Genomic DNA, 46,630 nt, shown 5'->3' on the forward strand with positions numbered 1-46,630 from the left:
GCCGCGCATGCCCAGGAACCCCTGGGACTCGATGTACATGTCGAAGTAGAACATCGCCACGTCGAAGACGAAGAAGAGCACCCACACCAGCCCCGCGTGGAGGCGCGGCCGGGGCAGCGCGTGCCCGAGCGAGAACACCGCCGTGACGACGATCACGGGCAGGTAATAGGAGGGCGCCATCCAGCGCAGTTCGTTCCACGGCATCAGCAGGCCCACGGCCCAGAGGGCCACCATGCTGCCGAGGAAGCGCACCAGCCGCGCCACCGCCGGGTTGCCCCGCCGGGCGGCGACCGCCCCGTCCGCGGTCGGCGCCACGCTCGGCGGGTACGGCGGCGCGGGCTGCTGGTGGGGCACGAAACCGCCGCCGGGCGTCGGCTCCCGGTGCGGCATCGTACCGAGCACCGACCGCAGGTGCGCCGTGTTCGGCTCGGGCGCCGGGTAGCCCAGGGGCGGCCCGAACCCGGGCTGCAGGGGCGGCGCGTCGACCCGCGTCGGCGGCGGGACGACCGGGGCCGCCTCGCCCCGGACCACCGACTCCAGTGCCGCGAGGGCCTGTTCGGCCGTCAGCCGCTGCGCCGGGTCCTTGGTGAGCAGCCCGGTGAGCACCGGCCCGAGCGCACCGGCCCGCTGGGTCGGGCGCGGCGGCTGGGTGACGACGGCGATGCACAGCGCGCTGAACGTGTCGGCGTGGAACGGGGCTTGGCCCTCCACCGCCGCGTACAGCGTCGCGCCGAGCGACCACAGGTCGTTGGCGGCCGTCGGCGGCTTGCCCTCCAGCTGCTCGGGGGCCATGTAGGCGGGGGTGCCGATGACGGCGCCGGTGCGGGTGAGCGCGGTGGTCGCGTCGGCCATGTGCGCGATGCCGAAGTCGGTGAGGATGACGCGCTCGTCCATCAACAGGACGTTGTCGGGCTTGAGGTCGCGGTGGACGATCCCCGCCGCGTGCGCCTGCTGGAGCGCCTTGAGCATCGCGGCGCCGATCTCGGCCACCCGCCGGACCGGCAACGCGCCGTCCCGGCCGAGCAGCGCGGCGAGCGAGGAGCCGGTCACGTACTCCATGACGATCACGGGCGCACCCTCGTGCTCGACGACGTCGTGCACGGTGATGATGCCCGGGTGGTTGAGCCGCGCGGCGGCGAGCGCCTCGCGCAGCGTGCGCTGCAGGAGCTGCTCGCGGTGCTCGTCGTCGACGCCGTCCGGCAGGAGCACCTCCTTCACGGCGACGTCCCGCCCGAGGGTCTCGTCCCGCCCCCTCCACACGCGGCCCATGCCGCCCTGTCCGATGAGGTCGTGGAGACGGTACCGGCCCCCGACCACTGCCCCGTTCGATGCTGTCACGGGCCCATACCTTAGTGCCGCGCCCCTGTCCGTGGACACGCCGCGGCAAGGACCGGCACGCGTGGTCCCCGCGACGCCACTTGGTCAGGAATTGGGTATCGCGCGTCAGTTCGGGACTGCTAGCGTCCTCGGCGTGGCAAAGCTGAACCAGATCATCGCCGTCGAAAAAGGCGTCAAGTCCAAGTCCTTCCAGGAGCTGACCCAGGCCCACCAGGACCTGCAGAAGCCCGCGCTGCTGGCCGGGATCTCCCGCACCTACCAGCCCAAGGACGAGGAGGGCGAGCAGCTCCCGCCGGAGTCGACCCGGGTGCAGCTCAAGGCCGAGGACGTCCTGCGGTCCACCGCGACGACGCTCACCCGGCTGTTCGACGTGACGGCCACCAAGGACTGGGCCAACCTCGGCGCCCGCGCCGACGTGGTGGTCGACGGCCGTGTGCTGCTCGCCGAGGTGCCCGTCCCGTACCTGCTCTTCCTGGAGAAGCAGCTCACCGACCTGTTCACCTTCGTGCGGAAGCTCCCGGTGCTGGACGCCTCCGAGTCGTGGAACCTCGACCCGTCCACCGACTCCTGGAAGACCGAGCCGGTGCGCACCATCCGCACCAGGAAGGTGCCGCGCAACCACGTCAAGGCCGAGGCCACCGAGAAGCACCCGGCCCAGGTCGAGGTCTACTACGAGGACGTCCCGGTCGGGTACTGGACGACCGTGAAGTTCTCCGGCGCCCTGCCGGCCCGGCGCGTGAACGAGCTCGCCGAGCGGGTGGAGAAGCTCCAGCAGGCGGTCAAGTTCGCCCGTGAGGAGGCCAACGCCGTGGACGTCACCGACCAGCGCGTCGGCGACGCCGTCTTCGGCTACCTGTTCGGGTAGCCCCCAGATCGCCCGCCCGGGGAGCCGGGCGGGTGCACCGGGCGTGCGCCTCACGCGTCGCCCGGCGCGAAAAGGCTGACACTGACGTTGAAGCTGACCAGGGGTCACAGTGGAGGTTCGAATCCTCCCCCCGGCACCACGGGCCGGGGTAGCCCAAGCGGCAGAGGCAAGCCCCGTCAAACTCAGACTCCCGCTCCAGTCTCAGCATTCGCCGCCGAACACCGGATCGACCGGGTGCGGACGACCATCGACGAATGCAGGTTCAAGTCCTGCCTGTGCCGCTCCGTGGCACGGTAGTTCAACGGCAGAACGCGTCGGTTTCAAAGTGATCCGCGGCCCTTAAACGTGCCGGTGTGAGCAATTGGGCGGCACAAAGGGGCCCGGGAGCAGGCTACGCTCCCGGGTCCTCTCGCCTCCCCGGCACCCGCGCGCGCCTGCGCGGGACGCGCCCTGGTGCGCGCCCGCCGGCTCCCCCGCTGGTCGGAGCGAGGTCAAGCTCAGGTCAAGGGTTGTGCCCGGAGGAGGACGAGGCCCTATCCTGTCAAGCATTCGATAGGACACCTCGTTCGGTGAGGCGTCTTCACGGACACAGGCCACTGATCCCACCCGTCGAGAGACGCTCCGGATCAGGACAGGTCTCCCCGGCCCAAGGGGTGACCCCAAGTGGCTTCCCCGCCGGGACCGGCCGGGGACACGCCGTGGAGTGCCAAAGCTCTGACGAGTTGGGGTGCACCGGACGGCGACGTCCGCCTACCCCTGCCTTGCCGCCGCGCGACGGATCGCGGCCGAGATCGGGAGGGGGCGTGATGGACGGAAGTCCTGGCCATAGTCGGCCCTCCACCGTTTCGTTCCCGCTGTCCTTCTTCCGCTGCTCCAGGCGGCTCCTCCTTCCCTGACCCCGCCGGGTCCGCTCCGCCCGCCCCCTCGCGTCCGTGTGACGCCGGAGGCCCCTGCGCGCGCCCGGTGACGCCTGCGGTCAGGGTTGGCAGTGGCATGCCACCGGGCGGCCCGATGCCCCGTCCTGCCGGGGCGAGGGGGGTTTTCTCCATGGCCACCACCACGCTGTTCTCTTCCGCCACGGCGCGCCTTCGCGACCGCACCGTCGAGGCCGAGCGCCGCACCACCGTCACCAAGGCCGTCCGTTCGTCGCTCGTCTCGCTCGCCGGGCTGGTCGGCGGACCGGTCACCAACCAGGCCGGCGAGGAGGTGGGCCGCGTCGTCGACGTCGTCGCCCGCCTCTACGGACCGGAGCCCTACCCGCCCGTCACCGGTCTGATCATCCGCATAGGACGCCGCCGCGCCTTCATCGCGGCCACCGCCGTCGAGCGGATCCACACCTGCGGGGTCCGGCTGCGCACCTCCCGCGTCGACCTGCGCGAGTTCAACCGCAGGCCCGGCGAGGTACTGCTGGCCCGCGACGTGATGGACCACCAGCTCGTCGACGTCGACGGCGTCCAGGTCACCCGCGCCGCCGACCTCTACCTCGCCCCGCTGGCCGCCCGCACCGTCCTGGTCGGCGTCGACGTCTCGCTGCCCACCCTCCTGCGCCGCCTCGGCCCCCGCCGGTGGCAGATCCGCCCCACCCCCGACGGCGTCCTGGACTGGCAGTCCGTCGCCCCCTTCGGCGAGCAGGCCACCCACGGCCCCGCCGAGGTGCGCCTGCGCGCCTCCCGCTCGGCGCTGCACCGGCTGCGCCCGGCCGACCTCGCCGACATCCTGGAGGACCTCGGCCGCCACGAGCGCCAGCAGCTGCTCGGCTGGCTGGAGCCGGAGCACGCGGCCGACGCGCTGGAGGAGATGGAGCCCGCCGAGCTGGAGAACCTCCTGCGCGAGGCGCCGCCCGAGCACGCCGCCCGGCTCGTCGACGAGATGGAGCCCGACGAGGCCGCCGACGCCCTGCGCGACCTGAACCCGGGCGAGCGCGAGAACCTCCTGGCCCGGATGCCCGAGCCCGAGGCCGCCGAACTCCGCTCGCTGCTCACCCACCGCGAGGGCACCGCCGGCGGCGCGATGACCACCCTGCTGGTCACCACCCGCCCCGCCCGGACCGTCGGCGAGGTGCGCGCCGAACTCGCCGCGCAGGCCGAACACCGCACCGACATCGACGCGGTGACCGTCCTCGACGACGACGGCGTGCTCATCGGCGACATCCCGCTGTTCGACCTCACCGTCGCCGAGGACACCACCGTCGTCGCCGACCTGGTCGCCTGGCGCGCCCAGTTCGGCCCCCCGGTGACCGTCAGCCCCGACACCCGCCTCGCCGAGGCCGCCCACCACCTGGTCGCCGCCCGCGCCACCTCCCTGCTCGTGGTCGACGACACCGACCGCCCCCTCGGCCGGGTCCTGGCCGACGACATCCTCGACTCGCTGCTCCCCGAGCGCGGGCGCCTGCACTTCCGGAGGCTCCTCAAGTGACCCGCGACCTCGACACCCGCCCCGACGCCGACGCGTCCGCTCCCGAGGAGGCGCGGTCGTCCGCCGCCGCGCCCGGACGCCGACGGGGGTTGCGGCGCATCGCCGCCGTCGCGATGGTGGCCGGCCCCGGGCTGGTCGCGGCGAACGCCGGCAACGACGCGGCCGGGATCGCCACCTACGCCAGTGCCGGCTCGCAGTTCACGTACGGAACGCTGTTCTTCATGGTGCTCGTCACCCTCGCCCTGGTGATGGTGCAGGAGATGGCCGTCCGGCTCGGCGCGCACACCGGCAAGGGCCTCGGCGCGCTCATCCGCGAGCAGTTCAGCCTCCGGCTCACGGCGCTCGCGGTGTTCTGCCTGCTGCTGGCCAACACCGGGCTGGTCGTCAGCGAGTTCGCCGGGATCGGCGCCGCCTTCGAGCTGCTCGGGGTGCCGAAGTGGGCGGTCATCCCGCCGGCCGCCGTCCTGCTGTGGTCGCTGGTGCTCTTCGGCTCGTACAAGTGGGCCGAGCGCATCTTCCTGGTGATGTCGCTGGCGTTCTTCGCCTACCCCGTCGCCATGGTCATGGGCCACCCGGACTGGGGGCAGGTCGGCGAGCACCTGGTGATCCCGCACCTGGAGCCCAGCAAGGACTTCATCCTGCTGGCCGTCGCGCTGATCGGCACGACCGTCAGCCCGTACATGCAGTTCTACGCGGCGGCCGGCGTCGTCGACCGCGGCGCCAAGCCGGCCGACTACAAGCTGATCCGGGCGGACGCCGTGCTCGGCGCGGTGTTCGCGTGCGTGATCAGCCTGACGATCATCATCGCCACCGCCTCCGCGATCGGCGGCACCGGGCCCCTGGAGTCGGCGGCGGAGGCCGCCGAGGCGCTCAAGCCGGTCGCCGGGCACGGCGCCGAGCTGCTGTTCGCGTTCGGGCTGATGGGCGCCTCCGCGCTGGCCGGCGCCGTGGTGCCGCTCTCCGCCAGCTACGCGATCGGCGAGGCCGCCGGCGTCGAGCGCTCGGTGTCACGCAGCTTCCGCGACGCTCCGCTGTTCCTCGGGGTGTTCACCGCGCAGATCGCGCTCGGCGCCGTCGTGGCGCTCACCCCGGTGGACCTCATCCAGCTGCTGATCGGCACCCAGGTGCTCCAGGGCCTGATCAGCCCGATCGTGCTGGTCTACCTCCTGGCGCTCACCAACCGCCGCTCCGTCCTCGGCGAGGCGGCCAACAGCCCCCGCTACCGAGTCGTGGCCACCATCGTGGTCGTCGGCGTCGCCCTGATGTCGACGATCCTGCTCGGCCAGACCGTGCTGGGCTGGGTCGGCATCGGCTGAGCCCGACCGGAGTCCGCGACCGGGCCCGCCGTCCGCGGACGGCGGGCCCGGTCGCGTTCGCGGACCTCCGGGCGCCGGGAACTACTTCTGTTTGATCGCCGAGACGTCGAACTGCAGGACGACCTTGTCCCCCACCAGGACCCCGCCGCCCTCCAGCGCCGCGTTCCAGGTGACGCCGAACTCCTTGCGGCTGATCGTCACCTCGCCCTCCAGGCCCACCCGCAGATTGCCGTACGGGTCGACGGCATTGCCGGTGTACTCGACGTCGATCGCGACCGGGCGGGTGGTGTCCTTGATCGTGAGGTCCCCGGTGACCCGGTACACCGTGTCGGAGCGGGCCTCGATCCGAGTGCTGCGGAACGTGATCTCGGGGAAGTTCGGGGCGTCCAGGAAGTCGTTGGTGCGCAGGTGCTGGTCGCGCTGTTCGACGCCGGTGTCGATGCTCCCGGCCTTGATCACCACCTCGGCGCTCGACCGGGACGGGTCCGCGCCGTCCAGGTGGGCGGTGCCCTCGAACGTGTGGAACGCGCCGTGGACCTTGGTCACCATGGCGTGGCGCGCCACGAAGCCGATCCGGGTGTGGGCGGTGTCGAAGACGTAGTCCCCGGTGAGTTCGGCGAGTTCGGCAGTCATGGCGGGTGTTCCTCCCGTTGGTCCCGGGCCCGGGACGCCGTCCGCCCCGGGTCGTTCCGGCTCACGCTAAGGCCTCTTCGGCCCGCCTTCCGGACGGACGCGCGGAGGAGCGGGCGGGGCTGCGCCGTCCGCCCGGCCGCGCGCCGCACGACCAGCCGAACGAGTGAATCCGGCGACCGGTCCGCGGCGGCCTCCGGCCTTCCCCTTCGATGCCTCCGCGCCTTGCGCGCCCGGCCCGCCGCGGCTCCGGCTGCTCCCGCCAGGTGCTCGAAAACACCCCGTTCGACCCGGGCTCGCCCGGGAACGAATCGCTTGAACGGCAGGCTCGAACAGCACCATCATCGAACCTCCGCCGCCCGCTGTGCAGCCTCAACTCCGTTGTCATCCGGCCTATTTGGGCCTACCTCGGGCTGCCCGGCGACGGCTCCGCACGTCCGTTCACGCGCCTGGAGGAGCTGTGGTGAATCCCCCCACCCCGGTGATCGGCGACCCCCGCGAGGAGGCCGACGCATGAGTGCCCAGACCCAGCAGTCCACCGACGGCGTCAACGCCCCCGGCGACGCCGACGAAGAGCTCACGTGGCTGGCCGACCGCCGCCGCATCGAGACGATCGAGGCGATCAGCGTCGGCGCGATGGCCCGCCGCCTGCCCACACTCGTCGTCCGCGCCTTCCGCCTCGGCTGGCGCATCGACCGGTTCTCCGTCGCCCTGCTCCTCGCCTGCCAGGTCCTGTCCGCCGTGCTCGGCGCGACCGGCCTGCTCGCCACGACCGGCACCATCGCCGCCCTGTTCGGCCCCGGCCGGGTCGGCGAGAAGCTCGCGCACGCCGCGCCGTCGATCCTGGTGATCGCCGCGGCGGCCGGTGTCCGCTCACTGCTCGGCATCACGATCCGCACCATCACCATCCACCTCTCCCCCCGCATCTCCCGCGAGGCGGAGGCCGCCGTCCTGCGCGCCACCGTCGCCGCCGAGCTCACCGCCTACGACACCGCCGGCTACAACGACGAGCTGGACGCCGCCGACCGCGGCGCCGACGTGTGCGTCGACATCGTCGGCGAGGCGCAGAACCTGATCGCCTCCCTCGCCTCGCTCATCGGCGCCGCCGGCGTCCTGACCGTCCTCCACCCCCTCCTGCTCCCGCTGCTGGTGCTCGCCGCGCTGCCGCAGGGCTTCGCGTCGGTGCGCGCCGCGCGGGTCCAGTTCCTCGCGAACCGGGCCACCATCGGCGACCGCCGGATCATGGCCAACCTGCGCTGGTACATCCACGTCAAGCGCAACGCCGACCAGATCCGCTCCGACACCATGGGCGACTTCCTGCTCGAGAAGTACGAACACGTCGGCCGCCGCCTCGACGCCACCTCCCGCCGCGCCGCGCTGACCACCGCCCGCGTCTCGGTGCTCGGCGCCGCCGCCACGGGGCTCGGCACCGCCCTCGTGTGGGCGGCGATGCTGTGGCTCGTCAGCACCGGCCGCATGGGCCTCCCCCAGGGCGGCGCGGCGGTGTTCGCGCTCGGCGCGGTCAGCACCAGCCTGCACGGCATCGTCGGCTACGGCGCCGACCTGTTCCGCACCGGCATGTACCTCGACGACTGGTCCACCTTCCTCGACACCGCCGGCGGCCACCGCCTCCAGCGCGGCGACCGGGTGCCCGAACCGCCGCGCCGCATCGCCGTCGAGGACCTCCACTACGCCTACCCGGCCTCCGAACGCACCGCGCTCGACGGCGTGAACCTGCACGTCGAACGCGGCGAGATCCTGGCCCTCGTCGGCGAGAACGGCTCCGGCAAGACCACCCTCGCCAAGCTGCTCTCCGGCCTCTACCTGCCCACCGCCGGGGCCGTTCGGTGGGACGGCCACGACACCCGCGACCTCGACCCGCACGCCCTGTGGCGCCAGGTCGCCGTCGTCCCCCAGGACTACGCCCGCTGGCCGCTCACCTGCCGCGACAACATCACCCTCGGCCAGCCCGCCCCCGACGGCGACGCCGCCGTGCTGCGCGCCGCCGAGGCCTCCGGCGCGGCCGAGGTCGTCGCCAAGCTCCGCCGGGGCCTGTCCACACTCCTGGCCGTCGAATGGATGGGCGGCGAGGAACTCTCCGGCGGTCAGTGGCAGCGCCTGGCCATCGCCCGCGCCTTCCACCGGGAGGCCGGCCTCCTCGTCCTCGACGAACCCACTGCCGCCCTCGACCCCCGCGCCGAGCACCGCATCTTCCGCAACCTGCGCGCCGTCGCGCAGGAGCGGGCGGTCGTCCTGGTCACGCACCGGCTCACGAACGTGGCCGTGGCCGACCGCATCGTCGTCCTGGAGGACGGCAAGGTCCTCCAGGAGGGCACGTTCACCGAGCTGGTGGCCGAGAAGGGCGGCCGCTTCAGGGAGTTGTGGGACCTCCAGAACGAGCGCAGCGGCCTGCCCGCCCAGCGCGTCAGCCCGTCCTGCGAGAGTGAGGGGCCGGGCTGGTGAGCGCCGTCCGGGGGTCAGCCCGCCGGTGGCGGCGGGCGAGGCCGCGGGTGCGGGTGCGACCCACATGCGCTTGACCCCGGCGGGGGCACCGGCCGGCGGGCTTCAGGCCGGTGCAGCCGAAGGGTTCGCCGTCCGTGGTCCGGGGCACGGTGTCCAGGGTGACGGTGGCGGCGGTCAGCAGGCGATCGACCGCGGCTGCGAGCGGACCGAATCGATGGGCCGGCGTCGCCCGGCAGGCTAGGGTGGGCGGCGATGACTACCGGAACGGCCCCGCGCCACAAGCGGATTGTCGCCCCGGCGCTCCGCTGAGCGCCGGACGGGCCGGTACGGGCCCGCAGGTGGATCGCAGGCCCGGCGCTCGCGTCCGGGCTCCGCCTCCATCGTGTTCGACCTCCGATTCGAAACGCCCACCACGGCAGGAGACTTCATGCCCACCCGTACCGCGACGCTGCTCATACCCACCCCCGACGGCCGGGCCGACGCCTTCGCCGCCTTCCCCGACCACGGCGGGCCGCACCCCGGGGTGCTCATGTACCCGGACGCCTTCGGCATCCGCCCGGTGATCGAGGAGATGGCCCGCGAGCTGGCCGGGCACGGCTACTACGTGCTCGTGCCCAACTTCTTCTACCGGCAGGGCCCGTCACCCGTCGTCGAGCTCCCCGAGTTCATCGGCGACGACGTCCGGGACGGGATCATCGGGCAGGTGATGCCCCTCATCCGGGCGCACACCACCGAGGTGTCGCTCCGCGACGCCGACGCCTTCGTCCGGTTCCTGACCACCCGGCCCGAGGTCGCCGCCGGCCCGATCGCCGTGACCGGCTACTGTTTCGGCGGCCTCCTCGCGATGCGCACCGCCTCGGCCCACCCCGGGCAGGTCGCCGCCGTCGCCGGGTTCCACGGCCCCGTGGTCGGCGACGGGCCCGACGGCCTGCACCGCCTCCTCTCGGCCGTCACCGCCGAGGTCCACCTGGGCCACGCCGCGAGCGACCAGACGCCCGAGACGCTCGCCGAGCTCAACCGGGCCCTGGACGCGGCCGGCCTCAGGTACACGTCCGAGATCCACCCCGGCACCGTCCACGGCTTCACGATGGCCGACACCTCGGCCTTCGACGCGGACGGCCTGAAGCGCCACTGGGAGCAGCTGCTCCTCCTCCTCGACCGCGCGCTGGGGTAGGTCACCCCTCCCGGCGCAGGTGGGCATCGATCAGGGCGAAGGTCGCTTCCGGCTGTTCGATCTGCGGGAGGTGGCCCGCCCCGGGGATGAGCTCGAACCGCCCGTCGCCGAAGGCGTCCGCGTACGCCGCGCCGTAGGCCGGGGTGACGATGCGGTCGCTCTCGCCCCACAGCACGAGGGCGGGCACCTCGACGCGCGGGAGGCGGTGGAGCAGCTTGGGGTCGTGCATGTAGGGGTCGGCGGCCAGGACGCGCATGGTGGCCATGTTGGCCTGGTGGGCGGCGGCCTGGTCGGCGGAGAGGCCTGCCGGGTCGACGTAGAAGCGGTCGGGGTCGTGCCAGGAGTGCTCGGCGGCGGCGCGGGCGTCGAGGGCGAAGAAGTCGGTGATCGGCTCGCCCTCGATCCGCACGCCGACGGCGTTGATCAGGACGACGCCGGTGACGATGCCGGTGGTGTCGAGCGCGGCCATCTCGGCCGCCGTCCAGCCGCCCATCGAGGAGCCGACGACCAGGACGTCCTCCAGACCCCGCTCGTGCAGCATGCGGAGGTAGAGGAGGGCGAGGTCGTCGACGCCGGCCAGCCAGTGGGGGCGGGGCGTGCCGTTCCAGCCGGGGTGCGTCGGTGCGATGGTGTGTGCGCCGCGGGAGAGGTGCTCGGCGAGGCGCGCGACGGTGTGCGGGCCTCCGCCGCCGTGCAGCAGCAGGACCGGCCTGCCGTTGCCGGCCTCGGAGAGGGTGAGGGGCAGGTCGCCGTACATGACGGTGGTGTGGTGGAGGGTCATGACCCCAGGGTAACTAAATATCTTTAATTAAGCTAGCTTGGTTATCGGGCGACCCCGGCCCTAGACTCGCCTCATGCATGGTGAGCTGCAGGTTCTCGGACGAGCGGTCAAGCAGGCGCAGTACCGGCAGCACCGGGCGCTGGACACCGCTCTCGCCGCCGTCGGCACGACGCTCGCCCAGTGGGACGCCCTGCGGGCGATCGGCCGCTCGCCCGGGGCGTCCGCCCGCGCGCTCGCCGCGGCGACCTTCCAGAGCGAGCAGGCCTTCGGCACGCTCGCAGGCCGCCTGACGGCCCAGGGCCTGGTGGAGCGCACGCCGGGGCACGGGCGCCGCATCGAGCACCACCTCACCCCGGCCGGCGAGCAGGTCCTCGCCGCCGGGCACCGGGTCGCGGACGAGGTGCTCGCGGAATGCTTCGCCCCCCTGGCGCCCGGGGACCGCGCGACGCTCCTCGACCTGCTCCGGCGCCTCGGGGAGGATCAGTTGCCGCGGTAGGGCGCCGCGGCGTCCCGGTAGCGCTGGTGCTCGGCGGCGTGGTCCGGGATGTGGGCGCCCGAGGAGAAGAACCACCGTGCGCACCGGCTCGGCCGCCTCGAGCGATGCCGGTCCGCACCGACAGTCGGTCACCTGCGGGGGACCACGACCTACCGTTCCGAGCTCCGGCGTCCGCGCCTCGCCCGTACCGGGCAATTTCCGCCGTGTCCGGGGAGCGGTCACGGGCGGGCGGAGCGGGATGTGGCAGGTAGGAGGGCGACGGGTGGCGTGTGCCGCTCCCTCGCATTCCCTTCCACCGAACGGAGCCCCCATGCGCAGACGTCGCGGTGTCCTGATCGCCGCCGCCCTCCTCGCCCAGCTCGCCGCCGGGCCGTCCCAGGCCGTCGCGGCGGGGTGGGAGCCCGCCGAGCAGTGCGGGGTGGTGCGCGGCGGGGACGGGCCGCTGGGCGGGGCGGAGGTGACGCTGTACCAGGCCGGGGACGGCGGGGGCGGCCGCCCGCGGGTCCTGGGCAGGGCACGGAGCAGGGAGGACGGGCGGTTCACGCTCGACTACCGCCGCCCCGAGGACCTGCGCGCCGTGCTGTACGTGCTGGCCGACTTCGGGCGGGAGCGGCGCGGCGCCGCACGCTCCCCGGTCACGCTCGCCGCGGTCCTCAGCGGAGCCGCCGCGCCGTCCGAGCTCGTCGTCAACGAGCGGACCACCGTCGCCGCGGCCTACGCCCTCGCGCGCTTCACCGGCCCGGGCGGCGTCACCGGCACCTACCCCGGGCTGCAGAACGCCGCCGCCATCGCGCACAACCTGGCCGACACCGGCACCGGCGAGATCGCCGCGCCGCTCGCCGCGCCGCCGAACGGGGACCAGACCTCGACGATGGCGGAGGTCAACACCCTCGCCAACCTGCTCGCCTCATGCGTCACCGCGGGTCCCGGCAGCGCCTGCGACCAGTTGCTCGACCTGGCCCACCGCCCCGGCCGCGAGCGGCCGCGCGACACCCTCCAGGCCGCCGTCGACATCGCCCACGACCCCGGCAACAACGCCGCCGCCCTGTTCGACCTCGCCGCGACCACCCCGCGCTACGGGCCCGCGCTCCCCGCCGCCCCCGACGCCTGGACGGTGGCCCTGCGCTACGACGGCAACGGCCACGAGGTCGACGGCCCCGGCAACCTCGCCTTCGACGCCGACGGCAACGCCTGGATCAGCAACAACTACGGCTTCGATGCCGACCCGCTCGTCCCGGCCTGCGGAGGCCGGACCGTCCTCAAGTTCACCCCCACCGGCCAGGACGCCCCCGGCGCCCCCTATCGGGGCGGCGGTCTGTACGGCGCGGGATTCGGCATCACCGTGGACGCCAAGGGCAGCGCCTGGGTCGGCAGCTTCGGCTTCCAGGGCCGCGATTGCCCGGTCGACCCGACCGGGCTCGAACGCAGCGTCTCCCAGTTCGCCCCCGACGGCACCCCGCTCTCCCCGCCGCAGGGCTGGCGCGGCGCCGGGATCGTCCAGCCCCAGGGCATGTCCGCCGACCGCGCCGGCACGGTCTGGGTCGCCAACTGCGGCAGCGACAGCGTGGCCCGGATCCCGGACGGCGACGCCGCCCGCGCCCGGGAGGTCGCCACGCCCGGCGTCCACAAGCCCTTCGGCACCTCCGTGGACCCGGCCGGGCGGCTCTGGGTCAGCGGGAACGGCAGCGACACCGTCCAGGTCGTCGGCCCCGACGGCACCCCCGGGCCGACGGTGTCCGGCGGCGGCCTGAACAAACCGCTGGGCGTCGCCACGGACAGCCGGGGCAACGCGTGGGTGAGCAACAGCGGCATCCTGCCCGTGCCCTGCGGGAACAGCTCCGTGGACGACCTCGCGAACGCGGTGGCGGCCGAGGCGGGCCCGCGCCCGGGCACCTCGGTGACGCTCATCGGGTCCGACGGCACCCCGGCACCCGAACCGTTCACCAACGGAGGCCTGTTCCTGCCCTGGGGCGTCGCCGTCGACGGCGACGACACCGTGTGGGTCGCCAACTTCGGCGGCCACCGGGTCGCCCGGCTGTGCGGCGTCAACCTCGCCGCCTGCCCGCCCGGGTACCGCACCGGCCAGCCCATCTCCCCGGCCGGCACCGGCTACACGAGCGACGGGCTGGAGCGCAACACGGGCGTCCAGATCGACCCCTCCGGCAACGTCTGGCTGGCCAACAACTGGCGGACCGTCCCGATCCAGACCAACCCCGGCGGCCACGAGGTGGTCGTCCTGATCGGCGCCGCGGCGCCCGTCCCGGCCCCGCAGCTCGGCGGACCCGCGCAGCCCTGACCCGGGGCGGGCGAGCGGAACCCGCGCGGCGCGGGTTCGCCACCCGGGTGGGCCGGGTGCCGGAGCCGCCGGTGCCGTCGGGGCGACTACCCGCCGGTACCGGTGCGCGGCCCGGCCCGCCCGGGAACACTGCGCCGGTTCGGCCGCGCCGCGGCGCAGAAGACCCGGGAGCCGCCCATGTCGTCCTCCGCACGCCGCGCCCCGTCGACCACCGCCGCGCCACCGGCCAAGCGCGCGGCGCTGCGCCGCCTCGGCGAGTGGTGCGCGCGCCACTCGGTGATCGTCATCGTGCTGTGGATCGTCGCCCTGGCCGGCGTCCAGGCGGCCAACAAGACCGTCGGCGGCACCTACTCGGACGACTTCTCGCTCCCCGGTACGCAGGCACAGCAGGGCCGGGACCTCCTCGCCGCCCACGAGCCGGCCGCCGCCGGCACCGCCTCCCAGGTGGTGCTGCACGACCCGGCCCAGCTGTCCGGCTTCCAGCCTCAGGTCGCCCAGGCCGTCGGCTCGCTCCAGCAACTGCCGCACGTGCTCTCGGTGCAGAGCCCGCTGCCGCCGCCCGGGCAGCCCGCCCCGCCCGGGGGGCCGCTGTCCGCCGACGGGCTGACGGGGTACATCACCGTCCGCTTCGACACCACCCCCGCCCTGCTCGGCACCGACTACCTGTCCGGCGTGGACGCGGCCGTCCAGCCGCTGCGGCAGGCCGGCGTCCAGGTGGAGTACGGCGGTCCCCTGGGCGAGCTGGCGCGGCCGGCGCCGGACGACCGCGCGAGCGAGGTGATCGGCTTCGCGGTCGCGATCGTCGTGCTGCTGGTGGGGTTCGGCAGCGCCGTCGCGGCCGGGCTGCCGCTGCTGACGGCCCTGTTCGCGGCGGTGGTCGGCCTCGGGGTGCTGGGGCTGATCGCGGCGCTGTCCACGTTCGCGACCGTCGCGCCGACTCTGGCCACGATGATCGGGATCGGCGTCGGCATCGACTACGCGCTGTTCCTGCTCACCCGCCACCGGCAGAACCTGATGGACGGGGTGGACCCGGTCGCCTCCGCCGGGCAGGCGGTGGCGACCAGCGGCCGGGCGGTGCTGGTCTCCGGCTGCACCGTGATCATCGCGCTGTCCGGGCTGTCGGTGTCGGGCATCTCGTTCATCGCCAAGCTCGGGGCCGCCGCGGCCGTCACCGTCGTGTCGGCGGTGCTCGGCGCGCTCACCCTGCTGCCCGCCCTGATGGGGGTGATCGGCCGGCGGATGGACCGCTTCACCGTCCGCCGCCCGGTCGCCGAGGCGGGCGGCGACGACGCGGACGGAGCCTGGCACCGCTACGCGCGGCGGGTCGAGGCGCGCCCCTGGCGATACCTGATCGCGGGGGTGGTCACGCTCGCGGTGCTGTCGATCCCGCTGTTCTCCATCCAGCTCGGGCACATCGACGACGGCGCCGACTCCACCGACTTCACCGACCGGCGCGCCTACGACCTCATGTCCCAGGCCTTCGGCCCGGGCTCGAACGGCCCGCTCACGGCCGTCGTCGACCAGAGCGCCGTGCCCGCCGGCAACCGGTCGACCGTCCAGAGCGCCGTGCAGCAGGCCCTCACCAACCTGCCCGGCGCCGCCAGCACCACGCCGCTGCAGACCAGCCCGGACGGCGCCGTGCTGTTCGCCACCGTCATCCCGGCGACCGCTCCCCAGGACCGGGCCACCACCGACCTGGTCAACCACCTCTCCGACACCGCCCTGCCGGACGCGGTGGCCGGCACCGGCGCGAAGACCTACGTCACCGGCAACACCGCGGCCCAGGTCGACTTCCTGGACATCGTGTCGAGCCGGCTGTTCCTGATCATCGCCGTGGTCGTCGGCCTCGCGTTCCTGATCATCCTCGCCGTCTTCCGCGGCCCGCTGGTCGCCGTCAAGGCCGCCGTGCTCAACCTGCTCTCGATCGCGGCCTCCTACGGCGTCGTGGTCGCCGTCTTCCAATGGGGCTGGGGCGGCCCCGCGCTCGGCGTGTCCGGCAAGGTCCCGATCGAGAGCTACGTGCCGATGATGATGTTCGCGATCGTCTTCGGGCTCAGCATGGACTACGAGATCTTCCTGCTCTCGCGCGTCCACGAGGCCTGGCTGCGCACCGGCCGCAGCCAGGACGCCGTCGCCCACGCGCTGGAGATCACCGGCCGGGTGATCACCTGCGCCGCGCTGATCATGGTGAGCGTGTTCGCGGCGTTCATCGTCAGCGACAACATCGTGATCAAGATGATGGGCCTCGGACTGGCCGTCAGCGTCCTCGTGGACGCCACGATCGTCCGGTTGCTGCTCGTCCCGGCCGTCATGACGCTGCTCGGCCCGGCGGCCTGGTGGACCCCGCGCTCCCTGGACCGGATCCTGCCGCACATCGACGCCGAGGGCGAAGGCGAGAAGCCCTAGACCGCACGGGACTTCACCCCGCCGGCGCCCGCTTCAGCGACGCCAGGCCGTGCAGGACCCGGCCCTCGGTGCGAGCCTCTTCCAGGCGCTGGGTGAACACGTCCACCCGGTCCTCGGGATCCAGGTCCATCAGCCCCGGCGGCCACGTGCCGGGCGGCACCAGGACCACGACGGCCGCACCCCGGCCCGCGGCCACCGCCAGCCACGTGGGCGAGGCCGCGACCACCTCGTCCGGCTCCCACACCTCGCGCCCGCCCACCAGCACCAGCCGCTCCAGCCGCCCGCCGCCGACCTCGACGACCCCGCTCGTGGCCGGCGGCTCACCCGCGGCCAGCACGAACCCGCTCTCGACGGCGTTGGCCAGCAGGTCCGCGTGGAGCCCGGCTCCGACCTCCACCACGACCTCCGCGAGCGGCGGACCGTCCGCCGCCTCCCGCACCGCCAGCGCCCACACCACCGGCGTCCGCCCCCACCCGTACCCCGTCTCGTCAGCCACACCCCACCAACGAGCCACCGCCCCGCACGGCACGAGATCGGACGCGGTCGGGCGGCCCGGGCGCGCTCCACCGCATGAGGGCTGCCTGGTCCGGGATTTGACCAGTCCGATAGATTCACCCGATCGGGTGAGGTACGGCTTCCGTGGGGCGGGGACGGTGCGTAGTGTCGACGACCCGGCCCGTGATCAACTGTCGGGACCGAGTGGTATTGCGAGCCCTGGGGAGGGGATCGGCGTGGAGGACACGGACTGGGCCAAGCGCGGAATCTGCCGGACGGCGGATCCCGACGAGCTGTTCGTCGACGGCGCGGCGCAGAACCGGGCGAAGGCGGTGTGCTCCGGGTGCCCGGTGCGCACCGAGTGCCTGGCGTACGCACTGGACGAACGGATCGAGCACGGCGTCTGGGGCGGCATGACGGACCGTGAGCGGCGGGCCCTGCTGCGTCGGCGGCCGACGGTGGTCTCGTGGGCCCGGCTGCTGGAGCAGGCGCGGACCGAGTACGAGCAGCAGAGCGGGCGGCTGCGGGCCGAACTGGCCCGCGCGAGCTGACCGTACCGCGCGCGGCCCGGCCCGGTCGGGTTCGTCGGCCGGCCGTCGTGCGGCTCAGCGGGCGACCGGTGCGACGGCGATCGGCGGGATCGCGGCGAGGCGGGCCGTGCCCTGATCGTTGCACGTGACGGCGAGGAACGACGCCTGGTCCGCCGTCAGGGGTCAACGGGGTCGCGGGCTCAGGGAGTCAGCACGATCTTGCCGGTGACGGTGCCGGACTCCGCGAGCCGCAGTGCCTCCGCGGCCCGGGTGAGCGGGAGGCGGGCGGCGATCGGGGCGGAGACCTCGCCGTCGCGCAGGGCGGTGAGCACCTGGGTGAGGTCGGTGCGCAGGCGGTCCCGGAAGCGGCCCTTGGCCAGGGCACGGCCGGCCCAGATGTTGTAGAAGTGGGCGCGGCGTCCGTTGGGCAATGCGTTCCAGAGCCAGGTGCGGGCGAGGATCTTCAGGACGGGCCACTGCTTGGAGCCGGTGTCGTCGCGGGTGGAGGCGCTGCCGTAGGCGACGAGGGTGCCGCCGGCGGCCAGGAGGTGCCAGGAGTCGATCACGCTGCGGCCGCCGACGTGGTCGAAGACGGCGTCGACGCCGCCGGGCGCGAGCTCCCGGACGCGGGCCGGGACGTCGCCGCAGCGGTAGTCGACCGGGATGACGCCGCGGTCCCGCAGGGCGTCGTGGTGCCGGGCGGAGGCCGTGCCGATCACCGTGACGCCGGCGGCCAGGGCGAGTTGGACGAGGACGGAACCGACGCCGCCGCTCGCGCCGTGGACGAGGATCGTCTGCCCGGTCCGCACCCGCGCCTGCCGGTGGAGCATCTGCCAGGCGGTGATGCCGTTGACGACGACGGTCTCCGCCTCGTCGGCGGCGAGTCCCTCGGGGACCTCGACGGCGTCGGTCGCGTCGAGCACGACGTGGCTGGACCAGCCGCCGGTCTTCACCAGCGCGGCCACCCGTCGGCCGGCCAGCCCCGGGTCGACGTCCTCGCCGGTGGTGAGCACGCGGCCGACGAGGTCGTAGCCGGGGACGAACGGGAAGGGCGGCTGGTCGTAGTACCGGCCCCGGCGCATCTGCTGCTCGGCGAACGAGACGCCGCTCGCCTCCACCGCCACCACGACCTGGCCGCGACCGGCCTGGGGTACCCGGCCCTCCCGGATCTCCAGTCCCTCCGGCGCCACGATGCCCGGCAGAACGACCTGGACCATGCGGTCGGTCTCCATGGTGACCGCCCCCTTTCCTAGAGCTTGTTTCCTTCGTTAGAAGTTATAACTCCCCACGCGAGTGAGAGTCAAGAAGAACGGTGACACCCTCTAACTCGCCGGCCCACGAGGGAAGTTGCAGAGGATTCTCTGCAGATTGACCTATGCAGAGAGTTCTCTGCACCCTAGAGTGATCCCCATGACCGACCAGCCCCGCCGCCGGATCGACGCCACGAGCCTGCGCGGCCTCGCCCACCCCCTGCGGATGCGCCTCCTCGACGAGCTGCGCAGCAACGGGCCCGCCACCTCCGCCCGCCTCGCCGAGCGGCTCGGCGAGAACACCGGCACCGTCAGCTGGCACCTGCGCCACCTCGCCGAACACGGCTTCATCGAGGAGGAGGCGGACCGCGGCACCCGGCGCGAGCGCTGGTGGCGGGCGGTGCGCAGCTGCAACGTCCTCAACACCGCCGACTTCGAGCGCGATCCCGCCACCAAGGGCGCCCTCGACGTCTACGTCGGCGAGTTGCTCCGCGAGCAGTTCCGGCGCGTCGCCGACGCCATGGCCGCCGAGCTGCCGGAGGAGTGGCGCGGCGTCGGCACCGTCTCCGGCTGGTCGAACCTGCGCCTCACGCCCGGCCAGCTGCGCGCCCTCAACGACGAGCTGATGGCCGTGATCGACCGTCACACCCCCGACCCGGACGCCGAGCCCGACCCCACCGCCCGTCCGGTGATCGTCCAGATCCAGTCCCTGCCCCGCAAGGAGTCCGACCCCACATGAGCGACGCCCTCACGACCGAGCCCCCCACCATCGGCCTGCTGCGCCGCCACAGCGACTTCCGCCTGTTATGGACCGGCGAGACCGCCAACAAGTTCGGCTCCGCCGTCACCGGCCTGGCCATGCCGCTCATCGCGGTCACCACCCTGCACGCCTCCACCCTCGAGGTCGGCGTCCTGAGCGCGGCCGGCTGGCTGCCCTGGCTGCTGATCGGCCTGCCCGTCGGGGCGTGGGTCGACCGGATGCGCAGCCGCCCGATCATGCTGGCCGCCTCCGCGGTCTCACTGGTCCTCTTCGCGACCGTCCCGCTGGCCGCCCGTGCCGGGATCCTGACGATGGCCCAGCTCATCGCCGTGGCCCTCGCCACCGGCGTCGCCACGGTGTTCTTCCAGACCGCGTACACCGCCTACCTGCCCAAGCTCCTCGCCCCCGCCGACCAGGCCGAGGGCAACGCCAAGCTCCACGGCAGCGCCTTCGCCGCGAGCATCACGGGCCTCGGCGCGGGCGGACTGATCGCCCAGTTCACCGGCCCCGTCAACGGCGTGCTCGCCAACAGCGTCACCTTCCTGCTCTCGCTGGTGTGCACCGGCCGGATCCGGCACCGCGAACCCGCCAAGGAGGCGCGGGAGAGGCGCGCACTGCGCCAGGAGATCGGCGAGGGCCTGCGCCTGGTGTCGGGGGACGTCTGGTTCCGCACGTTCACGCTGTTCGGCGCCGCCGCGAACCTGACACTGACGGGCTACCAGTCGATCCAGGTCGTCTTCCTGGTCCGGGACGTGGGGCTGCCGGAGGGCGCGGTCGGCGCGCTGGTCGCGGCCGCGTCGACCGGCGGCATCCTGGGCGCCGCGGTGGCCCGCAGGGCCGCCGCCCGGATGGGGACCGCGCGGGCGATGCTCTTCTTCGAGCTCGTGCTGCCCGCCCTCACCCTCCTCGTGCCGCTCACCACGCCCGGCGCCGGCCTGGCACTGTTCGTCCTCGGCGGGTTCGGCGCCTCGGCCGGCGTCGTCGCAGGGAACATCATCAAGTCGACCTTCCAACAGCGGTACTGCCCCCCGGAGCTCCTCGGCCGGCTCTCCGCGAGCGCCGCGATGCTCAACTACGGCACGATCCCGGTGGGCGCGCTGCTCGGCGGCCTGCTCGGCACCTGGCTCGGCGTGCGGCCCACCATGTGGCTGCTGACCGCGGGCGTGCCGCTCTCGGCGCTGATCCTCTGGTTCTCCCCGGTGCGGAGACTGCGCGACCTGCCGACCGAGCGGCCGGCCCGGCCGGCCGGACCCTCCGTCGCCACCGTCCCGGCCTGAAAGGACGTGCGGCATGACCGATGAATCCTTCGCCCATCCCCGACTGGCCGCGATCTACGACCCGCTCGACCCCGACCGCACCGATCTCGACGCCTACGTCCGGATCGCGGAGGAGTTCCGGGCCCGCAGCGTCCTGGACATCGGCTGCGGGACCGGGGTGTTCCCCCTGCTGCTCGCCGACCGCGGGATCGAGGTCGTCGGCGTCGAGCCCGCCGGGGCGTCCCTGGACGTGGCCCGCGCCAAGCCGGGCGCCGAGCGGGTCCGCTGGATCCACGGCGACGCGACGGCCCTGCCGCCGCTGTCCGTCGACCTCGTGACGATGACGGCGAACGTCGCCCAGGCCATCGTCGACCCGGAGGCGTGGCGGCAGACCCTGCGCGCGGCGTACGAGGCGCTGCGGCCCGGCGGGCACCTGGTCTTCGAGACCCGCGACCCGGCCCGGCGCGCCTGGGAGGAGTGGAACCGCGAGTCCTCCCACCGGACGACGGAGGTCCCGGGCGTCGGCGCCGTCGAGACGTGGGTGGAACTGCTCGGCGTGGAGGAGCCGTTGGTGACGTTCCGGTGGACGTACGCGTTCGCCTCGGACGGGCAGGTGCTGACCTCGGACTCCACGTTGCGCTTCCACGAGCGGCACGAGGTCGAACGGGACCTGGCCGGGCTCGGCTACGAGCTGCGGGAGATCCGCGACGCCCCCGACCGGCCGGGCCGGGAGCTCGTCTTCGTCGCGCGGCGCCCGTGATCGCGGGGCGGACCACAGGCTGAGACGGGGGTCACACCGGGCCGTGTCACAACGCGGCGGGCTGTCCCGTCTCAGGGTGTAACCACTCACGACCACCGGGGAGCACACCATGGACGCCCGACTCGACTACTTCGCCAACGCGACCATCGGCAAGAGCTTCAAGCACATCATGGCGGCGGGCAGGAGCATCCAGGAGTCGCCCCTGCCGCGCGCCACGCAGGAGCTCGTCGCCCTGCGGATCAGCCAGATCAACGGCTGCGCGGTCTGCGTCGACATGCACACCAAGGAGGCTGCCGCGGCCGGCGAGAGCGCGGTGCGGCTCAACCTGGTCGCGGTGTGGCGCGAGGCCACCGTCTACACGGAGGCCGAGCGCGCCGCCCTGGCCCTCGCCGAGGCGGGCACCCGGGTCGCGGACGCGGCCGGCGGCGTCGGCGACGACGTGTGGGCCCGGGCCGCGGAGCACTACGACGAGGACCAGATCGCCGCTCTGGTGCTCCTCGTCTCGTTCATGAACCTGGTCAACCGGCTCAACGTCATCACGCGGCAGCCGGCCGGGAACTACGAGCCGGGGCAGTTCCACTGACGGGACGGAGCAGGTGACGGACGAGAGGAGAGAGGCATGACCAGGGTCGAGGACTTCGAGGAGCTGCGTCCGCTGCTCTTCTCGATCGCCTACCGGATCCTCGGCAGCGTGAGCGAGGCCGAGGACGCCGTGCAGGAGACGTGGCTGCGCTTCGACGCCGCCGAGGCGCAGCCCGTCTCCGCCAAGGCCTACCTGTCGGCCGCCGTCACCCGCATCTCCATCGACGTCCTGCGGTCCGCGCGGGTGCGGCGCGAGGCGTACGTCGGGCCGTGGTTCCCCGAACCGCTGCTCAGCGATCCGTACCAGGACCCGGCACGGGCGGCCGAGTTGGCCGACTCCGTGTCGATGGCCGCATTGCTGCTCCTGGAGCGGCTCAGTCCGCTGGAGCGGGCGGTGTTCGTGCTGCGGGAGGTGTTCGCCTTCGGGTTCGACGACGTCGCGGCCGCGGTGGGGCGCTCGGAGGCGGCCTGTCGGCAGCTGGTGGTGCGGGCGCGGCGGCACATGGCCGACGGGCGCCCGCGGTTCGCGGCGGACCGCCGGGAGCGGCAGGAACTCGCGACGCGGTTCTTCGACGCGCTGACGGACGGCGACGTGGACGCGCTGTGCAGCCTCCTGTCGGCCGACGTCCAGTTGGTCGGGGACGGCGGCGGAAAGGCGCCGCAGCTGGCCAACGTCGTCGCCGGGGCGGACAACGTGGCCCGGGTGCTGGCCGCGTTCTTCCCGCTGCTGCGACGGATCGACGCGACGTGCGCGCCGCAGGAGTTCAACGGGCAGCCCGGCGCCGTCGTCCGCGACCGGGACGGCCGGGTGCTCCACGCCATGACGCTGGACGTGCTCGACGGACGGGTCCAGGCCGTCCGCGTGGTGATCAACCCCGACAAGCTCGGCCACCTCGGGCCGGTGGCCGACGCCTGGGCCGTCACGCGGGAGCTGAAGGCCCTCCGGCGGCAGCGGGCCTGACACTCAGGCGCGGCGCCGCGGCCGGTCGGGGGGGGCGGGCCGTCCCGCTCGCGTTGGGCAACGGTCCGGCCTCCTTCCCGCGTCCCGCGGGCAAGCACCTCCGCCGGTACCCTCACCGGGTCCGCCCGGGCAGCCGCAGCTCGCACCAGACCGCCTTGCCCGGGCCCAACGGGTACCAGCCCCAGCGGACCGCGAGCCGGGCCAGCAGGTACAGGCCCAAGCCACCCGTCTCGTCGCGCTCCTGCGGCGGGCGGGGCCTCGGCGGGCGCGGGCTGGAGTCGGTGATCTCCATCCGCAGCAGGCCGTCGGCGCGCGCCAACAGGAGGTCCCCGGGGCTGCCGGCGTGACGCAGGGCGTTGCCGACCAGCTCGGAGACCAGGAGGACGGCGTCGGCGACCACCATGGGGTCGGGCACGTCGGCCAGGAAGTCGGCGGTGAGGGTGCGGGCCTCGGCGATCGCGCCGGGCCGGTCGGCCAGCGGCAGCAACCGCACCCTCGACCGGGCCTGGGTCGTTCGCACGGGGTGGCTTCGGGCCACGGCCATGTGTTCGCGCCTCCTTCTCCCGTTTCTCCCGTTCCGGGTCAGTCCCGCGTCCCGGGGCCGTCCGGACTCCCGGGGCCGTCCGGGTTCCCGGCGTCGCGGGCCCGGTCGGGCGGCCCGCGCCGCTCGCGCCTCGCCCGCCGGAGGAGCACCACCAGGGCCAGGACCAGGCCGAGGAGCAGCACGAGCGCCACGCCCGCCAGGACCAGCCCCAAGGTGCCGAGCGCCGTCGGGCCGCCGCTCTGGGCCGCGGCTGCGGCCGGGCCCGCCCACGGCGGGAGTCCCGGCAGCACCATGGGACTTCCTTTCCGTCCCGCTTTCCGCCTACCCCGGCAGACGGGTTCCACGCGGGCTACCCGGTCTGGACGGCGATCAGGCAGGTGTCGTCGTCGGTGTCGGCCGGGCCGGCCACGTCGCCGACGGCGAGCACCCAGCAGGACGCCGGGCCGCCGCCCTGCTCCCACTGTGCCAACCGGCCGGGGGCACGCGCAGCGCCACAGGGGCCGACCGGCGCTCGGGCCCGCGCTCAGCCGGGCACGGTGTCCCGGATGCGGAAGGCGTCGGTGACGCCGGTGAGCTCCAGCATCCGCAGGACCAGCGGCCGCGGGCGGGCCAGCTCGATCCGGCCACCGGCCGCCGTGGCCCGGGCCTGGGCGCGCAGGAGCGCGTTCAGACCGGTGGAGTCGCAGAAATCCAGCCCGGCACAGTCGATCACGACGATCGCGCCGGGGAGGTCGAGCACCGGTTCGAGGGCCGCGTGCAGAGCGGCGACGGAGTCGAGGTCGAGCTCGCCGTAGAGCGCGAGGACGGTGCCCTCGGCCCACGGCGCCACGTCCGTGGTGAACAGGGCCCGGCCGCCCGACATCGCAGGATCGTCCGCCATCGCCCCGACTCCTTCCGCCGTACCGGCCGCACGTCCCCGCCCCGCACTGCGGATATCCGATTCGGCCGCCCGGAAACCCACCCGGACGCCCGACCGGCCCGGACGCCCGACCGGCCCGGACGCCGAAGATCATCCGCCGCGGAGGGGAGACCAGGTCCGAACCCACCGGCCCCGCCCTGCCGGGCCGGGTTCGGGCCTCGGCGTGATGCCGCGCGATCAGGAACCGGCCCCGAGGTGACAGTTCCAGCCGGTGTCGGAGCCGGAGCCCGAGCCGTCGTGGGCCGAGGTCGTCCGGCCGCGGTCACCGGGCCGGGCCGTCGTGGCGGTGTGCGGCGGGTACGTCGTCGTGGTCATCTCTCGTCCTTTCTCGAATGAGGCGCGGTCGGCCCACGCAAGCACCCGTCGGGCGGAGACGGGAAAATCGATCGGGCGTCATTGTCCGACCGTCGCTCCCGCCGTGACTTTCCGGCCGAAGGGAATCGAGCCTCCCCCGTGAGACCGGATCCGGCTCCTCGCCTCACCCGGCCTCGGCAAGGAATCTACGGCCGCCGGCAAGGGGGCAATAGTGCCTTTCTGCACAGTTGAAGGCTTCGTCCGGTGCCGAAGTGCACAGTGTTCCCGCCGCCATCCGAATTACCACCGCGTGTATTGTGCGAACCGACGTACCGAACGTTCCGGGGGGAATGGCATGAAGGTCGACAACACTCGGGTTTCAGCCGGGGCTCGACAGGCCGAACGGGCGGACGACATCCTCGCGATGCACCGCGCCGCCCGCAAGGGCGGGACGGCGCAGGTGCTCCGCCGGCTGGCCCACCGCACCGGGACGGTCGCCTTCCTGCTGAACCGCTCCGGCACCCCGGCCAGTGCCCCCGCGCCGCCGCCCGGGAGCGCGGCGCACGGCCTCTGCCTGCGCGGGGCGCGCGAGATCGCCGGAAGGAGCCTGCGGTCCGTCGCCGTCGACGAGGGCGGCCTCACCGGCCTCGTGCTGACCCTCGACGACACCGGGCAGACGCCCCTCCTCGCGGTGGTCGCGCCGCGCCCGGCCCCGCCCGGGCTGCCGGCCCTCGTCGCGGACGCCGCGTCCGTGCTCGGGCTGGCGTGGCAGGCCGAGGACGTCCGCCGCCGGCAACGCCGCCTGCGCGCAGCGGACGACCGGGTCCGGGAGGCGGTCCTCCAGCTGTTGATGAACGGTCAGACCGCCACCGCCCGGCAGATCTCCGGCGCGCTTCGGCCCGCGCTGTCCGAAGTGGTGCAGGTGTACGTCGTCGAAGGTCCGCGCGGGGCGCGCGACGAGGTGGCGCACCGGATCGCCGGGTCGAGCGAGGGCGCGTGGGCCGTGCCGTGCCCCGTCTACAGCGACCACATGATCGTCATCGCGCCCGCGACGGGCTCCGTACCCGCCTGGGCCTCGGAATCGCACGGTTACCGGATCGGGGTCAGCAACGCCGTGCCGCTGCGGGAGACCGTCACCGGCTACGCCCAGGCGTTCCACGCGCTGGCCGCGGCACGCCACCGCCCCGACCGGCTCGCGACGTTCGCTTCCGACCAGGACCTCCCGCTCACCATCGGGACGGCCGCGGTGGCGTGGGCCGAATCCTTCCTCGCGCCCCTCCGGCTCCACCGCCCGAGGCGGCTCCAGGACCCGGACGGCGCCGAACTGCTGGCCACGGCCGCCTCCTGGCTGCGGTTCTCCTCCGGCGCCGCGGCCCACCTGAGGATCCACCGCAACACCCTGGCCGCGCGGCTGGCGTCCGTCCAGGAGCTGCTCCAGCTGGACCTCGCCCGGCTCGCCGACCGTTCCGCCCTGGCGCTCGCCCTGGAGGCGGCCCCGGCCACTGCCCACCGCCCGGACCACGCGCCGGGAGACGACCGGCCGGCCCCCGCCCTCGACGACCTCCTCGCCCTGCCCCGCGTCGAGGCCTGGGCCGAGCGGCAACTCCGGCCGCTCCACGGCCCCGACGCGCCGACGGCCGTGGCCCAGACGCTCGCCACCTGGCTGCACATGGACGCCCGCCTCGTGCCGACGGCCGAGGCGCTGTCCGTCTCGCCCTCGGCCGTCCGCAAACGCCTGGCCCGGGCCGAGGAGTTGCTGCAGCGCTCGCTGGTCCGCTCCCCCACGTCCGTCCACGACCTGTGGCTCGCCGGGCGGGCCCTCGAACTGGCCGAGCACTGAGCCGGGTTCACCCCCGGGCGGCCGCCTCGCGGTTCGCGTCCTCCGCGGCCTCCGTGTCCTCGGACGCCTCCGTGTTCTCCGCGGCCTCCGGCGCGGACCGGCGCAGCCCGAGGCCCACGCCCCAGGCCGCGGCCGCCACACCCAGCAGCGCGATCGGGCGCGACCACTCCCCCGCCCCGGTCGGCGCGAACGCCACCGGCAGCACGAGCAGGGACGCGGCGACGGCGGCGCAGGCCGCGGCCGGGCGGACGGTCCGGCGCCGCGGGCCGAACGCGTCGAGGAGCAGCACGTAGGCCGTGAGGAGGACGGTCACCGCGATCGCCTGCCACACCTGTGGCTCGCACAGTGCGGCGAGCACCACCGAACCGGAGGCGAGGAGGGTCGTGCGGGACGCGGTGAGGCGCGCGGGCCGGCTCGCCGTCCGGCTCGGCGGGTCGTCCGCCGGCGGTGCGGCCCAGAGCGCGAGGCCGGTGGCCACCACCGCGGCCGCGGGCCCGAACCGGTCGGTCGCGCCACCGCCGCCGGGGAGGCCGACGGCGGCGAGGGCCAGGGCGGCGCCGGTGCCCCGCAGGACGGCCCGTTCGAGCCGCGGGTCCCTCCGGACGGCGCCGGGCGGTGCTGCCGGTTCCGTCGTGCCCACGGGCGTCGTCGGGGTCATCGGGCCGCTCCCGAGATCGTGCGTCGCAGCAGCGGCGCGAGTGCCAGGTCGAGGGTCTCGCCCGGCGTGTGGCGGGCCACCGGGATGCCGCGCCCGCGCAGGGTCGAGCGCATCGCCTCGCGTTCGGCGTGCCACAGGCGCAGCGCGAGGGCGTCGGTCTCGTCGTCCGGGCGCGCGGCCGGTTCGCCGGCCGGGACCTCGACCACGACGAGCGGATTGCCCCGTTCGCGCACCTGGCCGAGCAGGTCGAGGATCCGCTGGTCGGCGAGCGGCGTGAACGCGTACACGAGGGCGTGTCCGGGCAGCGCCGGCAGGGGGATGCGGGGGACGGCGGCGCCGCGCTGCGGGCGGTCCTGACGGACCTCGAGCACGCTCTCCACCATGCGGTAGAACTGCCGGTCCCCGCTGCCCGCCGTGAGCCAGCGCAGTGTTCCGCCGACCGCGACGAGGCCGATCCGGTCGTGCCGGCGCAGGTAGGAGCGGGTCAGCCCGGTGGCGGCGCGCAGCGTCTCGTCGAGGCTGCGCAGGCCGGTGGTGGCGTCGCGGAAGTCGGCCAGGGTGTCCAGGAGGACGACCGCGTCGGCGGCGCGCTCGGCGGTGAACTGGTTGATCTGGACGGCGTCGCGGCGGGTCGTCGACGGCCAGTGGATGCGCCGTTGCCGCTCGCCCGGCACGTGCGGGCGCACGCCGATCACCTCGGTGCCGGTGCCCTCGTGCGCGGTGGTGTGCTCGCCGATCCGCTCCGGCAGCCGGACCGGGATCGGGGTGAGGTGAGCGGCGCTGGGCACCGGGAAGACGTCCACCGTGCCGAGGTCGGCGCGCACGGTGCGCCGGGTCAGGCCGCCCGCGTCGTGGACGTCGACGTCGATGACGCCGAGCTGCCAGCGGCCCCAGCTGTCGGCGTGGACGACCAGGTCCACGCCGGTGGCGGTGACGCTGAGGGCGTCCAGGACGACGCCGGGGCCGAGCGCCAGGGTGGGGTCGAGCCGGCCGGTCCGGCCGTCGTGCCGGACGGTGACGTGCACGGTGACGGGTTCGCCCTCGAAGCAGCGGCGCGGTTCGGCGGTGCTTTCCGCCGACAGTTCGATCGGCCGGGTGCGGCCGGGGGCGGCGAGGGCGAGCAGGACGGCGGGCCCGGCCGCCAGGGCGAGGAGCCACGCGTGGCCGGTGAGCAGCGCGGCGACGGCCGCGGCGGTGGCCACGGTGAGCAGGCGCAGCGTCTGTTCGGCGGCGCGCCAGTGCGGCGGGGGCGGGCTGCTCGGCAGGCCGACGACGAGCCGGGCGCCGACGACGTGCCGGGGGCCGGCCCCCGACCCCGCGCCGACGACGTGCCGGGGGCCGTCCGGATGCGGCGCGCGGCTCACGGAGTGGCCGCGCGGGGCAGGGTCTGCGGCGCCGGGACTGCGTCGACCAGGCGCGTGACGACGTCGTCGGCCTCGATCTGGCGCACCCACAACTCCGGTGCGAGGGTGATGCGGTGGGCCAGCGCGGGGACGGCGAGCGCCTTGACGTCCTCCGGGGTCAGGTAGTCGCGGCCCTCCAGCATCGCCCGCGCCCGGGCCAGCTGGATCAGCGCGAGGCCGCCGCGGGGCGAGGCGCCGACCTGGATCTGCTGGTCGTTGCGGGTCGCGTCGACCAGCGCGATGGCGTAGTCGACCAGGTCGTCGTCCACCTCGACCCGCTCCACCGCCGCGCGCATGGCCAGCAGTTGCGACGGGCTGCTCACGGCGTCCAGCACCGCCTCCGGCGCCGCGCGGTCGAGCCGGGCGCGCAGCATCGCCGCCTCCGTGGCGGTGGGGAGGTAGCCCATCCGCACGCGGAGCAGGAAGCGGTCGAGCTGCGCCTCCGGGAGCGCGTACGTGCCCTCGTACTCGATCGGGTTGGCGGTGGCGATCACCAGGAAGGGGTGCGGCAGGCGGCGGGTCTCGCCGTCGACGGACACCTGGCCCTCGGCCATCGCCTCCAGGAGCGCGGCCTGCGTCTTCGGCGGGGTGCGGTTGATCTCGTCGGCGAGCAGGAGCTGGGTGAACAGCGGGCCGGGGCGGAACACCATCTCGCCGGTGTTCCGGTCGTAGAAGGGGGCGCCGGTGACGTCCGAGGGCAGCAGGTCGGGGGTGAACTGGATCCGGCGGAAGTCCAGGCCGAGGGTGGTCGCGAACGAGCGCGCCAGCAGGGTCTTGCCGAGCCCGGGCAGGTCCTCGATCAGGACGTGGCCGCCGGCCAGGGCTGCGAGCATCACCAGGCGCAGCGCCTCCGGCTTGCCGACGACGGCCCGTTCGATCTCCGCGAGCACCGCGAGGGCCCGCTCGCCGGCCTCCTTGGGGGTCAGCTCCGGTATCGCGGTGTGCTCGCCGTCGAGTGCTGCGGGGGCCTGGGTTGGGACGGACATGATTCTCCTGCGGGACTGTTCGTGGATGGTGGGGATGCGGAGGACCGCGCGGCGTGCGCCGCCTCCCGTGGGCCTCAGGAGGACGGCCGGGCCGTCACAGGGACTCCAGCCGGTCGACGAGGGCGCGCAGGACTACGGCCGGGACGGTCGTGGCCGGGGCCGTCGCCTCGGGGTCGACCCAGGGCCAGAGCCGGGGGCCGACCAGTTCGGCGGCCCGGTCGCGGTCGGCCGGCAGGCGCAGGCCGTGGACCTCCGACAGCCGTACCGCGTACAGGCGCTGGAGGCGGGTGCGCAGCGGCCTGCAGTCGCCCTCGGGATCGGTGGCCTGGCCGACGGTCCAGCGCCAGTCGCCGAGCCCGGGTTCGTGCGCCTCCATCAGCCGGGGCCGGCGGCGCAGGACCGTCTCCAGGGCGCCCGCGCCGGCCACGTACCGGGCGGTGACGAGGGCGGCGGCGGTCAGCAGGACCGCACCGGCCCCGGCCCCGGTCAGGCCGCCGACCAGGGCGAGCAGCGGTTCGGCGAGGACGGCGGTCACGGTCAGCTCGATCAGGCTGTGCCGGACGGAACCGGGCGCGGCGAGGCCGTCGGCCGGGTCGGCGGGCGTCCGCGTCTTCGGGATCCTCATCGGCGGAGTCCTGTCGGTCCTGCCGGGCCTGTCGCGCCTGCGGGCGTCGGCGCGGGTGTGCCCTCGGGGTGTGCGGCGGCGAGCACCGCGGCGATGGCGTCCAGGGCCGCTCGGGCCCGGCGCACGTGGCCCTCGTCCATCGGGTGCGTCGAGTACCTGGCCTCCCGGTACAGCGCGGTGAGCGCGTGTGCCCGGCCGGGGTCGATGCTCCGGTGGGACAACGCGCGTTCCACCAGTTCCGTCGGGCTGTCCGAGTCGCGCCGGGTGACGCCGGCGGCGGCCAGCGAGCCTTCCATGGCGACGAAGCAGGCGATCACGGCCGCCCGCGCATCGTCTCCGGTCAGCGCGGTGCGGGCGGACACGACGGCCTCGGCGAGGACGTCCTCCGGGGACGGCGGCGGCGCTGCGGGCAGCAGTACCGGGGCCTCCCGACGGCGCAGGCGCAGGCGTTGACGCAGCAGCAGGACGATCACCGCGACGAGCGCGACGGCCACCGCGAACCCCAGCACCGCGAACAGGGCCGCGGGCAGGAGCATCAGCGCCCCGTCGTCCACGTGCTTCGCCGGCGGCCGCGTCGGTGTCGCGGCGGGGGTCGGCCACGGCAGCGGCCCTGGGGCCTCGAAGCCCTGGCGGCCGCCCGTACGGCTGTTGAGCACCAGCATCAGCGCCGGCACCCCGAGGGCGGCCAACGGCAGCAGCAGCATCGCCGCCTCCCGCAGCCGCTCGGCCCGTGGCGTCGGCCCGATGAGGCTCCGGACCTCCTCCCGGAACCGCACCGCGAACCGGCCGATGAGCACCGCCCAGCCGATCCCGAGCAGGACCACGAAGCCGACGACGCTCACCGGTCCGGCCGTGGCCGTGCCGAGCAGCCCGCCGTCGGGCCGCAGCGCCGCCGCGGCCGTCAGCAGGCCGACGGCGACCAGCAGCACGCCCGTCAGCCTGGTGTCCCCCCGGACCCGGCGGCTCCGCCGACGTCCGGTCAGCGGCGTTCCCCCGTCCATGCGCCCCCCGATTCCCCCGCAGCGAGCCCCGCGCCGCACATCGTACGAGGCCGCTCACCCGGCGCCCGCGCTCGGACGCCGTCAAGATCGTGTCAAGGGCGCGATCGCCGCGCACTGCCAGAACCCGGCAGTCTTCGGGCCCCTCCCGTATCCGGGATCGGGCACCCGCCGGGCCGCCGCACCGCCGTCACCCGGGTGCCGGGCCGTACTGGCGGCGGCGTCCGGCAGCACGCACCGTGGTGGGTGGGGCGACGACGAGCGGGACAACGACCGACAGGACGGTACTGATGAACGCGAACGACTCCGTTCCCCGCGTCGTGGTCGGCGTCGACGGCTCGCAGCCGTCGCGCGCCGCGCTGCGCTGGGCGGTCCGGCACGCCGAGCTGATCGGCGGGGTCGTCGACGCGGTGGGCGCGTGGGAACCGCCGAGCCACTTCGGCTGGTCCGCGCCCGTGGTCGACACCTCCTTCGACCGGGACCTCGCCGAGCGGCGGTTCCACGACGAACTGGACGAGGTGCTCGGCGTGGACGTGCCGGTGCAGATCCGGCGGACGATGGTGCTGGGCGATCCGGCCGACGTGCTCCTGGACGCGTCGCGCGGCGCCGAGGTGCTGGTCGTCGGCAGTCACGGCCACAGCGGGTTCACCAGGGCCCTGCTCGGCTCGGTGAGCACGCGCTGCGCGCAGCACGCCGGCTGTCCGGTGGTCATCGTCCGGCCGCAGTAGACCCGGCGTCGGCGTGGCCGTCGACGCGGGCGCCCGGGGTGACGGGCAGCGCTTCGATCCCCTCGTCCGCGAGGATCAGCGCGGCCGCCTCCGCCGAGCACCCGACGTACGTGGACACCGGGTCGTAGTCGCTGGTGACCACCCGGCTCCGGTCCTCCGGCCACCAGCACTCGGGCCCGGTGACCCCCTCGAGCCCCGCGTCGGGCCCGACCGCGGCCGCCACGCACGGCTGCGGGGAGTCCAGCGCGTCCGACGACGCACGCCGGACCAGCGGCGCCGGCTCGCCCCGGAGCAGGGCCGCCCGGCCGTGGGCGGGGAGGGCCGGTTGGTCCGTCCTGTCCTTCCCCCCGGCCCGGAGGCACGGCGCCCCCACCTGCACCCGTCTGCGTTGCAGGGCCCGGCGGCCAGGGCGACGCTGGACGTGGCGGACAGCCACCCGCCCCGCGGCCGAGACGAGGAGCCCCCAGATGAGCTTCATCCAGATCATCGAGTACAAGACGACCCGCATCGACGAGTTCAACGCCCTGCTCGACAGCTGGGTCGAGAAGAACGCGGGCAACCGCATCGCGTCCCGGGCCCTGCAGACGCGGGACCGCGACCAGGAGAACGTCTACCTGAACATCGTCGAATTCCCCTCCTACGAGAAGGCGATGGAGAACTCCGACCGCCCGGAGACGGCGGAGTTCGCCGCCCAGGCCGCGGCGCTGTGCGACGGACCGCCGGTGTTCCGCAACCTCGACCTGCTGAACGAACGGACCTTCCAGGACTGAGACCTCGCGGCGGGGGTACCCGCGAAGACCGGACGGAGCCCGGCCGACGTCAGGGAGGCGGTCCGTGGGAGTGAACGGTGGCGGACCGGCCCGGCGTCCCGAGCCGCTCGGCAGTCGTCGGCCCAAGGTGGCGCCGCCCCGGCGCCGGCCGTCTGCTTCCGGGGACGGGGTCCCCGCCGGGCTGCGGACCGCCGCGGGGTACGCGTGGCGGCTGGTCCTGCTGGGTTTGGCGGCCTACCTCGTCGTGATCGTCCTCGCCCAGCTCCAGGTGCCGATGGTCGCCGTGTTCGTGGCGCTCGTCATCACGTCCGTCCTGCGGCCGCTCGTCGACGTGATCGCGCGGGTGCTGCCGCGTTCCCTGGCGGTGCTGCTCGCCTTCGTGTGCGCCGTCGTGGTCATCGGCGGGGTCCTCGCGCTCGTCGGCACGACCGTCGCCGACGAGTGGGGCCGGCTGGGCACCGAACTTCGCGGCGGCCTCGGCCGGATCGACCACTGGCTGACCGGGGCGCCCTTCCACCTCAAGCCCGGCACCGTCACCGACCTCCGCGCGAAGATCGGCGAGTGGATCACCGCCCACCGCTCGGCCCTCGTCAACACCGCGCTCAGCGGCGCGAGCCGGGCCGTCGAGTTCCTCACCGGGTTCGTGCTGGCGGTGTTCTGCTCGGTGTTCTTCCTGCACTCCGGCGACCGGATGTGGTCCTGGGCGCAGCACCAACTCCCCGCCCGTGCCCGCCCGGTGTGGGAGCGGGCGGGGCGCGCGGCCTGGCACACCTTCGCCGGCTACACCCGCGGCGTGCTGATCGTCGCGGCGACCAACGCCGTCCTGGTGGGCATCGCGCTCGCCGTGCTGCGGGTGCCGCTGGTGCTGCCGCTGATGGTCCTGGAGTTCGTCGCGGCGCTCGTGCCGCTGATCGGCTCGCCTATCGCGCTGGCCATCGCCGCGCTGGTGGCCCTGGCGGCGCGCGGTCCGGTGGTCGCGCTGCTCGTGCTCGCGCTGATCGTCGTCATCGGGCAGATCGAGGGCCACCTGCTGCACCCGCTCGTGCTGAGCTGGTCGGTGCGGATCCACCCGGTGGTGGTGGCCCTGTCGGTGATCGGCGGCGCCGTCCTGGCGGGCGTGCTGGGCGCGGTGGTCGCGGTGCCGGTGGTGTCGGTCGCGTGGGCCGTGGTGAACGAACTGCGCCACCGGTCAGCGGCCGGACCGTCGCGGCCGGACGCCCCGCCGCCACGCGACCAGGCGCGCCACCGACAGGACGAACGTCGGCACCCACACCACGGAGAAGGCGGCCAGGACGTCGGGTGAGTTCGCGTCCGCGCTCACCAGGGCCAGGCCCGCCGACAGCGACAGCAGAACCGCCAGGACGGCGGCGGGCACGCGGACGAGCAGCCGGCCCGGCCCGCGCCGCGTCGTGCGCAGGGCGCGGTCGAGGCGGCCGTCCGCCCGAAGCTCGTCCTCCATCTCCGCCAGGATCCGCAGCTCCCGGTGGGAGAGCCCCTGCCCGTCCATCGCCGCCACCTCCGAGCACGTGCCGCCCCACCACACGGTTGCCCGTTCGCGGGGTCCCTGACACCGACCGGCTGGGACGGCACGTGCCAGGTCGGGGCGCACGCCGGGGACGCCCGAGCGCGGCAGCACCGGACGCCGACGCGCGCAAGCCGTCGAGCCGCTCAGCTCTGCCCGGGCCGGGTCGGGGCCCTCGGCGCGCCCCTGAACGCAATGGTGGTGCGCCCCCTGGGTGTGCCCGGCCACGGCCGCCCCATCGGGCGCACGGCGCATCCGAAGCCGGCGCGACCGCACCGGTGCGATCACGATCGGCCCGGCCACATCCGGGCGTCCGCCCGGTGTGCGTCCACGGCGCTCGGCACGACCGTCGGGACGGCCGGAGCCCCGCCCCGCACACGCTCAGGTGTGGGCGTCGATGAAGCCGGTCAGGTTGCGCACGTACTCCGCGGGATGGGTGACGTGCGGGATGTGTCCGGCCCCGACCAGCGTCCTCACCTCCGCCTGGGGCAGCACCCCGGCGAGCCGGGCGATGATCACCGGGAACCACGGCGGGCTCACCGTTCCCATGGTCAGCAGGGCCGGACCGCGGTAGCCGGACAGCCGGTCGAGGGCGAGCGACGACCAGCCGGGATCGTCCTGCTCGTCGAGGAACGTCGGGGCGTTCGTCAGGAAGGTCGCCCGGACCTCCTCCGGGAACCGCTCCCACGTCCCCGGGCCGAGGGCGACCTCCTCCACGAACTGGTACGCGCCTTCGAAGGTCTCGCCGGCGCGGAGATGCGCGAGGACCGAGTCGATCTTCTCCTGGGCGTCGCGCATCACCTGCTCGAGATCGCCCGCCGCGTCCGGCGCGACGACCCCCATCAGCGGCGGCTCGTGGGCGATCACGCTCCGGAACAGCTCGGGGCGCCGCGCGGCCAGGCCGAGCACCGTCGACGCCCCGAAGAAGTTCCCCGCGACGTGGGCGGGCGCGAGGCCGAGCCCCTCGACCAGGGCCGCGAGGTCGTCCTCGTCCTCCGTCCGGGAACCCTGCCCCGGCGGCCGTTCGCTGCGGCTGTGCCCGCGCCGGTCGTAGACCAGCACCCGGTACCGCTCCGCGAGGGCCGGCAGGACGGGGACCCAGTTGAAGTGGTCGCCCCAGGAGCCGTGGACCAGGACGAGCGGGTCGCCGTCCCCCGTCAGCTCGTAGGAGAGGTCGACGCCGTTGACCCTGGCCCTTGGCATGCGACGGCTCCTCACCCGCTCTGCTACGGAACGACGGTTTCCCGTCCATTCAGGCACCCCGGCACGCGGGCGGCAATACGGAGGCCATCGGAGCCCCGCGCCGAGGAACCGCGGCCACGCCCTCAGAGCCGGTGCCGCAGCCAGGAGTCCAGGGCCGCGAAGTCCACGCCGGTCAGCCCGCGGCGCGGGTCTTCCCGTGCAGGCCGTTTCTCCTGGTCTTCGAGGTCGTCCTGGTCGTCGAGGCCGGACCGCTCCGGCTCGACTCTCCGGCGCCCTCGCCTCCGGTGATCGTTCCCCGGGAGCCTTCATACCGCCGCAACACCTCGGCAACGATCATGGCGGATATTGATCAGGTCGATCGTTCGACCGACGCGGTGACACCCACACCCGGCCTGACCAGGGCGGGTCTGCCGTCCCGGCACCGCTCACCGCCGTCCGTCGTCCCCTTCACCGTCACCGCCTTTCTGGAGCCACCATGCGCCCGCGCCGGGTCCTCGTCGCCGCCCTCGCCGCCCTCGTCTCCCTCGTGCCCCTCACCGCGTGCGGCAGCAGCGCGTCATCCGGCGCCACGTCCGCCGACAACCCGTACCAGCTCGCCGAGCCGGGCACGCTCCACGTCGGCACGCTCTCGGACGCGCCGCCGAACGTCTACCTCAAGGACGGCACGTTCACCGGTTTCGACAACGACCTCTTCGCCGCCGTCGCCGCCAAGGCCGGCCTGAAGGCGCAGTTCGCATCGACCGACTTCTCGGCCCTGCTGTCGCAGGTCGCCAACCACAAGTTCGACGTGGGCAGTTCGTCCATCACCGTCACCGAAGCGCGCAAGAAGACGGTCGCGTTCACGAACGGCTACGACTTCGGCTACTTCGGGCTCGACGTGCCCGCGGGGTCGCCCCTCACGGGCTTCGACCAGCTGACGGGCAAGCGGGTCGTCGTCGTCCAGGGCACCGTCCAGGACGACTACGCCACCAAGCGCAATCTCAACCCGGTGCGTGTCCCGGACTACAACAGCGCACTCAACCAGCTGAAGACGGGCACCGCCGAGGCCTGGATCTCGCCCGCCGAGATCGGCGAGAAGAGCGCCGGCGACAGCGGCGGCAAGGTGGTGCTGGTCCAGAAGCAGCTCAGCCCCTCGCCGACCGCGTTCGCCGTCGCGCCGGACCGGCCGCAGTTGCTCGCCGCGCTGAACAAGGGCCTCGACGAGGTGATCGCGGACGGGACCTGGAAGCGCCTCCAGGACCAGTACTACCCGGGCCGTCCCGTGCCGGACGGCTTCCGGCCCGGCAGCGGTGGGGCCGGCCAGTCGACGGCGAGCGCGACCACCACGCCCTGACCTGCCGCCGTACCGAAACCCCCGACCCGACAGGAGACCGACGTGGACCAGCTGGGCACGCTGGCGCAGACGTTCTTCAACTGGGGATCGATGCGCGAGGCGATCTCCGACCTGCTCACCACCGGCATCCCCAACACGCTGATCCTCGCCGCCACTTCGGCCGCCGTCGGCACCGTTCTCGGCCTCCTGCTGGCCGTGGCCGGGATCTCCCGGACCCGCTGGCTGCGGTGGCCGGCCCGCGCCTACACCGACGTGTTCCGCGGCCTGCCCGCCGCGGTCAGCATCCTGCTGATCGGCGTGGGGCTGGCCCCGCAGGGACTTCAGATCTGGGGCCCCGACCCGTACCCGCTGGGGATCCTCGCGCTCTCGCTGATCGCCGCCGCCTACTTCGGCGAGATCTTCCGCTCGGGCATCCAGAGCGTGGAGGCGGGCCAGCTGGAGGCCGCCCGCGCGCTCGGCTTCGGGTACGCGGCCGCGATGCGGCTGATCATCGTCCCGCTCGGGATCAGGCGTGTCCTGCCCGCGTGGGTGAACCAGCTCATCGCGCTCATCAAGGACTCCAGCCTGATCTACTTCCTCGGGCTCACGACCGGTCAGCGGGACCTCTTCCGCATCGGCCAGGACGCCGCCGCGACCACGGGCAACGAGTCCGCGCTCGTCCTCGCCGGGCTGTTCTACCTGCTGCTCACCGTGCCGCTCACGCACGTGGTCAACGTGATCGACCGCCGTCTGCGCGACGGGCGCCGGGTCGTCGAGCCGACGGCCGAGGCACCCACGCCGGAACCACTGCCGAAGCGCACGCCCGAGGGAGCGACCCGTGCCTGACGAGCGACCCACCCCCACCTACTCGCCCGTCAGCCTGGCGACCCGCGACCTCCACCTGTCCCTCGGCGGCAACCCCGTCCTGCGCGGCGTCGACCTGGACGTCCCCCGGGGCCACACCCTCTGCGTGATCGGACCGTCCGGCTCCGGCAAGTCGACGCTCCTGCGCGCCGTCAACCGCCTGGTGGAACCCCACCGCGGCGACATCCTGCTCGACGGCGAGAGCGTACTGCACCGCGACGCCGACCAGCTGCGCCGCCAAGTCGGCATGGTGTTCCAGCAGTTCAACCTCTTCCCGCACCTGAGCGTCCTGCGCAACCTCACGCTCCCCCTGCGCAGGCTCAAGGGCCTCTCCCGCGAGGACGCGACCGAGGCCGCCCTCCGCCGGCTGGACCTGGTCGGGCTGCGCCACAAGGCCGACGTCCGTCCGGGCCGGCTCTCGGGCGGGCAGCAGCAGCGAGTCGCGATCGCCCGGGCCCTGGCGATGGATCCTCAGGTCATGCTCTTCGACGAGGCGACCTCCGCGCTGGACCCGGAACTCGTCAAGGGCGTCCTCGCGTTGATGGCCGACCTGGGCCGCGCCGGCATGACGATGGTCGTCGTCACGCACGAGATGGGGTTCGCCCGCGAGGTCGCCGACGGCGTCGTGTTCATGGACGGCGGCGTGGTGGTCGAGTCCGGCTCGCCCGAGGCCGTGTTCGGCGCTCCGAAGAGCCCGCGACTGAGGACGTTCCTCTCGGACGTACTGTGACGTGACATCGGCATCCCGCAATGGAGTCGAGTAGGCCTGACGACGTACCCCGGAGGACGCGCCATGCGCCGCCCCGCTGCCACCGCATCGACCGTCCTCCGCGCGGCACCCGGGGTCGTGGCCGGATGGGCGCGCGACCTCACGGCAGCCAGTGCACCAGGGAGACCTCGCGGATGGGGACGAGGACGTCGAAGGCCTCGGCCAGGGAGGCGACGGCCAGGTGCTCGGCGGCGTCGCGCTCCGGGGTGTAGACACCGCTGACGACGCGGGCCGCCGGCCAGCGCGGACGCGGCCGAGCCCTCGCCGCCGTTGACGTAGGCGTCGAGGGCCGTGGCGGCGCCCGCGTCGGCCTGGACGGCCAGCGCGCGGAAGCCGTGGTCCCGGACGAGCCGGCGGAACAGCCGGTCCCGCACCTCGAAGGTCTCGCGTGAGAAGCGCGTGGACTCCCCGATCCCGACCACGGTCGCACCGGCGGCGCCGCCGGCCAGGCGGTCTGCTGGGGGGTCGGTCGGGTCGTCGGTGACCGCGGTGTTCTCCGGCATGTCGTGCAGTCCGATACGTGGAGTTGGCTTGACGTCAAGCGCCCCGATCAGCGGGACCCGACCCAGCGGGGCGCCTGCCTCAGACGACCAGGACCCGGCGCCCGCGCGCGTGCCCCGCCCGGCTGTCCGCGTGCGCGGCGGCGGCCTCGGCGAGGGGGTACGCCTTGTCCACCGGGATGTGGAGCCGCCCCCGCGAGATGAGGTCGACGGCCGCGGCGAGCGCGTCCGGCACGCTCCCGGCCACGCCGGAGAACCGGACGCCGAACTCCGGCGCGGCGAGGTCGGCGATGGACACCACCTTCCGCGGATCCCCCGTCAGTTCGACGAGTTCGCGGATCACGCCGGAGCCGGCCAGGTCGAGCGCCGCGTCGACCGGGCCGAGCCGCCGCACCCGCTCGACCCAGCCCGGACCGTACGTCGTGGCGGCGGCGCCCAGGCCGCGCAGGTAGTCCTGGTTCGCGGCGCCGGCCGTGCCGACGACCGCGATGCCGCGCTCGCGGGCGATCTGCAGGACCGCCGATCCCACTCCCCCGGACGCGCCGCTGACCAGCAGGGTCTCCCCGGGTCGCACGCCGACCTCGCGGATGACGCGCAGCGCGGTCTCGACCACGGAGGGGTATCCGGCCGCCTCCTCGAACGTCAGCCCCTCGGGCATCCTGACCCAGGCCGACAGGACGGCGAACTCGGCGTAGGTGGCGGTCCCTTCGCCGAACACCCGGTCGCCGACCTCGACGTCTTCGACCCCCTCCCCGACCTCGTCCACCACACCGGCCGCGTCCAGCCCGACGCCGGACGGCAGCCGGGTCGGATGGGCTCCCAGCACCTGACCCTCGCGGATCCTCCAGTCGACGGGGTTCACACCGGCCGCCGTGAGCGCAAGAAGGCCGCGACCCGCCGGAAGATCGCCGACACCGCCCTGCGGCTCTTCCTCGAGCGCGGGTACGACGCCGTCGGCATCCGAGAGGTCGCCGCCGAGGCCGACGTCGCGGTCACCACGGTCTTCTCCCACTTCGCCTCGAAGGAGGCCCTGGTCTTCGAGCAGGACGAGGACTTCGAGCAGCGCCTCACGAAGGCGGTCACCGAGCGCTCGCCCGACGAGTCGCTCCTCCCGGCGCTGCGGCGCGAGATCCACGCCATGGTGCGGCACTGCACGGCGGACGGCGCAGCCCCGGTCTGGCGCATGATCGACGGGTCGCCCGCCCTGCGTGGGTACGAGGAGTCGATGAGGCTGCGTCATGCGGAGTCGCTGGCGACGGCCATCGCCGCCGCCTCGCAGCTCCGGCCCGGCCCGGCGCCGACCACGACGGCGTGCCGGGCGATCGCGAGGTTCGCGATCGACGCGTTCTCGCTGGCCCGCGAGGCGGCCGACCCGGAGGCCACGGTGGACGAGGTCTTCCGGATGATCGAGGCCGCCTGGGCCGCCCTCCCCACTGGCGCGGCCTGACCGCACGACCGCACGACCGCACAGGAAACCGTCAATCGGCCCGCCAGTGACGCCACTTCGGTCCAACCGGTTGACCAGAGGCCGCCCCGGGGCCGTCCTCCTCGGCACGACGGAAGCACTCATCAAGCGGGAGTCCGCTCCGGCACCGTCGGCGGATCGGACCGTCGACCACCTGGTCCAGGTCACGGCCGACCTGGCCGGCCCGGCCCAGTGGCCGGTTGTCCGCCGATAGCCGCAACGGGCTCAGACGGTTGCGCGGGGGCGGGTCCAGCGTTGGCAGCGGCGGCCTGCCGGGCGGGGTGGTTCGCCGATGGTGAGCAGGATCTCCAGCAGGTCGTCAGGGGCCTCGGACATGACGTCGTGCCCCGTCGGCAGCGTGTGGACGGTCCATCCGTCGTCTCGGCAGGGACCTCCGCGGAAGGGAGTGATCGGCGTCTCCGCGGATTCGGACAGGTGGATGTAGTCCCGCTGCCGCACCCGCTCCTGGGCTCCGGTGAGGCGGATCCGCTGGAGGTAGGCGGCCAGCGGGTGGGGCGCGATCCGGGGGTCGCCCAGGAGCACGGGCGGCGGGGTCAGCGTGGCGCCGTCCGTTCCGACGCCGGCGAGGAGCCGCCGCTGCCGCGGTTCCGGGCTCAGGCTCCAGGCGGAGTCCCCGTCGCCGGGCACGAAGGCGTCCAGGTAGACCAGGGTGTCGACCCGCTCCGGCAGGCGGTCGGCCGCGCCGGTGACGGGCATCCCGCCGTAGCCGTGACCGACCAGCACCGCGGCCTCGATCCGTTCCGCCTCCAGGAGCGACACGACGTCCTGGATGTGGGTGTCCAGGTTCACGACGGCGGTCGACAGGTGCCGCCGGGCACCGAGGCCGGTCAGTGTGAGCGCATGGACCTGATGGCCGTGCAGTCGCAGTTCACCGGCGAGCGGCTCGTACCACCAGCCGCCGCGGAACGCACCGGGGACGAGAACGAACGTGGTCATGGGCGGATCCCTCCGAGGGTGGAGCGGCGTCCCAGGGCTGGGCCGGACCACGGTCCGAAGAGGGCCGTCGATCTCTGCGCCGTCCGTGGAACGCTAGGTCCGGCCGCCACGTGGGGCGACTGGCTCGGGGCGCCAAGAGGGGGACACCTCGCGCCACGGTGGCCGGCGGGACGCCTCCGGGCGGTCAGCCGCCGTCGCCGCTCGTCGCAGGCAGGGCTGCGGACTTCCGGTAGGCGTCCGGGGTGTGACCGGTCCAGCGCTGGAAGGCCCTGCGCAGCGCCCGCGGATCGGCGTAGCCGAGGCGGGCTGCGATCGACTGGACGGGGAGCCGGGTGTCGCGGAGCAGGTAGGCGGCCCGTTCGTGGCGGACCGCGTCGATCTCCTCGCGCCACGTCGTGCCGTGGTCGCCGAGCCGGCGCTGCAGGGTCCGGGGGCTCACCGCGAGTCGGCAGGCGACGCGTTCCAGCGATAGCACGTCGTCGGCCAGGGCGTCGGCGAGGGCGGCGCGGAACGTGGTGCGCCAGTCCGCCACCGGTCTGGCCGAGGCCAGGCCCGTCTCGACGTAGCGCCGCATGATGCGGGCCAGCTCCGGGTCCGCGGACGGGGTCTCCTGCCCGGCGTCCAGGAGGACGATCGAGTTGGTGGGCTGGTCGAAGTCGATGCGGGCGGTGCCGAAGGCGTCGACCAGGCCACCGTGCCGGGGCGGCGCCGGGTGGGCGAACGCCACCCTGACCGGTCCCGCCGCGCCGCCGCCGGCCTCGCGCATCCGCTGCAGGAACGTGGCCAGGGCGAAGACGCTGATCTCGCGGTCGATCCCGTCCCGGTACGGCAGTCCGTTGTAGTTCAGGGTGAGGTGCCGGCCGTCCTCCACCACGTCGAGCGAGACCGCGGGATCGGTCAGCGCGCTGATCCACCGGGCCCCCTCCCGCAGGCCCTCGGCCAGCGTGGGGGCGCTCGTGACCAGGTAGTCCCAGGCGTGCAGGCTGCCCAGGGGGACGTTCCCGGCGACCAGGAGGCCGACCCCCTCGCCGCCCTGAACGAAGATCAGCTCCCAGATCCGGTTGATCGCGGCGGTGGGGACCCGCGCCAGGTCGTCGGTGAGAGCGCCCGGTTCCAGCCCGGTGGCCAGCGCGATCTCCTGCGGGGCTATCCCGAGTCGGAGCGCGCTGTTGCGGACGAGCCGCACCAGGTGAGCGGGAACCGTGTCTCTGTGCACGGGGCGCGAGTCTAATAGAACGCCAGTTGGCAAGGCCGCCGGGCCCATCGGGCGGGATCGGTCCCCCTCCTGGCACGTACGGTCCCCCCTGGCACCGATGGTCCCCCTCGTGGCACGTCCGGACTCCCGCCGGCTCTCGGTACCGCGCCTACGGTCGTCACCGGGAACCGACCGGCTCCCCTCCGCCCCCGAGGAAGGACCGCAGCATGACCGACCTGAAGATCCTCGCCATCTCCGGCAGCCTGCGCGCGAAGTCGCACAACACCGCGCTGCTGCACGCCGCCCGGAAGCTCGGCCCGGCCGGCCTGGACATCGACGTCTACGACCGCCTGCGGGAGATCCCGCCCTACGACTTCGACCAGGACAGCCCCGGGGCCCGGCCCACCGTCGTGCAGGAGCTGCGCGACCGCATCACCGCGGCCGACGGACTCCTCATCGCCACACCGGAGTTCAACTACTCCGTCCCCGGCGTCCTGAAGAACGCGATCGACTGGGTCAGCACCGACTGGAGCAAGTCCGAGGGCCTGCCGCTCCAGCGGAAGCCGACGGCGATCCTGGGCGCCGCACCGACCAACTTCGGTTCGGTCCGGGCCCAGCTCGCGCTGCGGCAGGTGTTCGTGTGGACGCACACCGACGTCGTGGTCAAGCCCGAGGTCATCGTCTTCCGCTCGCACGAACGGTTCGACGAGGCGGGCAACCTCGTCGACGAGGGCACCGTCGCGCTGCTCCAGGACCTCCTCGGCGCACTCCAGCGCAAGATCACCGGCACCGAGGCCCTGGGCCGACCGATGGGGTAGCCGGCGCCGAAGGCAACCGGGCACCCCTGCAGGGAGCCTTGCCGCCCGGCCGCCCGGGGCGAGCACACAGGATCCTCCACAATCAGACAGAATCGAACGACCTCCTGCATCGGGGTGCCGCCCCTTTCCTGCTCATGGACGAGACATCGGGCCAAAGTCACAAAACACCATGCAGTTGTTGTTCGTAATTGTTGACTCTCGCTCAACCTGGCCTCATATTGGCCGTGTTCACGCAAGGGCCTCCCACCCCACACCCCGGCCGACGGACAGCGGACGGCCGGGTCGCCCCCAAGGAGTTTCAATGACCGAGTCAAGCCGTCTGCGCGGCCGGCTGGGCGGGGGTGAACTCTCGTCCGTCGCGCAGGAGGGCCCACAGGGCGTTGACCCGGTGGCGGGCCAGGGCGATGAGGGCTTGGACGTGTCCGCAGCCCTCGGTGCGCTTCTTGAGGTAGGAGTACCGGTTGGGGCCGTCCTTGATGATGCTGGTCTGCGCGGACATGGAGAACACCCTGCGCAGGCGGCGGCTGTAGCGTTTGGGCCGGTGCAGGTTGCCGGTGCGGCGTGGTGGCCCTTGCCCGCGTCGATCCCCACCCAGGTCCGGGCCCGCCGCTCGGTCATCCCACACTCCCCACGCCGAATCAGCACACGTCGGCCCGAGGAACACCCCGCCGTCAGCTCCGTAGACAGCGACCGGGACGCAGATCTCAATCAGCGGTCAGGGCGCCCCGGAGAGCCGGACGGCCACGCCTTGGGAGCCATCAAAGGCAAGCCAGCATCAGCCACATCCGGCCCTCCGGGCCGCCTCACACCTTACGGAGCCGGCATGTCCCGGGCACCAGTGCGCCGCCCCGCGCTCGCCACAGTCCTGAGCCTTCTGCTCGGCGTCGTCACCGCCCTGGCCGCACCGCCTCCGGCCGAGGCCGCCCCCGCCCCCGCCCCCGCCACGGCGATCACCGTCGACGGCACCAAGCCCGGCCCGGCCTTCGACGGCGTCGGTGCCATCAGCGGCGGCGGGGGCAACTCCCGTCTCCTCGCCGACTACCCCGAACCGCAGCGCGGCCAGCTCCTCGACTACCTCTTCAAGCCCGGCTACGGCGCCTCGCTCCAGTTGCTCAAGCTCGAGATCGGTGGGGACACCAACTCCACCGACGGCGCCGAACCCAGCCACATGCACACCGCAGGCACCGTCGACTGCGACCAGGGCTACGAGTGGTGGCTCGCCGAACAGGCCAAGGCCCGCAACCCCGGCATCAGGATCGCCGCCCTGTCCTGGGGCGCACCCGGGTGGATCGGCGGCGGCACCTTCTGGTCGCAGGACACCGTCGGCTACCTGATGTCCTGGCTCGGCTGCGCCGCGCAGCACCACCTCACCGTCGACTACCTCGGTGGCTGGAACGAGCGCGGCTACGACAAGGGATGGTACGAGAGCCTCAAGAGCGCGCTCACCGCGCACGGCTACGCGACCAAGGTCGTCGCCGCCGACAGCGACTGGTCCGTGGCGGACGCCATGGCCACCGACCCGGCGTTCAGGGACGCCGTCGACATCGTCGGCACCCACTACCCCTGCGGCTACCTCGGCGACTACGCCACCTGTTCCAGCACGCCGTCAGCGAAGGCACTCGGCAAGCCGCTCTGGGCCAGCGAGAACGGCTCCGAGGACACCGACACCGGCGCGCCCGCCGTGGCCCGCGCGATCAACCGCGACTACCTCGACGGCGGGATGACCGCCTTCTTCAACTGGCCCGTCATCGCCGCGCTCTATCCGAACCTGTACTTCGCCACCGCCGGCATGTCGGTCGCGAACCAGCCCTGGTCCGGCAACTACGGCATCGGCCGGACGACCTGGGTCACCGCGCACACCACCCAGTTCGCCCAGCCGGGCTGGCACTACGTCGACGCGGCGAGCGGCTACCTCGCCGGGAAGCGGACCAACGGCAGCTACGTCACCCTGAAGGCACCGGACGACTCGGCCTACAGCACGGTCATCGAGACCGTGGACGCCACCGCCGCCCAGACCGCGTCCTTCACCGTCGCCGGCGGCCTGCCCACCGGACAGGTGCACGTGTGGGCCACCGACCTCCGGTCGGCCTCCCCGGCCGACTGGTTCGTCCACCAGCAGGACGTCACACCCTCCGGCGGCTCGTACACCCTGACCCTCCAGCCCGGCCGCGTCTACACCGTCACGACCACCACCGGCCAGGGCAAGGGCACGGCCACCCCGCCCGCGCGCGCCGCGCTCCCGCTGCCCTACGCCGACGGCTTCGAGACGCCCGCCACGACCACCTCGCCCCGGTACTTCACCGACATGAACGGCGCCTTCCAGACCGTCCCCTGCGGCAGCGGCCGGGCCGGCACGTGCCTGCGCCAGATGGCCGCGACGACCCCGATCCGCTGGACCGACGAGTCGTACAACGCGCCGTACACGATCATGGGCGACGGCGGCTGGGGCAACTACACCGTCAGCGCGGACACGCTGTTCGAGCAGAGCGGCACCGTGGAACTGCTCGGCCGCGTCAACCAGCAGGGCCGCAACAACAACGGCCTCAACGCCTACCACCTGCGCGTCAGCGACGGCGGGGCGTGGTCCATCGACCGCAGCGACACCACGTGGACCTGGACCACCCTGGCCGGCGGCACCACCACCGCGCTCGGCACCGGCCGCTGGCACACCGTCAGCCTCACCCTCCAGGACTCGACCCTCACGGCGGCCGTCGACGGCACCACCCTGGGCAGCGCCACCGACACCGCCTACACCAACGGACAGGCCGGCCTCGGCGTGACCGGCTACCAGACCGAGCAGTTCGACAACTTCTCCCTCACTCCCGGCACGCCGTCCGCGCACACCGGCCCGATCGCCTCCGCCCTGCCCGGCAGGTGCGTCGACGACGCCGGCGACGCGACCGCCAACGGCACCAGGGTCCAGCTGTGGACCTGCAACGGCGGCGGCTCACAGATCTGGACCTTCGCCAACGGCACCCTCACCCACGGCGGCAAGTGCCTCGACGTCACCGGCCAGGGCGTCGTCAACGGCACGCCCGTCGAGCTGTGGGACTGCAACGCCGGCGCCAACCAGCAGTGGACACCCCGACCGGACGGCACCCTGACGAGCACCCAGTCCGGCCGCTGCCTCGACGACCCCGCCTTCGCCACCTCCGACGGCACCCGGCTTGAGATCTGGGACTGCAACGCCGGGGACAACCAGCGCTGGACCCTGCCGTAGCCGACGCCGGGCGGCCCAGCCGTCCGTACGTGCCGTCGGCCTGGTGCTCGGCGTCGGTGCGCGGGTAGAGCGGCGGCGCGCAGCACGCCCAGGTGGCGGGCGTCGTCGAGTGTGCCGACGTGCGGGAGGCCGGCCGTGGCCCCCCCCCCCCCGCGCCCCGCCCCCCCGCCCCCCTGAGCCGGCCGCCGGGCGCCCCCCGCTCGAGAACCCCCCCCCCCCCCCCCGGCCCGCGCGCCCCCGGCCCCCCCCCCCCCGGCCCCCGGGGG

General features: G+C 74.0%; 44 protein-coding genes, 2 pseudogenes and 1 riboswitch (1 of these 47 cut by a window edge). Of the genes and pseudogenes, 25 read left to right on the forward strand and 21 right to left on the reverse strand.

Annotation, left to right across the window (positions count from 1 at the left end):
• Positions 1-1,338, reverse strand: partial view of a serine/threonine-protein kinase gene (locus PUR71_RS11270; protein WP_329926636.1) — the 5' portion only. 99 nt of this gene lie to the left of the window's left edge; 1,338 of the gene's 1,437 nt are visible here — the first part of the coding sequence; it begins with the start codon at positions 1,336-1,338; its stop codon lies off the left edge, out of view.
• A 133-nt stretch (positions 1,339-1,471) separates the two neighbouring features.
• Here PUR71_RS11270 and PUR71_RS11275 point away from each other — a divergent pair, with 133 nt between their 5' ends.
• From PUR71_RS11275 to PUR71_RS11285, 3 genes are all read left to right on the forward strand, one after another.
• Positions 1,472-2,203 carry a DUF7873 family protein gene (locus PUR71_RS11275; RefSeq protein WP_329926638.1) on the forward strand — a complete coding sequence of 244 codons (732 nt, stop codon included), beginning with the start codon at positions 1,472-1,474 and terminating at the stop codon, positions 2,201-2,203.
• Positions 2,204-2,757: 554 nt separating this feature from the next.
• Positions 2,758-2,937, forward strand: a riboswitch (M-box (ykoK) riboswitch).
• Positions 2,938-3,250: 313 nt separating this feature from the next.
• Positions 3,251-4,618: a magnesium transporter MgtE N-terminal domain-containing protein gene (locus tag PUR71_RS11280; protein ID WP_329926640.1), complete on the forward strand. Its 1,368-nt coding sequence runs from the start codon at positions 3,251-3,253 to the stop codon at positions 4,616-4,618.
• Positions 4,615-5,934, forward strand: coding sequence for an NRAMP family divalent metal transporter (locus PUR71_RS11285; protein ID WP_329926641.1), 1,320 nt, complete (start codon positions 4,615-4,617; stop codon positions 5,932-5,934). Before PUR71_RS11280 ends, PUR71_RS11285 begins: the two co-directional genes overlap by 4 nt.
• A gap of 81 nt (positions 5,935-6,015) precedes the next feature.
• On the opposite strand, the gene PUR71_RS11290 is transcribed toward PUR71_RS11285, so the two are convergent.
• Positions 6,016-6,567 (reverse strand): YceI family protein, encoded by a 552-nt coding sequence (locus tag PUR71_RS11290; protein WP_329926643.1) that lies wholly within the window; start codon positions 6,565-6,567, stop codon positions 6,016-6,018.
• 510 nt (positions 6,568-7,077) lie between these two features.
• On the opposite strand from PUR71_RS11290, the gene PUR71_RS11295 reads away from it, so the two are divergent.
• Positions 7,078-9,027, forward strand: coding sequence for an ABC transporter ATP-binding protein (locus tag PUR71_RS11295; RefSeq protein WP_329926645.1), 1,950 nt, complete (start codon positions 7,078-7,080; stop codon positions 9,025-9,027).
• A gap of 427 nt (positions 9,028-9,454) precedes the next feature.
• Positions 9,455-10,201, forward strand: coding sequence for a dienelactone hydrolase family protein (locus tag PUR71_RS11300; protein ID WP_329926647.1), 747 nt, complete (start codon positions 9,455-9,457; stop codon positions 10,199-10,201).
• Position 10,202: 1 nt separating this feature from the next.
• Here PUR71_RS11300 and PUR71_RS11305 read toward each other — a convergent pair whose 3' ends face one another.
• Positions 10,203-10,982: an alpha/beta fold hydrolase gene (locus PUR71_RS11305; RefSeq protein WP_329926649.1), complete on the reverse strand. Its 780-nt coding sequence runs from the start codon at positions 10,980-10,982 to the stop codon at positions 10,203-10,205.
• Between the two features lie 73 nt (positions 10,983-11,055).
• On the opposite strand from PUR71_RS11305, the gene PUR71_RS11310 reads away from it, so the two are divergent.
• From PUR71_RS11310 to PUR71_RS11320, 3 genes are all read left to right on the forward strand, one after another.
• On the forward strand, positions 11,056-11,478 hold the full coding sequence (locus PUR71_RS11310; protein ID WP_329926651.1) for a MarR family winged helix-turn-helix transcriptional regulator: 423 nt from the start codon (positions 11,056-11,058) through the stop codon (positions 11,476-11,478).
• A gap of 310 nt (positions 11,479-11,788) precedes the next feature.
• Positions 11,789-13,774, forward strand: a complete 1,986-nt coding sequence (locus PUR71_RS11315) for a hypothetical protein (protein ID WP_329926652.1) — start codon at positions 11,789-11,791, stop codon at positions 13,772-13,774.
• Between the two features lie 177 nt (positions 13,775-13,951).
• Entirely contained in the window at positions 13,952-16,180 is a 2,229-nt protein-coding gene (locus PUR71_RS11320) for an MMPL family transporter (protein WP_329926654.1), read from the forward strand.
• Between the two features lie 13 nt (positions 16,181-16,193).
• Here PUR71_RS11320 and PUR71_RS11325 read toward each other — a convergent pair whose 3' ends face one another.
• Positions 16,194-16,676 carry a hypothetical protein gene (locus PUR71_RS11325; RefSeq protein ID WP_329926656.1) on the reverse strand — a complete coding sequence of 161 codons (483 nt, stop codon included), beginning with the start codon at positions 16,674-16,676 and terminating at the stop codon, positions 16,194-16,196.
• Between the two features lie 235 nt (positions 16,677-16,911).
• On the opposite strand from PUR71_RS11325, the gene PUR71_RS11330 reads away from it, so the two are divergent.
• Positions 16,912-17,226, forward strand: a complete 315-nt coding sequence (locus tag PUR71_RS11330; protein ID WP_329926657.1) for a WhiB family transcriptional regulator — start codon at positions 16,912-16,914, stop codon at positions 17,224-17,226.
• A 179-nt stretch (positions 17,227-17,405) separates the two neighbouring features.
• On the opposite strand, the gene PUR71_RS11335 is transcribed toward PUR71_RS11330, so the two are convergent.
• Positions 17,406-18,437: a medium chain dehydrogenase/reductase family protein gene (locus tag PUR71_RS11335; RefSeq protein ID WP_329926659.1), complete on the reverse strand. Its 1,032-nt coding sequence runs from the start codon at positions 18,435-18,437 to the stop codon at positions 17,406-17,408.
• Between the two features lie 178 nt (positions 18,438-18,615).
• On the opposite strand from PUR71_RS11335, the gene PUR71_RS11340 reads away from it, so the two are divergent.
• From PUR71_RS11340 to PUR71_RS11360, 5 genes are all read left to right on the forward strand, one after another.
• A complete protein-coding gene (locus PUR71_RS11340) occupies positions 18,616-19,194 on the forward strand; it encodes a helix-turn-helix domain-containing protein (RefSeq protein WP_329926661.1) in 579 nt (192 codons plus the stop codon).
• Complete coding sequence (locus tag PUR71_RS11345; protein WP_329926663.1) at positions 19,191-20,492, forward strand: MFS transporter; 1,302 nt, start codon at positions 19,191-19,193, stop codon at positions 20,490-20,492. The genes PUR71_RS11340 and PUR71_RS11345 overlap by 4 nt, the downstream gene beginning before the upstream one ends.
• 13 nt (positions 20,493-20,505) lie before the next feature.
• Positions 20,506-21,231, forward strand: coding sequence for a class I SAM-dependent methyltransferase (locus tag PUR71_RS11350; protein ID WP_329926665.1), 726 nt, complete (start codon positions 20,506-20,508; stop codon positions 21,229-21,231).
• Between the two features lie 109 nt (positions 21,232-21,340).
• Entirely contained in the window at positions 21,341-21,814 is a 474-nt protein-coding gene (locus PUR71_RS11355; RefSeq protein ID WP_329926667.1) for a carboxymuconolactone decarboxylase family protein, read from the forward strand.
• A 36-nt stretch (positions 21,815-21,850) separates the two neighbouring features.
• Positions 21,851-22,774 carry an RNA polymerase sigma-70 factor gene (locus PUR71_RS11360; RefSeq protein WP_329926669.1) on the forward strand — a complete coding sequence of 308 codons (924 nt, stop codon included), beginning with the start codon at positions 21,851-21,853 and terminating at the stop codon, positions 22,772-22,774.
• Between the two features lie 112 nt (positions 22,775-22,886).
• Here PUR71_RS11360 and PUR71_RS11365 read toward each other — a convergent pair whose 3' ends face one another.
• From PUR71_RS11365 to PUR71_RS11380, 4 genes are all read right to left on the reverse strand, one after another.
• Positions 22,887-23,318, reverse strand: a complete 432-nt coding sequence (locus PUR71_RS11365) for an ATP-binding protein (RefSeq protein ID WP_329926671.1) — start codon at positions 23,316-23,318, stop codon at positions 22,887-22,889.
• Positions 23,319-23,356: 38 nt separating this feature from the next.
• A complete protein-coding gene (locus tag PUR71_RS11370) occupies positions 23,357-23,611 on the reverse strand; it encodes a hypothetical protein (RefSeq protein WP_329926673.1) in 255 nt (84 codons plus the stop codon).
• Positions 23,612-23,841: 230 nt separating this feature from the next.
• Entirely contained in the window at positions 23,842-24,198 is a 357-nt protein-coding gene (locus PUR71_RS11375; protein ID WP_329926674.1) for an STAS domain-containing protein, read from the reverse strand.
• A gap of 216 nt (positions 24,199-24,414) precedes the next feature.
• Positions 24,415-24,552 carry a hypothetical protein gene (locus PUR71_RS11380; RefSeq protein WP_329926676.1) on the reverse strand — a complete coding sequence of 46 codons (138 nt, stop codon included), beginning with the start codon at positions 24,550-24,552 and terminating at the stop codon, positions 24,415-24,417.
• A gap of 334 nt (positions 24,553-24,886) precedes the next feature.
• On the opposite strand from PUR71_RS11380, the gene PUR71_RS11385 reads away from it, so the two are divergent.
• On the forward strand, positions 24,887-26,371 hold the full coding sequence (locus tag PUR71_RS11385; protein ID WP_329926678.1) for a helix-turn-helix domain-containing protein: 1,485 nt from the start codon (positions 24,887-24,889) through the stop codon (positions 26,369-26,371).
• Between the two features lie 7 nt (positions 26,372-26,378).
• Here the strand turns inward: PUR71_RS11385 and PUR71_RS11390 are convergent, their stop codons facing one another.
• The 5 genes from PUR71_RS11390 to PUR71_RS11410 form a co-directional block, all read right to left on the reverse strand.
• Positions 26,379-27,029 carry a hypothetical protein gene (locus PUR71_RS11390; RefSeq protein ID WP_329926679.1) on the reverse strand — a complete coding sequence of 217 codons (651 nt, stop codon included), beginning with the start codon at positions 27,027-27,029 and terminating at the stop codon, positions 26,379-26,381.
• Positions 27,026-28,393 carry a DUF58 domain-containing protein gene (locus tag PUR71_RS11395; RefSeq protein WP_329926681.1) on the reverse strand — a complete coding sequence of 456 codons (1,368 nt, stop codon included), beginning with the start codon at positions 28,391-28,393 and terminating at the stop codon, positions 27,026-27,028. Before PUR71_RS11395 ends, PUR71_RS11390 begins: the two co-directional genes overlap by 4 nt.
• On the reverse strand, positions 28,390-29,418 hold the full coding sequence (locus tag PUR71_RS11400; protein WP_329926683.1) for an AAA family ATPase: 1,029 nt from the start codon (positions 29,416-29,418) through the stop codon (positions 28,390-28,392). The genes PUR71_RS11395 and PUR71_RS11400 overlap by 4 nt, the downstream gene beginning before the upstream one ends.
• A 94-nt stretch (positions 29,419-29,512) precedes the next feature.
• On the reverse strand, positions 29,513-30,043 hold the full coding sequence (locus PUR71_RS11405; protein WP_329926685.1) for a hypothetical protein: 531 nt from the start codon (positions 30,041-30,043) through the stop codon (positions 29,513-29,515).
• A complete protein-coding gene (locus PUR71_RS11410) occupies positions 30,040-31,044 on the reverse strand; it encodes a DUF4129 domain-containing protein (protein WP_329926687.1) in 1,005 nt (334 codons plus the stop codon). The genes PUR71_RS11405 and PUR71_RS11410 overlap by 4 nt, the downstream gene beginning before the upstream one ends.
• A gap of 287 nt (positions 31,045-31,331) precedes the next feature.
• On the opposite strand from PUR71_RS11410, the gene PUR71_RS11415 reads away from it, so the two are divergent.
• On the forward strand, positions 31,332-31,769 hold the full coding sequence (locus tag PUR71_RS11415; protein ID WP_329926689.1) for a universal stress protein: 438 nt from the start codon (positions 31,332-31,334) through the stop codon (positions 31,767-31,769).
• Here PUR71_RS11415 and PUR71_RS11420 read toward each other — a convergent pair.
• Positions 31,750-32,247 (reverse strand): hypothetical protein, encoded by a 498-nt coding sequence (locus tag PUR71_RS11420; RefSeq protein WP_329926691.1) that lies wholly within the window; start codon positions 32,245-32,247, stop codon positions 31,750-31,752. The two genes, PUR71_RS11415 and PUR71_RS11420, sit on opposite strands and share 20 nt — an antisense overlap.
• Between PUR71_RS11420 and PUR71_RS11425 the strand changes: the two genes are divergently transcribed.
• Together PUR71_RS11425 and PUR71_RS11430 are read left to right on the forward strand one after the other, a co-directional pair.
• A complete protein-coding gene (locus PUR71_RS11425) occupies positions 32,237-32,539 on the forward strand; it encodes a hypothetical protein (RefSeq protein ID WP_329926693.1) in 303 nt (100 codons plus the stop codon). The two genes, PUR71_RS11420 and PUR71_RS11425, sit on opposite strands and share 11 nt — an antisense overlap.
• A 64-nt stretch (positions 32,540-32,603) precedes the next feature.
• Positions 32,604-33,842, forward strand: a complete 1,239-nt coding sequence (locus PUR71_RS11430) for an AI-2E family transporter (RefSeq protein WP_329926695.1) — start codon at positions 32,604-32,606, stop codon at positions 33,840-33,842.
• Here the strand turns inward: PUR71_RS11430 and PUR71_RS11435 are convergent.
• Both PUR71_RS11435 and PUR71_RS11440 read right to left on the reverse strand, forming a co-directional pair.
• On the reverse strand, positions 33,729-34,046 hold the full coding sequence (locus PUR71_RS11435) for a DUF3040 domain-containing protein (RefSeq protein WP_329926697.1): 318 nt from the start codon (positions 34,044-34,046) through the stop codon (positions 33,729-33,731). The genes PUR71_RS11430 and PUR71_RS11435 overlap by 114 nt on opposite strands.
• A gap of 396 nt (positions 34,047-34,442) precedes the next feature.
• Positions 34,443-35,264, reverse strand: a complete 822-nt coding sequence (locus tag PUR71_RS11440) for an alpha/beta fold hydrolase (protein ID WP_329926699.1) — start codon at positions 35,262-35,264, stop codon at positions 34,443-34,445.
• A 475-nt stretch (positions 35,265-35,739) separates the two neighbouring features.
• On the opposite strand from PUR71_RS11440, the gene PUR71_RS11445 reads away from it, so the two are divergent.
• Genes PUR71_RS11445 through PUR71_RS11455 form a run of 3 tightly spaced genes read left to right on the forward strand, consistent with a single transcriptional unit; the run spans position 35,740 to position 38,170 of the window.
• The gene (locus PUR71_RS11445; protein ID WP_329926701.1) at positions 35,740-36,597 is read left to right on the forward strand and encodes an ABC transporter substrate-binding protein; all 858 of its coding nucleotides are present in this window, start codon (positions 35,740-35,742) and stop codon (positions 36,595-36,597) included.
• 42 nt (positions 36,598-36,639) lie between these two features.
• Positions 36,640-37,422 carry an amino acid ABC transporter permease gene (locus tag PUR71_RS11450; protein WP_329926703.1) on the forward strand — a complete coding sequence of 261 codons (783 nt, stop codon included), beginning with the start codon at positions 36,640-36,642 and terminating at the stop codon, positions 37,420-37,422.
• Complete coding sequence (locus PUR71_RS11455) at positions 37,415-38,170, forward strand: amino acid ABC transporter ATP-binding protein (protein ID WP_329926705.1); 756 nt, start codon at positions 37,415-37,417, stop codon at positions 38,168-38,170. Before PUR71_RS11450 ends, PUR71_RS11455 begins: the two co-directional genes overlap by 8 nt.
• Before the next feature lie 621 nt (positions 38,171-38,791).
• Here PUR71_RS11455 and PUR71_RS11460 read toward each other — a convergent pair.
• Positions 38,792-39,589, reverse strand: a pseudogene (locus tag PUR71_RS11460) (NADP-dependent oxidoreductase); the annotation flags it as partial.
• On the opposite strand from PUR71_RS11460, the gene PUR71_RS11465 reads away from it, so the two are divergent.
• Together PUR71_RS11465 and PUR71_RS11470 are read left to right on the forward strand one after the other, a co-directional pair.
• Positions 39,521-40,156 carry a TetR/AcrR family transcriptional regulator gene (locus tag PUR71_RS11465; RefSeq protein ID WP_329926706.1) on the forward strand — a complete coding sequence of 212 codons (636 nt, stop codon included), beginning with the start codon at positions 39,521-39,523 and terminating at the stop codon, positions 40,154-40,156. The pseudogene PUR71_RS11460 and the gene PUR71_RS11465 overlap by 69 nt on opposite strands.
• A 70-nt stretch (positions 40,157-40,226) precedes the next feature.
• Positions 40,227-40,388, forward strand: a complete 162-nt coding sequence (locus tag PUR71_RS11470; RefSeq protein ID WP_329926708.1) for a hypothetical protein — start codon at positions 40,227-40,229, stop codon at positions 40,386-40,388.
• An 11-nt stretch (positions 40,389-40,399) separates the two neighbouring features.
• Here the strand turns inward: PUR71_RS11470 and PUR71_RS11475 are convergent, their stop codons facing one another.
• Together PUR71_RS11475 and PUR71_RS11480 are read right to left on the reverse strand one after the other, a co-directional pair.
• On the reverse strand, positions 40,400-41,131 hold the full coding sequence (locus tag PUR71_RS11475) for an alpha/beta fold hydrolase (RefSeq protein WP_329926709.1): 732 nt from the start codon (positions 41,129-41,131) through the stop codon (positions 40,400-40,402).
• Positions 41,132-41,315: 184 nt separating this feature from the next.
• Positions 41,316-42,347, reverse strand: a complete 1,032-nt coding sequence (locus tag PUR71_RS11480) for an AraC family transcriptional regulator ligand-binding domain-containing protein (protein ID WP_329926710.1) — start codon at positions 42,345-42,347, stop codon at positions 41,316-41,318.
• Positions 42,348-42,553: 206 nt separating this feature from the next.
• Between PUR71_RS11480 and PUR71_RS11485 the strand changes: the two genes are divergently transcribed.
• Positions 42,554-43,144, forward strand: a complete 591-nt coding sequence (locus PUR71_RS11485; protein WP_329926713.1) for an NADPH-dependent FMN reductase — start codon at positions 42,554-42,556, stop codon at positions 43,142-43,144.
• Between the two features lie 310 nt (positions 43,145-43,454).
• On the opposite strand, the pseudogene PUR71_RS11490 reads toward PUR71_RS11485, so the two are convergent.
• Positions 43,455-43,706 (reverse strand): annotated as a pseudogene (locus PUR71_RS11490) (IS110 family transposase); the annotation flags it as partial.
• Positions 43,707-43,967: 261 nt separating this feature from the next.
• On the opposite strand from PUR71_RS11490, the gene PUR71_RS11495 reads away from it, so the two are divergent.
• Positions 43,968-46,364 (forward strand): ricin-type beta-trefoil lectin domain protein, encoded by a 2,397-nt coding sequence (locus PUR71_RS11495; RefSeq protein WP_329926715.1) that lies wholly within the window; start codon positions 43,968-43,970, stop codon positions 46,362-46,364.
• The last annotated feature ends 266 nt before the right edge of the window (positions 46,365-46,630 follow it).

It is taken from the genome of Streptomyces sp. SP17BM10 (assembly GCF_036322405.1).
Classification (GTDB): domain Bacteria; phylum Actinomycetota; class Actinomycetes; order Streptomycetales; family Streptomycetaceae; genus Kitasatospora.

Coding starts and splice junctions, on each gene's coding strand:
- PUR71_RS11475 (WP_329926709.1), bottom strand. CDS start 41,131: ATGACCACGTTCGTTCTCGTCCCCGGTGCGTTCCGCGGCGGCTGGTGG.
- PUR71_RS11295 (WP_329926645.1), top strand. CDS start 7,078: ATGAGTGCCCAGACCCAGCAGTCCACCGACGGCGTCAACGCCCCCGGC.
- PUR71_RS11405 (WP_329926685.1), bottom strand. CDS start 30,043: ATGAGGATCCCGAAGACGCGGACGCCCGCCGACCCGGCCGACGGCCTC.
- PUR71_RS11280 (WP_329926640.1), top strand. CDS start 3,251: ATGGCCACCACCACGCTGTTCTCTTCCGCCACGGCGCGCCTTCGCGAC.
- PUR71_RS11305 (WP_329926649.1), bottom strand. CDS start 10,982: ATGACCCTCCACCACACCACCGTCATGTACGGCGACCTGCCCCTCACC.
- PUR71_RS11345 (WP_329926663.1), top strand. CDS start 19,191: ATGAGCGACGCCCTCACGACCGAGCCCCCCACCATCGGCCTGCTGCGC.
- PUR71_RS11380 (WP_329926676.1), bottom strand. CDS start 24,552: ATGACCACGACGACGTACCCGCCGCACACCGCCACGACGGCCCGGCCC.
- PUR71_RS11290 (WP_329926643.1), bottom strand. CDS start 6,567: ATGACTGCCGAACTCGCCGAACTCACCGGGGACTACGTCTTCGACACC.
- PUR71_RS11385 (WP_329926678.1), top strand. CDS start 24,887: ATGAAGGTCGACAACACTCGGGTTTCAGCCGGGGCTCGACAGGCCGAA.
- PUR71_RS11435 (WP_329926697.1), bottom strand. CDS start 34,046: ATGGACGGGCAGGGGCTCTCCCACCGGGAGCTGCGGATCCTGGCGGAG.
- PUR71_RS11425 (WP_329926693.1), top strand. CDS start 32,237: ATGAGCTTCATCCAGATCATCGAGTACAAGACGACCCGCATCGACGAG.
- PUR71_RS11415 (WP_329926689.1), top strand. CDS start 31,332: ATGAACGCGAACGACTCCGTTCCCCGCGTCGTGGTCGGCGTCGACGGC.
- PUR71_RS11465 (WP_329926706.1), top strand. CDS start 39,521: ATGGGCTCCCAGCACCTGACCCTCGCGGATCCTCCAGTCGACGGGGTT.
- PUR71_RS11445 (WP_329926701.1), top strand. CDS start 35,740: ATGCGCCCGCGCCGGGTCCTCGTCGCCGCCCTCGCCGCCCTCGTCTCC.
- PUR71_RS11400 (WP_329926683.1), bottom strand. CDS start 29,418: ATGTCCGTCCCAACCCAGGCCCCCGCAGCACTCGACGGCGAGCACACC.
- PUR71_RS11310 (WP_329926651.1), top strand. CDS start 11,056: ATGCATGGTGAGCTGCAGGTTCTCGGACGAGCGGTCAAGCAGGCGCAG.
- PUR71_RS11365 (WP_329926671.1), bottom strand. CDS start 23,318: ATGGCCGTGGCCCGAAGCCACCCCGTGCGAACGACCCAGGCCCGGTCG.
- PUR71_RS11355 (WP_329926667.1), top strand. CDS start 21,341: ATGGACGCCCGACTCGACTACTTCGCCAACGCGACCATCGGCAAGAGC.
- PUR71_RS11350 (WP_329926665.1), top strand. CDS start 20,506: ATGACCGATGAATCCTTCGCCCATCCCCGACTGGCCGCGATCTACGAC.
- PUR71_RS11340 (WP_329926661.1), top strand. CDS start 18,616: ATGACCGACCAGCCCCGCCGCCGGATCGACGCCACGAGCCTGCGCGGC.
- PUR71_RS11390 (WP_329926679.1), bottom strand. CDS start 27,029: ATGACCCCGACGACGCCCGTGGGCACGACGGAACCGGCAGCACCGCCC.
- PUR71_RS11410 (WP_329926687.1), bottom strand. CDS start 31,044: ATGGACGGGGGAACGCCGCTGACCGGACGTCGGCGGAGCCGCCGGGTC.
- PUR71_RS11370 (WP_329926673.1), bottom strand. CDS start 23,611: ATGGTGCTGCCGGGACTCCCGCCGTGGGCGGGCCCGGCCGCAGCCGCG.
- PUR71_RS11440 (WP_329926699.1), bottom strand. CDS start 35,264: ATGCCAAGGGCCAGGGTCAACGGCGTCGACCTCTCCTACGAGCTGACG.
- PUR71_RS11420 (WP_329926691.1), bottom strand. CDS start 32,247: ATGAAGCTCATCTGGGGGCTCCTCGTCTCGGCCGCGGGGCGGGTGGCT.
- PUR71_RS11360 (WP_329926669.1), top strand. CDS start 21,851: ATGACCAGGGTCGAGGACTTCGAGGAGCTGCGTCCGCTGCTCTTCTCG.
- PUR71_RS11485 (WP_329926713.1), top strand. CDS start 42,554: ATGACCGACCTGAAGATCCTCGCCATCTCCGGCAGCCTGCGCGCGAAG.
- PUR71_RS11300 (WP_329926647.1), top strand. CDS start 9,455: ATGCCCACCCGTACCGCGACGCTGCTCATACCCACCCCCGACGGCCGG.
- PUR71_RS11315 (WP_329926652.1), top strand. CDS start 11,789: ATGCGCAGACGTCGCGGTGTCCTGATCGCCGCCGCCCTCCTCGCCCAG.
- PUR71_RS11495 (WP_329926715.1), top strand. CDS start 43,968: ATGTCCCGGGCACCAGTGCGCCGCCCCGCGCTCGCCACAGTCCTGAGC.
- PUR71_RS11335 (WP_329926659.1), bottom strand. CDS start 18,437: ATGGAGACCGACCGCATGGTCCAGGTCGTTCTGCCGGGCATCGTGGCG.
- PUR71_RS11320 (WP_329926654.1), top strand. CDS start 13,952: ATGTCGTCCTCCGCACGCCGCGCCCCGTCGACCACCGCCGCGCCACCG.
- PUR71_RS11375 (WP_329926674.1), bottom strand. CDS start 24,198: ATGGCGGACGATCCTGCGATGTCGGGCGGCCGGGCCCTGTTCACCACG.